The sequence below is a fragment of the Kribbella sp. CA-247076 genome, assembly GCF_050942445.1.
Lineage (GTDB): Bacteria > Actinomycetota > Actinomycetes > Propionibacteriales > Kribbellaceae > Kribbella.
In genome coordinates, this window is sequence record NZ_CP192051.1 from 2,179,443 (window position 1) to 2,236,298 (window position 56,856).

A 56,856-nucleotide genomic window follows, 5' to 3' on the forward strand; every position below is an offset into this window, starting at 1 on the left:
CCAGCTCGATCGCATCCTCGAGTGCCCCGGGTGGTCCGATCTCCCGGATCGTCTGCAGTGCGGCCGCGACGTCTCCGCCGTCGGGGCCGAGGACCGGGGCTCGGGTGCCGATCTGGACGCGGCGGGCGGGGGCGTCGGCGTCGGTGCGGAAGTGGTCGTAGAACCGCCACGAGCGCAGTCGGTCCCGGAGCGTCAGGAGCTCGGGAGCGCGTTCGGGGTCGGCGTACTCGCTGAGCATGCTGTCGAACGTCTGCAATAGATGACCGCCGCGTTGCCATTCGCCGTCGTTGCCGCGGATCCGGACCTCGCGGTTGACCCGCTCGACCAGGAGCGCGGCCGGTCGCAGGAACGGCCCTGACCAGAGCGCCTCCCGCTTGATCTCCGGATCGAGGTCGAACGCCGAGCCGTCGGGCCGCGGCAACCCGAGGTCCATCAGGTAGCCGTAGTCGTCACCCGCGAAGCCCATCCGCAACCCGACCGACTTGGTGCGTACGGTGCCTTGGACCGGTCGGTCCGTGCGGACGTGCTCCGGACCCGCCCACAGCGTCGACTGGAGGCCGCCTTCACGGGCGAGGGCGGCGATGGCGCCGTTCCGGGAGGCGTCGGCGAGCAGACGGAGTGCGCGGTACAGGCTGGACTTGCCGGTGCCGTTGGCGCCGGTCACGACGTTGAGCCCGCGCAGGGGCATGACCAACCGCCGCAGTGACCGGTAGTTCTCCACCGCCAGCGTCGTCAGCATGCGCTCACGCTCCCGATCTACCGAGCATCCTGGGCCTCGATCAGGTCCAGGTCGCGGACACAGAAGCCGTGGTGTTCGAAGGTCTCGTTGAGCACCGTGCGGACGCACTGCCGCACCGAGCGGCCCCGGGCGTACGGCGGCCAGACATCGTCGTCCGGCACCGGCGCCGGCGCAGCGAGCAGCCCAGGGGTGACCGCGTCGAGCCAGGCCTCGAGCTCGGCGGCCTGTGCGTCGCGCACGCTCACGATCTCGTCGAGAGAAGGGTCGAGTGAGAGGTCAAGACCATGCGCGTCACGGTAGGGCTCGACGGTCGGACCGATGCCCATCGGCGTGAACAGCTCCGTCGAGCCCAGACAGCAGCGGCGGAACCACGAGTCGTGGACGAAGACCAGGTGGCGCAGCGTCTGCACCGCCGACCATTCGTCGTTCACGCTGCGGCGCTCGATGCCCGGCGTACGGCGGATTCGCTCGATCGTCGCCGCCCAGCCGGCGTGGAGCTGACGCGACGCCTCGCGAAGATCAGCCGGCTCCTCGGAGCGGATCAGCACGCGCACCGGATGGCGCCGGTCGAGCTCTGCCTCGACGTACTCGGTGACCTCCACACCGTTCACCACGAGGTTGGTGACGAGCCCGTCGATCACGGCATCCTGCATGACGACGCCGATCAGGCGTGCCCCGGTCAAATCGCACTCGCGGAACTCCACACCGTGCAGATCCTCGTCAACGTATCGAGTCATGATCCGCATCGTAGGTCCGAGCACCGACAAGCCGGCCTCGCCGGCTTTCAGGTCGCGCGGGCGCGTGGGAGCCGACCCCACGCGCCCGCGGTCACCGTGAACTCAGGCGAGCGACTCTTCCCACGCCTGGTGCAGCCCGGCGTACCGGCCGCCGGTCGTGATCAGGTCACCCGGCGCGCCGTCCTCCATGATGCGGCCGTGTTCGAGGACGAGGACCCGGTCGGCGGTCTCGACCGTCGACAGCCGGTGGGCGATCACGATCGCCGTCCGGTCGGCCAGGATCGTCCGCAGCGCGCGCTGGATCAGCCGCTCGCTGGGGATGTCGAGGCTGGACGTCGCCTCGTCGAGGATGAGTACGGCGGGGTCCGCGAGGAACGCCCGCGCGAACGCGACCAGCTGCCGCTGACCGGCCGACAGCCGGCTGCCGCGCTTCTCGACCTGCGTCTCGTACCCGTCCGGCAGCGCCATGATGAAGTCGTGCGCGCCGATCACCTTGGCCGCCTCGACCACCTCGTCCAGCGTGGCGCTCGGCTTGCCGAAGCGGATGTTGTCGGCGACCGTGCCGGTGAACAGGAAGTTCTCCTGCGTCACCATCACCACCCGCTCCCGCAGGTCGTCCTCGGTCAGGTCGCGCAGGTCGGTCCCGTCCAGCAGGACGTGACCGCTGGTCGGGTCGTAGAACCGGGCGACCAGCTTGGCGATCGTAGTCTTGCCGGCTCCCGTCGTACCGACGAGCGCGAGCGTCTGCCCGGCCGGTACGTCGAGGTCGAGTCCGGGCAGGACCGGTACGCCGTCGACGTACTCGAACCGCACGTTGCGCAGCTCGAGGTGGCCGCGACTCTTCCCGGGACGCGCCGGCTTGACCGGCTCGGGGACGTCGGGCTTCTCGTTGAGCACCCCGGACAGCTTCTCCAGCGCGGCGCTCGCGGACAGGAAGGTGTTGTAGAACTGCGAGATGTCCTGCAGCGGCTCGAAGAACTGCCGCAGGTAGAGCAGGAACGCGGTGAGTACGCCGACGGTCACGTGCCCGTGGTACGCCTGGTAGCCGCCGTAGAACAGGATCGCGACGATGGTGATGTTGCCGACGCCCTTGATCGACGGCATGAAGATCGCATTCAGCCGGAACGATTCCAGGTTGGCCGCGCGGTAGCGGTCGTTGACGCCATGGAAGATCTCCTCGTTGCGCGGCTCGCGGCGGAACGCCTGGACCGCGCGGATCCCGGTCATCGACTCGACGAAGTGCACGATGACCAGGACGACGGCTTCGCGGGTCTGCCGGTAGACGACCGCCGACCGGCGCCGGAACCAGGCGGTGATCAGGACCAGCGCCGGGAACGACAGCAGGGCCAGCAGGCCGAGCTTGAAGTCGAGTGTCAGCAGCAGGACCGCCGTACCGATCAGCGTCAGCAGGGCGGTGACCAGGCTGTCGAACCCGCTCGCCAGCATCTCGTCGATGACGCCGACGTCCGAGGTGAGCCGGGAGATCACCCGGCCGGACGTGTACTTGTCGTGGAACGACGGGCTGAGCCGCTGGAAGTGGTCGAACACCCGCCGGCGCAGCCCGAGCAGGATGGTCTGGCCGAGCCGCCCGGACCGCATCAGGAACAGCTGCCGCGCGAACGCCTGCAGCAACGCCATCGCGAACACGGTGACCACGACGGTGATCAGGGTCGACGCGCCCTCACCGGCCAGGATCGGCGGGATGCCGTTGTCGATGCCGAGATGGACCAGGTACGGCACCGCGAGCCGGGCGCCGTTCTCGACGATCACGATCACGACGAGGATCCAGATCAGCTTGTGGTACGGGCGTAGCAGCTCGCCGAGCAGCTTGCGGGAGTCCTCCTTCAGGCGGATGGTCGTTGCCCTCGACAACTCCCGGTCGCCCTCGTCCTCGAAGTACCCCCGCCAGGACTGTTCCGCGGACTTCTCCTCCGCCTCCGGCTCCGGAGGTGTCTGCTGAGTGGTCGTCATGCGTGCACCTCCTCTTCCTCGGCCGCGAGCAGCAGCCGGTACGCCGGGACGTCGGTGAGCAGCTCGTGGTGCGTGCCGACGTGGGTGATCGTCCCGTTCTCGAGCAGGGCGACCTTGTCGGCGAGCATCACCGTGGACGCGCGGTGCGCCACGACGATGCCGGTGGTGTCGGCGAGCACGTTCCGCAGGGCCTCCTCGACCAGGGCCTCGGTGTGGACGTCGAGCGCGGACAACGTGTCGTCGAGCACCAGGACGGCCGGCCTGGCGATCACCGCCCGGGCCAGGGCGAGTCGTTGCCGTTGGCCACCGGACAGCGACATGCCCTGCTCGCCGACCCGGGTGTCGAGACCCCACGGCAGGTCGTTGACGAACTGTGCCTGGGCGATGTCGAGTGCCTGCTGGATCTCCGCCTCGGTCGCGTCCGGTCGGCCGAGGGTGAGGTTCTCCCGGACGCTCATCGAGAACAGCGTCGGGTCGTCGAAGGCGGAGGCGACCGCCCCGCGCAGCGACTGCAGGGTCAGGTCGCGGATGTCGTGCCCGTCGAGCGTGATCCGGCCGCCGGTCACGTCGTACAGGCGGGGGACGAGGGCGGTCAGCGTGGTCTTGCCGGACCCGGTCGCGCCGACGAGGGCGAGCGTCGTACCGGGGGTGAGGTCGAGGTTGACGTCGTGCAGGATCTCGGGGGAGTCGGGGGAGAAGCGGAAGCTGACGTTCTCGAACCGCAGGTGGCCGCGCGGGTCCGGCAGTTCCTCGTCGCCCGGCCGGATGGTGGACCAGGTGTCCAGGATCTCGCTGATCCGGTCCGCCGCGGTCATCGACTCCTGGGCCATCGCCAGGATGGCGCCGAGCGACGTGACCGGCCAGATCAGCGACAGCATCAGCGTGATGAACGCGACCAGCGTGCCGAGGGTGATCGCCTCCCGGCCGACCGCGAGCGCGCCGAGCAGGAGGACGACGACCAGGGTCAGGTTCGGGATGACGCCGAGGAAGCTCCAGAACTTCGACGCCAGCCGGACCTTGGCGACCGACGTCCGGTAGAGCGTGACCGCGCCGTCGTCGAACTGCTGCTGGACGTGCTGCCGCCGGCCGAACGCCTTGATCACCCGGAAGCCGAGCGCGGACTCCTCGATCTGGGTGGCCAGGTCACCCTGCTGGTCCTGGACCTCGCGGGAGATCACCAGGTACTTCTTCTCGAACCGCAGCGAGACCAGGATGATCGGCACCGCCGCCAGCAGGACGACGAGGCCGAGCGGCCAGTACAGCTGCAGCAGCAACGCGGTGACGACCGCCAGTTGAAGGATGTTCATCACCAGGAACAGCAGGCCGAAGCCCATGAACCGCCGGATCGTCGACAGGTCGGTGGTGACGCGGGACAGCAGCTGACCGCTCTGCCAGCGGGTGTGGAACTCCATCGGCAGCGACTGCAACCGGACGTAGAGATCGTGGCGGAGGGTGGCCTCCAGGTCGCTGACGGTCCGGGACTGGGCCCAGCGGCGGACCCAGACGAGCAGGACCTCGCTGATGCTGAGGCCGAGGGCGAGGAGGGCGAGGGGGACCAGCAGGTCGAGCTCGCGGCGGGTGACGGGGCCGTCGATGATGGCCCGGGTGACGAGCGGAACGGTGAGGCTGACGCCGACGCCCAGCATCGCGGCGGAGAACATCACCGCCAGTCGCCCTCGGTGGGGTCGGAGATAGGGTCGGAGCCGCCAGAGATTGCGGCTGCGTTCGGGTGCTCTGGTGGTAGGGGCTGCGATCGACGGCGCGGAGGCAGGTCTCTCGGAGGGCATCTGGACGGGCGCACTTCCCATCATGCTCGTGACTTGGAGGGGCAGCCGGAAAACGGCGCACTTTCCAGTATCGCCTACGGGTAAGCGCTTGTCCCCCGAATTCCATTCCTTGGTGATGAATTACCACTGGTCGCAATAGGCGAGCCCCGTCACCACGCGGTGACGGGGCTCACAGCCATTGCGGATCGTGATAGGTCTACGGATTCACCCTGAGGAACGCGATGCCGTCCACGATCGCCGGGGCGGTCGAGGTGGAGACGATCTTGACCGCGCCGGTGCGGAACGGCGTGATCGGCAGGTAGGTCACCTTCCGAGAGGTCGTGGTGGCCGCGAGCGAGACGGTGCCGACCTTGATGTTCGCGTGGTAGATGTCGACCCGGCCCTGACCGGGCCCGTGGATGGCGACCAGCGCGATCCGGGCGCCGGCCTCGCCGGTCTTGGTCAGGTAGGCGCCGTTCGCGTTGAGGACCGACGTGGTCCCCTGGAACGCGAGCGTGCTGGTCGAACGGGTGACCGACCCGGCCGAGGTGAGCGCGCGGTCGTCCTGCGGCGCGACCGCGCAGATCTGCGGCGACCACGCCGACAGGTTGCCGAGGTGATCACGCGAGCGGACCAGGAAGCACTCGTCCCAGCCCAGCCGCGGCGTCCAGGTGATCGACGTGAGCTGCGCGTTCTGCCACGCCGGCGGGTAGATCCACTTGCCCAGGGCAACCCCAGGCGCGGCGACCTTGTAGACCACGTCGTACGACGCGACGCCGGTGTCGTCGGAGTACGCCCAGCGGAACGTGACGGGCGCGGTCACCGCGACCCGGTCCCCGATCCGCAGGGTCACCAGCGACGGCGCCGTACCGTCGACCTCACTGCAGTACGACGTACTCCACGCGCTCTCGTTGCCGGCGTAGTCGCGTGCGCGGACCTGCCAGCAGGTATCCGTGCCGATGGGCGCCGTCGTGCTGGCCGCGGTCGTCTTCAGGCCCTGCCACGCGGGGACCTGGTTCCAGGCGCCGTACGGCGACGTGCGGTTGGGTCGCTGCTGGATGCGCAGGTCGTACGTGGCGACTCCGGTGGCGGGGGAGTTCGGGTCCTGCGGGTCGGTGAACGCCCACTCGAAGGACAGGCTCGTGTTGTCGCGGATGCGCTCGCCGGCGGAGGCGCTGGCGAGGACCGGTGCGACGGTGTCGGGTCGGGGCTGCGGGTCGGCGGTGAGCCAGTCCAGCGTGATCACGCGCGGTTTCGAGTCCGGGTCGGCGTACACGATCTTGGCCAGGCCGGAGCCGTCGGCGCGGAAACTCGCGGCCGCCTCACGGACGGGTCCGTAGAGGCGCTGGCCGAGCTCGGGGTCGTTCAGGTCGGTGACGAGCAGGTCCTGCTCGGCCGTCGTCTGGACGGTGAAGCCGTTGCCGAGTTGCGACGCGGCCGCGACGGAGAGGTTGCGCGGCGCCTGCGGTCCGTTCACGTCGACGACCTGGTTGCAGCCGCTCAGCAGCGCCCAGCGGCCGTTGACGCGGTCCGGTCCCACCGTGCAGCTGCCGGCGACCAGGACTGTCTTGACGGTGCCCGTGGTCAGGTCCTTGCCGGTGAGCTGTCCAGGCTCGGTGACCTTCCAGACAGTGGTGTCGGCCATGGCGAACGGCGGGGCGTAGTCGGCCAGCTTGCTCTTGGTCGCTACGTCGTACACCGCTGCGCTGGCGGCGTTCGGCGTGCGGTGGGAGACGAGCTTGCCGCCCTTCCCGAGGACGACCTCGTCGGCCGCCGGGAAGGTGAGGCCACCGACCGTCGCGGTGGCACCTTCGAAGGTGAGCAGGCTGGAGCCCTCAAGCTGGAACGGCTTGGTCTCGCTGGAGCCGCCGGTCGCGGTCCAGGTGGCGCCGTTGTTGCTGGTCTCCCAGAGCGTGTGGTCGGTCTTGTCCGTGGTCACGAGCCGTGCGCCGGACAGGCCGACCTGATCGATCTGTGCGGTGGCTGTCCGGCCGGGCACCAGAGCGCCCGCACCCAAGTGCTCGGGCGGATCGGCCGCCATCACTTGTCCTGCTACCACCGGTGCGAGTACGAGCGCACAGGCGATCGCAGCGACCTTGACCCGGAACCTGACCACGAGAAACCCCCTCGGCGCCCCTCCCCAGGGCGGCCTCCGACACAGGGCGGCACCTTAGCCAGTAACGAGCGGTAACGGAAGCGCTTGCCCGTTTCCCGGCGGTGCGCTCCCCGAGGGCTCAGCGTGCGGTGTACGCGGTCGGTGAACAGGGTTTGCTGGTGGCGAAGACGAGCAGTTCGAGGTCTTGGCCGCTCCCCGGGGAGCTGTCCTAGTCCACGAAGCCGGAGCGTCGGAGCTCCGCCTGCACGTGCGCGGGCGGCGGGTGCACCTCAGTCCTCGACCGGATGGGGAACTGGGCCGCCTTTGGTCCAGGTGAGGTCGGTGATGATGCGGGTGGTGGTGTCGTGCAGGGTGCTCGAGCTGTCGATCAGGTGCTCGTCTGGTACGCCGAGGAGGTCGCAGGGCTGATACCACTCGCGCAGCTTCTCGGGAGTGACTGTGGTGCGCGGTTTGGTGGCGTGACGGCGGACAGTCTCGTCGAACGGGATCTGGAAGTAGTACACCGCGGTGTGGCCGGCGTGGTCGGCGATCAGTTGCCGGACCATCTCGCCGTACGTCGGGCTGTAGAGACCGCCCTCGAGGATGACGTGATACCCGTGGTCGAGGGCGTAGCGGACCGTCTGGTCGATCAGGCCGATGTTGGGCTGGCCGGGGCGGTCGTGCTCCCGGAGCAGGGTCCGCCGCAGGTAGTCCTGCTCCACCCACGCCACGCCGCGCCCGACGCGCCGCCGTACCTCCTGCGCGGTCGTGCTCTTCCCCGAGGCGGAAGGTCCCCGCAGCACCGCGAGCCGCGTCGTACTGTCACCGATCACCTGCACGACCATAGACGTACGTCGGCCTCAGCAGTCGGACCGTGGAGGCTCCCACCCGATCGACTGCGCCCACTCGTCCGCGAGCTGGATCGTCCGCCAGATGAACGGGCCCTTCGCGTCGACGTACTGGGAGCGCTGGTCCGGTCCCGGGAACTCCTTCGCGAGTCGGCGCTTCAGCTCGCCGTACTCCCGCGCGTGCTGCGGATGCGCCCGCAGGTACTCCCGGAACAAGAGGTTGAACTGCTCCGAGAACGACCCCGCCCGCCGGACGTGGACGTGCGTACGCCGGTCACCCGGCCGCTCGCGGAAGTACCGCTTCGTCCGCTCCGGATTCTCCGCCCGATGGACGAACCCGGCCCGCTCGACGGCTCCGCGATACGCCTCGACCGGCTCCAACGCCGCCACCGAAACCTGAACGTCGATCACCGGCTTCGCATCCAGCCCGTGGACCGCGGTCGACCCGACATGGTCGATCCGCACCGCGAGATCCCCCAGCTCCTGCCGCAACCGCCCACCGATCTCCCGGAACCACCCCACCCACGCCTCGTCGTACCCCACCACCACGATGCCGTCACCCATCCGGCCATCGTGCCACCCGCCCGGCCGCCGACGACGCCCGCACTTATGCGAGGCGGCGTAGCGCTGTCTCGACGGCGACCTCGACGCGGGAGGTCATACCGGGCACATCGACAGGACGGCGCCCGGCGACCTGACCACGGATCCACTTCGCGCCGCTGTCGTCGTAGTGCAGCAGGGCGTATAGGTCCCACCACGGATTGACAGTCACCCCGGCGATCGACTCATAGAACGACCGAAGCTGCTCCGACCACTCGGGTGAGTAGAGCGCCGCCAGGTATCGCCGACACTGCCCGACGTCGATCGCGCGTGCCCCTCGATGGATGGAGTTCCAGTCGGTCAGTCCAGTGATCCGCCCGCGCGACCACAGCATGTTGACCGGCAGGAAATCGCAGTGCAGAAAGACGGCAGGGTCCTTCGGCGGCGGCTCCGCCATGACGCCGAACGCCGCCTTCCACACAGCCGGCTTCTGCGCGTCGGCCGGCACCTGGAACCCGTCTCGAGGAGCGATCCACGAATCCACCCAGGGCCTGAACGTCTTCGCGGGGAGATCGAGGGAATGCAGAAGTACAGCAAGCTCGGCGATCCTCGTCAGCCACGACCGGGGTTCGGTCGGGTTGAGGTGAACATGCCCCGGCAACCGTGTCATCAACAACGCCGGCGCGCCGCCTGTCGACGTACCAGCGACGTCGGCCGCCAGGACGCTCGGAGCCGGGAGCCCGCTTCCGGCCACCACACCGAGGTTGGCGATCTCCTTCTCCAGGGCCTCCTGCAGGCCGAGGCCGCCCGGGTACTGCCGCAGTACGACGTACGTTCGCGTTCCATGTCGCTCGACGGTCAGCCGATGTACGGCGGAGCAGACGCCGCCGGTCAATCGGCGATGGCCGACGACGCGACTGCCCCGACCCATCGACGCCGCGACCCAGGCGAGAGTCTCCGCGGAGGGCCGACGCTGCCTGAACCCGCTATCCCTCCAGTCGCCGTCGGTCATGAGCGCGAGCCTATGCGTCAGGGGCCTGTGGCGACACGGGGTTTTCAGAGGTAGCGAGCACTGTGTTGCGGCGGGCGACGACTCGAGTGAGACCTAGCGTTCGGCCGCGGTCGGCGTGAAGCATCTGGGCTTCCTCCCGTCCCGGCGTACCCCGGTCCTCGTCGCAGACGTCGTTCCACCGCAGCCAGTCGTGCCACCCGTGGGGGAGCCGGTCGGCGACCTCGACGGTGACCAGCCCGGTCTTCTCCCAGTGCCGGCGCCACCACGCGGGGCTGTGCCAGGCACAGAAGTCCCACTTCCAGTACTGCGCGAGGTGTGGTGGCGGAAGCGTCTCGTACTCCTCCGCAGGCCCCGGCAGAACGATGCCGAGCCGGCCACCGCGTTTGACGAAGCGCGCGTAGTACCCGAGGTACAGGTCGTCGGTGCCGAAGTAGTGGTAGGCGCCGATGCTGACGAGCGCGTCGAAGAACTCCTCGGCGTACGGCAAGCCATGGGCCTCCGCGTGTACCGGATGGACCTGGCCTTCCAGCTCTGCCTCGGCAACACGGCGCAGGTTCTCCTCGGGCCTGATCCACAGGTCGGTAGCCCACACCTCGACCCCGAACTCCTTGGCCAGGAAGATCGAGCTCAGCGCGGTGCCACACCCCATGTCCAGCACCCGCATGCCTGGCTCGAGCGGCAGGAACTCGGCCAACGCCTCCGCCTGCCACACCGGATTCGGCCCCATCGCGTTGTCCACCATCCACCGAGCCGAATACCCAGCAGACCGCGGATACCGCTCATTCCCCAGCAACCCCTCAAGCCGTGCATCCTCCACCCAACCGGATCCTGTCCCACGCCCTCCAACCAGACAAACAATTAACCAGCACGCCGTACGCCGCCTGGATCGAACGGCTCAGGTTCGGCGAGTGATGATGGTGCGATGCCTGAACGACATACACGTGCTGTGCCGGGTGGCCGCGCTGTCTACTGGACCGAGCGTCTGTGGAAGTTGGCGGAAGGCCTTCCGGTGGAGTCTGTACCGATTGACGCGATCCGGGAGTTCGACGAGGACTGCTGGTTTGGAGGTAGGCCGGTCACGTGCCGGATGGTCGCCCGCCACGCCGACCTCATCCAGAAGGCCGACCTCAGCTATCCAGTCATCCTCTCGTCCGACGGGCGACTGATGGACGGCGGCCACAGAATCGCCAAGGCCTGGCTCACCGGCGCCACCACCATCAACGCGGTCCGCTTCCCCCACGACCCCGCCCCCGACCACATCGAGTGGGACCCCACCGACCAACCGAACGCCTGACACGGCCCAGACAAACGCAAGGCCCAGCGCGCATGACCTGGGCCTCACATGTGGAGCGGGTGACGAGAATCGAACTCGCGTAGCCAGTTTGGAAGACTGGGGCTCTACCATTGAGCTACACCCGCGGTGCTCGGACATGATTCCACAGGTCGTGGGGTGGACTCAAAACGGAATCCCGGCGGGGGCGTTTCGCGTGCACTGGGTCAGGTCGACTAGACTCGTGCGGTCACTGCGGGGCGTAGCGTAGTGGCTAGCGCGCCTGCTTTGGGAGCAGGAGACCGCAGGTTCGAGTCCTGTCGCCCCGACAAACCCCCTGCAGTACCCCTGCAGCGCGGGCTGTCCCCGTGCTGTGAAGTCATCGATCAAGGAGAACCGCCACCGTGAAGAGCACCGTCGAGTCCATGAGCCCGACGAAGGTCCGGCTCATCGTCGAGGTGCCGTTCGAGGAGCTCAAGCCGAGCCTCGACGCGGCGTACCAGAGCATCGCGAAGCAGATCACCGTTCCGGGGTTCCGCAAGGGCAAAGTCCCGCCGCAGGTGATCGACCAGCGGGTCGGTCGCGGTCCGGTGCTCGAGGAGGCGATCAACGACGCGCTCCCGAAGCTGTACTCGCAGGCGGTCCAGGACAACAAGGTCAAGGCGATCGGCCGGCCCGAGGTCGACGTGACCGAGTTCAACGACAAGGAGAGCCTGCAGTTCTCCGCCGAGGTCGAGGTGCGCCCGGAGATCACCCTGCCGGACCTGTCCGGGCTGGAGGCCGAGGTCGAGGACATCGCGATCTCCGACGACGAGGTGGACGAGCAGATCGAGGCGCTGCGGCAGCGGTTCGGCTCGCTGAACCCGGTCGACCGGGCCGTGCAGGACAAGGACTACATCACCCTCGACCTGTCCGCGAGCAAGGACGGCGAGAAGGTCGAGGAGGCGCAGGCCACCGGCCTGTCGTACCAGGTCGGCAGCGGGCAGCTGCTCGACGGCCTGGACGAGGCGGTCGTCGGGCTGAACGCGGGTGAGACCAAGACCTTCGTCACTCAGCTGGTCGGCGGCGCGCTCAAGGGCGAGGACGTCGACGTCGAGGTGACCGTCACCGCGGTCAAGGAGCAGGAGCTGCCGGCGTTCGACGACGAGTTCGCGCAGACCGCGTCCGAGTTCGACACCGCGGACGAGCTGAAGGCCGACGTCCGCGCCCGGCTGGAGCGCGGTAAGCGGCTCGAGCAGGCCGGCGAGGCGCGCGACGCCGTACTCGAGAAGATCCTGACCCTGGTCGAGGTGCCGGTGCCGGAGGGTCTGCTGACCGACGAGCTGGCCGCCCGCAAGGAGAACCTGGAGCAGCAGCTCGGGTACTCCGGGATGACGTTCGAGCAGTTCCTGGAGGGCGAGGAGCAGACCCAGGACGAGTTCGACGAGGACCTGAAGAAGCGCTCCGAGGACGCGATCAAGGCGCAGTTCGTGCTCGACCTGGTGGCCGAGGAGCAGGAGCTGAGCGTCAACGACCAGGAGCTGACCGAGCACATCGTCCGGCACGCCCAGCGCTCCGGCGTCAGCCCGGACCAGTTCGCCCAGCACGCGGTCGAGAACAACCTGGTCCCGAGCCTGGTGTCCGAGGTCGTCCGCGGCAAGGCGCTCGCGCACCTGGTCGAGAACGCGAAGGTCACCGACGCCTCCGGCAACGAGGTCGAGCTGAAGACCCTGCAGCCGGACGGTACGTACGCCGACCCGGCCGTGGAGACCGCCGACGCCGCGGCGGAGACCCCGGCCGAGGAGCCGGCCAAGGCCTGATCAGCAGTACGCCGCGACGGCCCGGATCCCCTGTGGATCCGGGCCGTCGTCGCGTTGTCAGCCGGCTGAAAGCGATCTGAAAGCGCTCATCCCTAGCGTGACCGGTGCACCGTCAACCGCCCCGGGGGATGCTGGATGAAGCTCAGACTGCCGGCCGCCGCTGCCGCCGTGGCCCTGGTCGCCGGCGGCCTGGCCGCAGCACCGCCGCAAGCCGAGGCGGCCTGTACGTCGGTCCCAGCGGAGCCCGCCGGGGCAAACCCGGCGCCCCAAGCACTCCCGGCAGCCCAAGCAGCTCCGGCGGCCGAGACTGTTGGGCGGATCGATCTGTTCGCTCGCGGCACCGACAACGCGCTCTGGCATCGGTGGTGGGACCTGGGCAAGCCGTGGACCTGCTGGCAGAGCCTCCGCGGCGACCTCGCCTCCGCCCCCGGAGCCGCGTCGCACGACAACCACGTCGTTCACCTCAACGCCCTCGGCCCCGACGGCCGGATCAAGGACCGCTCCTTCTCCAACGTCGGCATGCTCAACGGTGGCTGGAGCCTGTGGGACGACCTCGGCACCCAGACCTTCGCCTCCGCCCCGGCCGTCGCCTCCTGGGGCACCGGGCACCTCGAGGTCTTCGCGCTCGACCACGACCAGAAGGTCCAGCACACCTGGTTCCGCTTCGGCGGCGGTGGTTGGAGCGGCTGGTACGGCTTCACCGGCGAGCAACGCTTCCAGGGCTCCCCGGCCGCGGCGGCGTACGCGCCGGGCAAGCTGCACCTCTACGCGCGTGGACTCGACAACAGGCTCTATCAGCGCTGGCTGACCGGCAGGGTGCCCGGTGAGTGGTCCGACTGGGTCGCCATGGGCGACAAGCAGTTCACCTCCTCGCCAGGCGCGGTGTCCTGGGGACCGAAGCACCTGGAGGTCTTCGCACTCGGCCAGGACAGCAAGGTCTGGCACAACTGGTACCGGTTCGACGCTGGGGCCTGGAGCGGCTGGTACGCACTGGACGGGCCCCAGACCTTCAAAGAGGCACCCGCGGCCGTCTCACACGCGCCAGGCCGCCTCAACCTCTTCGCCCTCGGCACCGACAACCGCATCTGGGCCCGCCACCTGAGCGGTCCGGGTACGTGGACCAGCTGGACTCCGATGGGGGACGAGCAGTTCACCTCGGCCCCGGCAGCGGCCTCCTGGACCAGGCAGGTGAACCAGTGAAGCGCAGAACCCTGCTCAAGGCCGGTGCAGCCGCTGCTGGGGCCTTGGCGCTGCCCAGAGCGACTCCTGCGGCCGGCCTCGGTACGACGCCGGAGCTGCTGGCGAACGACGTCTTCCCGATCGGATTCTTCTGGCCTCCGCCGGCCGAGCAGACGACGGTGGCGCGCTACAAACAGATCGCCGACGCCGGGTTCACCTGGGCCAGCTCGGGCAACGACGTTCACAACTGGGACCGCAGCCTGGCGATGATGCGGGCCTGTGAGGCGAACGGTCTGGTCGCCCTGCCGTCCGACGACCGCATCGGCGGGGCCACGGTCTGCCCGGGCTGGCTGGACTCAGTGAAACGCGTCCGGGACGAGTACGCCGCCGCGTCGCCCGCGTTCACCGGATTCCGGCTGGCCGACGAACCCAGTCCGGTGCACTACCCGCGGTTCCGGATGATCGCGGACGCCGTGGCCGAGGCGGGTCCGACCGACCTCACCCACATCAACCTGGTCCCGCTGTACGACACGGTGCGGATCGCGACGTACCGCGACTTCCTGGCCCGGTACGTCGACCAGTTCGGGCCGTCGTTCATCTCGTACGACCACTACCCGTTGCTGACCGACAACACGCTCCGCGCGAGCTACTTCCTCAACTGGTCGCTGGTCCGCGAGGCCGGTCTGCGGGCGAACGTGCCGACCTGGATGTACATCCAGGCGGTGGACCACTGGAACCTGAAATCACCCACCCGGGAGGAACTGCAGTGGCAGATCTCGATGAGCCTTGCCTATGGCTGCCAGGGCATCCAGTACTTCACGTACTGGACGCCCGTCGGCCGGCCCGACTTCGAGTTCGGTACGGCGCTCATCGCCAAGGACGGAAGGCCGAGCCGGCTCTACCACGACGCGGCCGCGATCAACACGACGTACCTGCAGCCGATCGGCCGACAGCTCAAGCACCTGGTGAGCGAGTCGGTGGTGCATGCGAACGAGGACCCGCTGCCCGTCGGGACGACGAGGTTCACGCCTTCGCCGCAGTTGCGCTCTGTGGCTGGTGACCCGGTCGTCGTCGGCCAGTTCCGGACGGCGGTCGACGACGGCCGGCGCTGGCTGTTCGTCGCGAACCGGTCGTACGCCGCGAACGACACGGCCGGCGTGACGATCTCCGTGCAGCCCGGGATCGGCCTGGTCGAGGAGTTCACACCCGGCGACGGACAGTACAAAGCGGTGACCGTGGCCGCCGGAGCCTTCGGCGCCTCGATCGGCTCCGGCGCGGGTCGCCTCTTCCGCCTGACGCCGGCGGAGTGAAAGTTGCTGACCAGGAAGAAATTCGCTCAGGGCAGACTCGGTGCGCCGTGAGCGAACACCTGTGGCCCAGCCTTAGGTCTGTCGCCGCCGCCCAGTAATGTCGGCTTCGTGAACGAGACATTTGCAGCCAGCCCCACCGCCGCGGGCGGCAACGGATCGGGCGGACTCGACGACCACATCTACCAGCGCCTGCTGCAGAACCGGATCATCTTCCTGGGGTCCGAAGTTCGGGACGAGAACTCGAACGCGATCTGTGCGCAGATGCTGCTCCTCAACGCCGAGGACCCCAACAAGGACATCTGGCTGTACATCAACTCGCCGGGCGGCTCGGTGGACGCCGGCATGGCGATCTACGACACCATGCAGTACATCTCCAACGACGTCGCGACCGTGGGGATGGGCCTGGCGGCCTCGATGGGCCAGTTCCTGCTCTGCGCCGGCGCGAAGAACAAGCGGTTCGCGCTGCCGCACGCGCGGATCATGATGCACCAGCCGTCCGGCGGTATGGGCGGTACGGCGTCCGACATCAAGATCCAGGCCGAGCAGTCGCTGCACATCAAGGCGCAGCTGTTCAAGCTGATCGCCGAGCACACCGGCCAGCCGCTCGAGCAGGTCGAGAACGACGCGGACCGGGACCGCTGGTTCACCGCCGACGCGGCCAGGGAGTACGGCTTCATCGACCACGTGGTCGCCAGCGCCGCCCAGCTCAGCTCCGGCAGCCCGAACTCCTGATCTCCCACTCCGTCAGCCAAAGGACGCACCCATGAACTACTTCATCCCGCAGTGGGAGGAGCGCACGTCGTACGGCATGCGCCGGATCGACCCCTACACCAAGCTGTTCGAGGACCGCATCATCTTCCTCGGTACGCCGATCACCGACGAGATCGCGAACGCGGTGATGGCCCAGCTGCTGTGCCTGCAGTCGATGGACTCCGACCGCGACATCAGCATCTACATCAACTCCCCGGGCGGCTCGTTCACCGCGCTCACCGCGATCTACGACACCGTCCGCTACATCAAGCCAGACGTCCAGACGGTGTGCCTCGGCCAGGCCGCCTCGGCCGCCGCGGTGCTGCTCGCCGCCGGTACGCCGGGCAAGCGGCTGGCGCTGCCGAACAGCCGGATCATCATCCACCAGCCGGCCACCGAGGGCACCTACGGCCAGTCCAGCGACATCGAGATCCAGGCGAACGAGATCCTCCGGCTGCGCGCGCTGCTGGAGAAGATGATCGCCGACGCCAGCGGCAAGTCGATGGAGGAAGTCTCCCGCGACATCGAGCGGGACAAGTTCCTGACCGCCGACCAGGCCATCGAGTACGGCCTGATCGACGACGTCCTGCAGACCCTCAAGACCCCGGTTCCGGCCGGCGTCTGAGCCCGCTCCGTGCCTCCCGGCCGCCGTCCAGCGCGGCCGGGAGCCGGACCGGCACCATCCATCACGTCCGACCCGGCCCGACGGTGCTGACATGAGCCTTTTCCGGCGCGATATGCACTTGTCAAGGGCGGGGCGCGTTCGCCACCGGCGTAGTCACAACGCGGCGGCGGGCGCGGCGTTTCGGCCTCCGGCGCGGTACCGTCGAAGCGGAGTCCGGGTGACCGTTCGGCGCCCGGCCCGAGCGGCCCACGCCCCCTCGGCCCAGGTTCGACTGCTCAGAGAAGGGATCTGTCCCGGTGGCACGCATAGGTGACGGCGGCGACCTGCTGAAATGCTCGTTCTGCGGTAAGAGCCAGAAGCAGGTCAAGAAGCTCATCGCCGGTCCCGGCGTCTACATCTGCGACGAATGCATCGATCTCTGCAACGAGATCATCGAGGAGGAGCTGAACGAGGGCTCCGAGGTCGGCCTCACCGAGCTGCCCAAGCCGCGGGAGATCTACGACTTCCTCAACGCCTACGTCGTCGGACAGGACGTGGCCAAGAAGGCGCTCGCGGTGGCGGTGTACAACCACTACAAGCGGGTCCGTGACGGTCAGGGCAGCTCGAGCGCCGGCCGGCACGCCAAGGACGAGGCCGTCGAGCTGGCCAAGTCGAACATCCTGCTGATCGGCCCGACCGGCTGCGGCAAGACCTACCTGGCGCAGACGCTGGCGCGGATGCTGAACGTCCCGTTCGCGATCGCCGACGCCACCGCGCTGACCGAGGCCGGGTACGTCGGTGAGGACGTCGAGAACATCCTGCTGAAGCTGATCCAGGCGGCCGACTACGACGTGAAGAAGGCCGAGACCGGGATCATCTACATCGACGAGGTCGACAAGATCGCCCGCAAGAGCGAGAACCCGTCGATCACCCGGGACGTCTCCGGCGAAGGCGTCCAGCAGGCGCTGCTGAAGATCCTGGAGGGCACCACCGCGAGCGTGCCGCCGCAGGGTGGCCGCAAGCACCCGCACCAGGAGTTCATCCAGATCGACACCACCAACGTGCTGTTCATCGTCGGCGGCGCGTTCGCCGGCCTGGACCACATGGTCGAGCAGCGGGTCGGCAAGAAGACCCTCGGGTTCAACACCTCCCGCGAGCCGGAGAAGCCGAAGGAGCTCGGCGGGTACGCCGACGTCATGCCGGAGGACCTGCTGAAGTTCGGCCTGATCCCCGAGTTCATCGGCCGGCTCCCGGTGATCACCACGGTGTCCCCGCTGGACCGCGAGGCGCTGATCAAGATCCTGTCCGAGCCGAAGAACGCGCTGGTCAAGCAGTACCGGCGGCTCTTCGAGATCGACAACGTCGAGCTCGAGTTCAGCGACGACGCGGTCGAGGCGATCGCCGACCAGGCGCTGCTGCGCGGCACCGGCGCCCGCGGTCTGCGGGCGATCATGGAAGAGGTCCTGCTCAACGTGATGTACGAGGTGCCGAGCCGCGAGGACGTCGCCAAGGTCGTCGTCACCGGCAAGGTCGTGCTGGAGAACGTGAACCCCACGCTGATCCCGCGCGACCAGATCGAACGCAAGCGCGACCGTCGCGAGAAGACCGCCTGAGCCCTGCCGTCGAGGAGGCCGGACCCGCCGTACGGCGGACTCCCGGCCTCCTTCTGTCGGCGGACGCGCCGGGGTGGCCGGCTGCCTACCGTGGGTGGCATGAGGCCACTTCTTCGAAGACTGACCGTTGCCGTTGCCGCCGGTGCCCTCGTCGCGCCGGCCGCGCCCGCAGTCGCTGCCCCGAAGAGCGTCGTACCGGAGATCGCTTGGGGGAGTTGCGGTGCCGAGCTGCCCGCGTTCCAGTGCGCGACCGTCGAGGTGCCGACCGACTATGACCGGCCACACGGTCCGACGACCACGATCGCGCTGACCCGCTTGCCGGCCACCGATCCGGCCCGCAAGCTCGGCACGCTGTTCACCAACCCGGGCGGCCCCGGTGGGTCCGGTGTGGACTTCGTGCAGCAGTCCGGGCAGGCGGCCTACCAGCCCGAGGTGCGGGCGCGGTTCGACATCCTCGGGTTCGACCCTCGCGGTGTCGGCAGGTCGGACCCGGTGACCTGCTTCCCGACGGCTGCCGAGGAGGCGGCCGCGTTCGCGGACGAGCCGCCGTACCCGGTGACCGCGGCCGAGGAGCGCGCGTACACGGCCCTCAGCCTCAAGCTGGCGATCGGCTGCCGGACGACCTCGCCGGACCGGCTGGCGCACTACTCGACCGCGAACGTCGCCCGGGACATGGATCTGCTGCGGCAGGCGGTCGGCGACGACAAGCTCAGCTACGTCGGGTACTCCTACGGGACGTACCTCGGTGCGACGTACGCGCGGCTGTTCCCGGACAAGATCCGCGCCTTCGTGCTGGACGGAACCCTGAGCCCCGAGTGGTACTCCGGCTCGGACGGCGACCGGCGCCCGATCGGCGACCGGCTCCGACAGGGTGACGGCGCCGTGGAGACGTTCGAGCAGTTCCTCGCCGAGTGCGCGAAGGCAGGACCGGACAGGTGCTCGCTGGCCGGGCTCGGGGATCCCAAGACTGTTGCCGAGAGCACCTTCGAACGGCTGAAGACGAATCCGGTCGTGCTCACGTTGCCGGACGGCTCGACCCTCACGGTGACCTACCAGCTGGCGGTCCAGGTGAGCTTCTTCTCGCTCTACGAGCCGGCCGGCTGGCCGGCGCTGGCCGACCTGCTGGCCGAGCTCGCTACCGCCTCGGCGACCAAGGCCCGGGCGAAGTCGGCCGTGCGGGCGCCCGAGGTGCTGGTGCAGTGGAACCGGCGCAAGGAGGAGTACCCGTCGATCGGCACTGCGCTGCAGCCGTGCGTCGAGGCCAAACACTCCGGCCGGCCGCTGGCCTACCCGCGGTACGCCGACGCCGCCGACAAGCGGGCCCCGCACTTCGGCCGGATGCGACTGTGGCTCGGCCAGCCGTGCGAGTTCATGGGTGTGCGCGACCACGACGCCTTCCTCGGTCCGTGGAAGCTGTCGACCAGGACCCCGGTGATGGTCATCGGCACCCGGTACGACCCGGCGACGCCGTACCAGGCCACGCGCCCGTACGCCGACCTCTACCGGAATGCCCACCTGGTCACGGTCGAAGGCTACGGTCACACCGTGCTCGGCAAGAGCACCTGCGCCGACACCCTGATCACCACCTACCTGACCACCCTGAAGGCGCCGGCCGACGGCTCGACCTGCACCCAGGACCGCAAACCGTTCGACCCACCCCCGGCGAAGGTCAAGCTCTTCCAGGGCCCCGGCCTGTAGACGAGGCGACCGGGCCCGGACAATGTCCGGGCCCGGCGGCTATTACCTCAGGGCAGCCGCGATCGAGTCGGTGATCGGGGTGGTCGGGCGGCCGATCAGGCGGCTGAGGTCGCTGCCCCGGCCGGCCAGGAGGCCGCGCTCGATGGCGGCGTCGACGTCGACCAGGATCGGGGCGAAGGCCCCGGGGACGCCGGCTCCGGTCAGGATCTCCAGCAGCTGCTCGGCCGGGACGTTGTTGTAGGCAACATTCTTGCCGGACAACCGGGTCACCTCGGCGGCGTACTCGGTCAGCGTCCAGGCGGTGTCGCCGTTCAGCTCGTACGCCTTCTTTTCGTGCCCCTCGCCGGTCAGGACGACGGCGGCCGCGGCCGCGTAGTCGCGGCGCGCGGCGGAGGCGATCCGGCCGTCGCCGGCGCTGCCGACCACGCCGTGCTCGAGCTGTACGGCGAGCTGGTCGGTGTAGACCTCGTTGTACCAGCCGTTGCGGAGCATCGTGTAGCTCAGGCCCGAGTCGAGGATCGCCTGCTCGGTCGCCCGGTGGTCGGCGGCGAGGTCGAAGTCGGCCTCCGGACCGCCGAGCACGCTGGTGTACGCGAGCCGGGCGACCCCGGCCTCCTTCGCTGCGTCGATCACGGTCTGGTGCTGCGTGACCCGGTGGGGATCCAGCCCGGAGATCAGCAGCACGGTGTCACCGGCGGCCAAGGCCTTCGCGACGGCGGCCGGGTCGTCGTAGTCGGCGATCCGGACCTCGACGCCCCGTACGGCGAGGTCGGCGGCCTTCTCGGCGTTCCGGGCGACCGCGACCACCTGGTGCGCGGGCACCCGCTGCAGCAACTCGTCGATGACGAGGCGGCCGAGGTGACCGGTGGCAGCGGTGACGACAATGCGCATGGAGTGCTCCCTTGTAGTTGAGGATTGCATGTCAACCGTAGAGACCGATCTAGAGAGCGTTCCTATGCTCGTGAAGCGCAAATTCATATCCGATCGTCTTCAGCAGTGCGAGTATCATGCAGGGCATGGATGTGCTTGCCGATGTCGTTTCCGCGATGCGGACCGGTCCGGCCACCTCGGGCCGGACAGATGTCCGCGGACCGTGGGGTCTGCGGTTCACCCAGTCGGCGGGCGCGACGTTCCACCTCGTGTTGCAGGGCAGCTCCTGGCTCCTGCCTCCCGACGGTCCTCCGGTCGCGATGGGGCCGGGAGACGCGGTGCTGTTGCCGCGCGGGCTCGAGCACGGCCTGGCCGACCACCCCGACTCGCCATTGGTCGACTTCGATCCGGCGATCGTGGACCAGGCGCCGGGCAGCACCGGCGCTCGCTCGCTGTTGCTGTGCGGGACCTACCTGCTCGACCGGCAGCGATCGCATCCCGTGCTGAGCAACCTGCCGGACGTCGTACATGTGCCCGCGGATCCCGGGCGGCACCGGACGCTGCACACCACCATCGGCGTGCTCGGCGAGGAGCTCGACGCCGACCGGCCGGGCGCGGCGGCCGTCGTACCGCCGCTGGTGGACGCGTTGCTCGTGCTGATCCTGCGGGCCTGGCTGGAGGACCGGCGCTGCCCGACCGACAGCGGTTGGTCGCGGACGCTGACCGACTCCGCGGTCGCGCGCTCCCTCGAGCTGATCCATGCCGAGCCGGGCGCGACCTGGACAGTCGCGGACCTCGCGGCGGACGTCGGCCTGTCGCGGGCGGCGTTCGCCCGGCGGTTCACCGAGGCGGTCGGCGAGCCGCCGCTGACGTACCTGTCCCGCTGGCGGATGACGACGGCCGCGCGGCTGCTGCGCGACCACGACCGGCCGTTGGCGACCGTGGCCAAGGAGATCGGGTACAGGTCGGAGTTCGCGTTCGCCAAGGCGTTCAAGCGCGACTTCGGGATCGCGCCCGGTGCCTACCGCAAGCAGTTGGCGGTCAGTGGTACGTGAGGTCTTCCGGGCGGAGGGTGGCGACCAGTTCGCCGCGGCTGCGGACGCCGACCTTGGTGAACGCGGACTTCAGGTGGTCCTGGATGGTGTGCGGTGAGATCGACAGCCGGTCGGCGATCTCCGCGGTGGTGTGACCGGAGATCACCTCGAGGCAGACCTCCCGCTCCCGCGCGGTCAGTCCGTACGCCGCCAGCAGCATGCCGACCAGGTGACGACCGGACGCGGGCTCGATCGTCACCACCACCTCCGACTGGTCGTCGTCGCTGATCAGCCGGCTGCCCTGCATGACCACCCAGCCACCGGTCGTGGTCTGGACCCGCGCCTGGAAGGTCCCGTTGGCGGCCACCCGTGTGCCGGTCACGACGGCCAGCAGCAGGGTGTTGAAGCGGCCGGGCGCGATCTCGTTCAGCGCGTCCTGCCAGTTGCGCGCGGCCGGGGTGACGGCCCGCGGCTCACCGCTCGGCCCGGTGACGACGATCGACGGTCCGACCCCTCCTCGATACCCGTGGGCATCGGTACGCACCGCCACCCGCGTCGCCGCGCCGATCGCCGGCGCCACCGAGCCGAGGAACTCCACCTCGCGATCGGTGAACTCCGGCCCGCTCCGGACGAAGCCGGCCGCACCCCAGCAGTCCCCGTCGACGCTGAACACCGCCCGCAGTTCGTGCTCGATCCCCAGCGGCCGCCACACCTCGTTGAGCCGGCGGTGCCCGACGACCTCGCGGTACGGCAGGTCCGACAACCTGGCCACCGGGTAGGGCCGCCTGGCCAGCTCGACGAACGAGTTCGGATTGTTCGCGGCGTACTCCGTCTCGGCCAGCCGCGGCTCGTACTCCGCCGGGATACGCGTCCGGCCGCTGGTCATCGAACTGATCACCAACGTGCCGGGATCGATCGCCGCCCAGCAGGTCAGGTCGTCGCCGATCACCTGCTCGACCACCTCGATCGCGGCCGCGTGCAGGTCCGCGACGCTCAGTCCTGACGTCGCCAGTGCCGCGATGTCCCTCCGCGCGGTCCGCGCCCGGCCCTCCCACATGCGCTCAGTATGCGCCGCCTCCCACCGCGCGCCCATCCCCGAAATGTGGGGATCCGGCGTCCCGGCAGAGCCCAGCCCGCCGGGATGGTTCCGGCGTCGTCCGCTTCCTACGGTCGGCGCAACGACTCTCGGAGGAGGACATCATGACGGAATCGGTGCACCTGAGCTCAGCCGGCACGGGCGCGGAGTACGTCGCTCCGGACGCGATCGTCACGGTCAAGGTCGGCGGCGAGCACACCGGCGGGCAGTACGAGCTCTTCGAGGTGGACGCGCCGCGCGGTCCGGCCGCGCCGCCGCACAGCGAGACCTGGGGCAAGGCGTTCTACGTCCTGCAGGGCCGGATCCTGGTCCAGGCCGGCGACCAGGGCTACGACCTCGGTCCCGGCGCGTCGATCAGCATCCCGGCCGGCACGCTGAACACCTTCTCGGTGCTGACGCCGTCGGCGAAGTTCCTCACCGTCAGCCTGACCGGGAAGATGGGCGAGTTCTTCGCCGACCTCGCGACGGCCGACCCGACCGACTACGCCGCGCTGGGCGAGATCTCGAGCCGGCATGGGGTCACGCTCGCGGGAGCGCCGTCATGAGTACGGTGGCGCAGGTGCTCGCGGTGGCGATCGCCGTCATGCTTGCGGTCGTCTTCGTGATGGAGTCGTTCCTGTACCGGCACCCGCGGCTGTACCCGATGTTCCTCACCAAGCCCGGCGACTTCGACGCGGTCCGGCTCTGGACGGTCAATATGGGCTGGTACAACCTGACGACCGCGATCGCGCTGGTGGCCGGCGTCGTCCTCGTCCGCACCGATCATCTGCCGCAGGGCGAGGCGTTGATCATCTTCACCGCGGCGCAGCACACCTTCATGGCCGTCGTCCTCGTCGTCTCGCAGCCGAAGCTGTGGGTCAACGCGATCCTCGAGGGCGTCCCTGCCGCGATTCTGCTCGCACTTGCCCTCAACTAGTCACCTGCGAGCAGTAGGAAAGTTACACAAATTGTCCCATCATGGGCAGCAAGCACCCCTGCACTCTCAAGGTTCTCCGGACGGCTCCGCAGGCTTCATCCGTCCGGGGAGCCCCCGCCCTGAGTAGTCGTGAAGGTGAGGCCCATGAGCCCTATCAGCCGTAGAACCCTTGTCCTCGGCGGCCTGGCCGCCGCCGGTGCCAGTGCTCTGCCCATCCGCTCGACCGTGATCGCGGCCACCGCCGCCGTCCCGTACCCGTTCCAGTTGGGCATCGCCTCCGGCGAACCGGACGCGAACAGCGTCGTACTGTGGACCCGGCTGGCGCCCTCGCCCCTGAACGCCGACGGTCAGGGCGGGATGGCGAACGCCAACGTGACCGTCGACTGGCAGGTCTCCACCACCGACACGTTCAGCACCCTGGTCGCGTCCGGCTCGGTCACCGCGACGTACGCGAACGCGCACTCGGTGCATGTCGTTGCCGGAGGCCTCAACCCCGACTCGGACTACTTCTACCGCTTCCGTGCCCAAGGGCACCTCTCACCGGTCGGCCGCACCCGGACGGCACCCGCCGTCGGCACCAACGGCCGCGACCTGGTGATGGCATTCACCTCCTGCGCGCACTACGAGGAGGGCTACTACACCGTCTACCGCCGGATGGCCGAGGACAACCCCGGGCTCGTGCTGCACCTGGGCGACTACATCTACGAGTACGGCGCGGTGGCCGGCCGCACCCGGACGCACGCGGGGACGACCGAGATCGTCACGCTGGCCGACTACCGTCGCCGGTACGCGCAGTACAAGTCGGACCCGGATCTCCAGGCCGCCCACGCGGCCGCGCCCTGGCTCGTCGTACCGGACGACCACGAGGTGGAGAACAACTACGCCAACATGGTGCGGGCGGACAGTACGCCGTCGTTGACGTCGGCGCAGTGGACCGCCCGGCGGACCGCAGCGTACCGGGCCTACTACGAGAACATGCCACTGCGGCCGGCGCAGGCGAACAGTGGCAACAGCATCCCGCTGTACCGGCGGCTGCGGTGGGGGAATCTGGCCACCTTCCATATGCTCGACACCCGGCAGTACCGGCACGACCAGGCGTGCGGTGACGGCTGGAAGGTGTGCTCGGACGCGGATCTGGCGTCCCGCAGCCTGCCGGGCAACGCCCAGGAGACGTGGCTGCTGGACGGGCTCGCGCAGCACTACGGCACCTGGGACATCCTCGGTCAGCAGGTGTTCTTCGCCCGACGGTTCAACTCGGCCGGCGCCGGGAGCATGGACTCGTGGGACGGCTACCGCGCGTCCCGGGCCCGGATCCAGCAAGGCTGGCTCGATCGCGGGACGCGCAATCCCGTCGTACTCACCGGGGATGTGCACCGCGCCTGGGCGAACGACCTGAAGGCGGACTACGGCAACTCAGGCTCGGCGACGATCGGCAGCGAGCTGGTCACCAGCTCGGCCACGTCCAGCGGCGACGGCGACGGCTCGACCACGATCCCGGACGTCGCGAACAACCCGTGGCTGAAGTTCTACAGCAACCGGCGCGGGTATGTCCGGACGACGATCAGCCCGACCCAGCTGCGCGCCGACTTCCGGGCGGTCGCGAAGGTGTCGGAGCACGACGCCGCGGCGTCGACCGTCAAGTCGTTCGTCATCCAAGAGGGCCGTCCCGGCCTGCAGGCGGTGTGAGGGAGTCATGAAGAAGACACTGGCGTTCGCCGCCGTGGCGGCAACCACGTTCGTGCTCACCGCGCCGGCCGCGGAGGCCCACCTCGCCACCCCGACCTGGTCGACGGCCAACAGCGTGTCGACGGGCGACCAGGACGCACCGGCGATCGCGACCAACCGGAACGGGGACGTCGCCGTCGTCTGGGAGGACGACCGCGACACCGACGACGCGACCACCGACGTCCACAGTGAGATCTACATCCGGACGTACCGCAACGGTACGGCGCTCTACGAGAAGAAGCTGTCCGCCGCGGGCAGCAGCGGAGTGACGAACTGGCGGCACCTGCACCCGGACGTAGGCCTGGACGACAAGGGCAACGCGGTCGTCGTCTGGCAGGACGACCCGGACGGCAACGGCTACTACAACATCCCGTACCGCGTGCTGAACACGGCCGGCACGGTGACTGCCTCGGGCAACGCCAACAGCAGCGCGACCGGCCAGCAGATCAACCCGCGCGTCGGCGTGGACCCCGACGGCGCGCCGGCCGGCGGGGCAGTCGCGTTCACGGTCACGTGGGAGGACATCCAGACCGGTACGCCGGCCACCGTGAAGGCGGCCGGGTACACCGGCCCGACGACCCGGGCCTGGGAGGTCACCGCGTCGGCGACGACCGGCCAGCACCACAACCCGGACGTGGCCGTCTCCGCGTCAGGCGATGCGGTCGTGGTGTGGGACGACGACGGAGACGCCAACTCGTCGTACGAGATCGGGCTGATCCGGCTGGGCCGGACGAACGGTGCGGCTACGTTGTCCCGCCGAGTGGCGAACGCCAACACCGGTGGTCAGCAGATTCGCCCCTCCGTCGCGGCCAACTTCAACGGCGACTTCGCGGTCGCGTGGGAATCCGACCACACCGGTACGGCGGGATCGTGGACGCGGACCTTCACCGCGACCGGCGCAGCCCGGTTCGCCGACGTCCAGGTCGCCGCCGGCGGCAGAGCGCCGTCGATCGGCCTGGACGACGCCTCACAGTCGGTCGTCGGCTGGACGGTCGGTGGTGTGGACGTGTGGGTCCGCGGTTTCGGTACCAACGGCACCGACACCGGGCGGTTGTCCGCCCAGCAACTCAATTCGCTCCCCGACGGTCGCCAGGAACAGATGACGGTCGCGGTCTCGCCGTACGCGCAGGTGGCGGTCGCCTACACCGACGACCACGACGGCAACACCTACGACCAGATCTACCTGGGCCAGGACTTCTCCAACAACAGTTGGTGATCCTGCCTCGCGGCGGGCAGAGCCGGCTCTGCCCGCCGCGAGAGTGGGTGTGGATCAGCGACGCGGCACGAACACGAGTGCGTCGCCGACGGCCCGCTCGGCGCCGTTGGTCCCGCTCGGGCGGTTGACCAGCGTGCCGTCCTGCAGCGCCATCGCGGTCGACCCGCCGCCGTCCAGGTTGATCGCGTCGTGCAGGCCGAGGGCGTCCGCGACCGCGGCCGTCTCGTCCATCGTCGTCCCGACGCTGGTGGTCTGCCGGCCGTCGATCGTCGCCAGCAGGATCTTGCCGTCGCGCGTCGTCCCGGCGATCGTCCGCGGGTTGCGGTCGAAGAAGCTGCCGGTGCCGTCCGGTACGACGATCTCGCCGCCGGAGGTCAGCTGGTAGCGACCGGTCACGCCGTACAGGTTGTTGCGCAGCGACACCTTCTTGCCGTTCTGGTCGGCGAGCTTGATGTCCTTGGTGAGGCAGCCGTGCGCGGTCGCCGCCAGCAGGGCGGCGGTGTCCTTGCCGGTGGCCTGCAGCGAGGTCTGGTCCTTCGCGAGGGCCGTGCCGCGCGTGGTCGCGGTACGGACGACGCAGCCGCGCCGGTCCAGCACGACCTCGATGCCGTGGCCGGCCGGGGTCGCGGCGGCGAACTCCGGGGTGAACAGGACGACGTCGCCGGGCTCGGTGCAGGTGGTCTGGTCGGGCAGGGTGGCGCAGGCGGCCGGGATCACCGGCGGGTGGTTCACGAACTCCAGCGGGAGCTCGGCACCGGACCGGCGGTTGCGGACCTCTCCCGTCCAGCGCAGGTGGCCGGTGAGGACCTTGTTGCTGTCGGCATCGATCAGCAGGTTCGCCTCGGCCGGGTCGGTCAGCGGCTCGCTCAGCAGCTTGCCGTCGAAGATGCCCAGGCCGACCGGGTCGCCGGGGTAGAGCTGGCTGGCGGTGAAGGTGAAGAACGAAGCGTTCACACCGGCCAGCGCGCCGGAGGTGCGGACCAGCTCCGACGTCTTCTCGACCTTCGCCAGATCCGGCCCGTACGTCGCCTTCAGCCGGCCCTTCGCCTTACGCGGGTCGATGGTGAGCACGTTGACGATCCAGGGACCGCGCGTCGTGGTGTTGATCTGGTCGGGTGCGGCGGGCTCGGTGCCGCGGACGATCTTGGTCAGGGTCACGCCGCGGGCCAGCTCCCGGCTGGTGCGGGTCTCGGCGAGGTCCTGGTCGCCCAGCGGCAGCCCGGCCGTCGGCCGTGCGGTCTCGGCTGCGGTGCTGTCGGCGTACGCCGTCGGTACAACGCTCAGCGTGGCCACGGTCGCGAGCACGGAAGCTGCGATCATCGCGGCGCGGGGGAGTCGCGCGGAAGTAGTCATGCCGGCCATCCTGTTCGTCGTGGGTGGAATCTTTCGGATCCAGCCGCTGACTCGTCAGCATCTGACAGGTTACGGTTTCGTGCCGACGTCGGGTGTGGTTCGCGGGGTGTCCAGTGGCTGACTGGTCAGCGAGGGGCCGGCGTGCGGTCGGATAGCATCGCGGCGTGTCGACGTCTCCGAGTGCCTGAGTGTCAGCCGTCGTCGGTGCCTTCGTCGCGCTCGTCTCGGTCGCCGTCCTCGGGTACGTCGTCGGTCTGACCGGCGTACTGCGGGCGCAGGACGAGGTCGTCCTCTCGCGACTGGCGTTCTTCGTGGCGACGCCGGCGTTGCTGTTCGCCACCGTGGCCCGAGCGGACCTGCACTCGATCTTCTCGGCGGTGCTCGTCACGAGCGTCGCCAGTGTGGTCGTGGTGCAGGTGATCTTCCTGCTCGTGGCGGGCCTGATCTGGCGCCGGTCCCGGTCCGAGGCGACCATCGGCGTACTCGCCTCGTCGTACGTGAACGCGGGCAACCTGGGCGTGCCGGTAGCGGCGTACGTGCTCGGCGACGGTGCGCTGGTGGCGCCGATCCTGCTCTTCCAGTTGCTGGTGATGGCGCCGGTCGCATTCGCCGTACTCGACGGAGATCGGCAGGGGTCGGGCCGTCGGGTGTCGTGGCGGGCGGTGCTGACGCGGCCGCTACGGAACCCGCTGACGGTCGCCTCGTTGCTCGGTCTGCTGGTCGCGTCGCTCGATGTGGAGCTGCCGGCGTTGCTGATGCGGCCGATCGATCTGCTCGCCGCGGCCGCCGTACCGGTCGGGCTGATCGCCTACGGGCTGAGCCTGAGCGCCGGGACGAAGGGGTCGATCACGCTGCGGCGTGACGTCGTGCTGGCCGTCGTACTCAAGACCATGCTGCAGCCCATCATCGCGTACGCCGTCGCCCGCTGGCTGCTCGACCTCCGCGGCCCCGCCCTGATCGCGCCGACCCTGCTCGCCGCCCTGCCCACGGCCCAGAACATCTACGTCTACGCAGTCCACTACCGCGCAAGCCGCACCCTGGCCCGCAGCGCAGTCCTCCTCAGCACGCTCCTCAGCATCCCCCTCATGACCACCATCACCGGCCTCCTGAGCTGAATGATCACTTCATGGCGTTGAAGGCTTCTTCGGCTACGGGGGCTACCTCGTCGACGGTGATGCCGTCGTTGCCGGACTGGGCGATGATCGTGAGCGTGTTCGAGCCGCGGTAGCACTGGGTCGGGAGGTCGCCGGTCTCGACACAGGTCGACCGGCCGACCTTCTTGATCTGTTCAGGGGTCGCGCCGGAGTCCGCCACGGTCTTGTCGATGTCGACCTTTCCGCGCAGGGCGATCAGCACGTACAGGCGGTCGCCGTCGAGGCTGCCGTACGCCTCGACGGTGACCTGCTTGCCGTCGTTGATCTCGCTGAGGCGTTCGCGGGTCTGGTTCAGCTGCAGCTCGTCACGGATGTCCTGGTCGGTGATCCGGTCCAGTCCGCCGAGCTTGGCCGGCGGCGTGATCCCGCGCTGGGCGTTCAGCCGGTTCATCGGCCCGAGACCCCACACGTACCCAAGCACCGCCAACACCCCCAGCACCACCACAACCCCACCAACAGTCAGCCAAGGCCCCCGCCGAATCCCGAACCTCCGCCTCTTCTTCCCCCCAACCCCATCCCCACCAACAGCCTTCTCACCAGTCGGCCCTCCGGCAGCAGCCCCGCCAGCGGCCTTGTCCCCAGCAGGCTTGTCACCGGCACCTTTCTCGCCAACCGGCTTGCCGGCAGCCTCGCCAGCGGCCTTGTCACCGGCAGGCCTGTCACCGGCGGCGTTCTCGCTCGCAGGCTTCACCCCTGCCAGCTTCTCGTCCGTGACCTTCCCGATCTCCACGGTGTCGTCAGCCGCACCCGCCTCGCCACCAGCAGTCACCTTCCCACCCGGAGCCGCCTCCGCGCCGGCCTGGGCACCCGGAGCCGCCGGGGCGTCCGGAGTCGCCTTGGCCTGGGCGGCAGGCTCGGTGGTCGCGGCCGGGGTTTCACGCGCAGGCAGATCAGCCCGCGTGGGCGGCTTGGCACCCGCGGGCGGCTTGGTGTCAGCCGGCTGGTCCGGGGTGGTGGGGTCGCTCATGCGGGGCTCCTCGGGACTGGCGGTCGCGCGGTTCGACCCGATGGTTCCACATCGGGACAAGCCGGTTCCGCAGCGTAGTCGTTCCAGCGGAAACGGTAGCGCCCGCCTCCCCGGAAGGAGACGGGCGCCGGGCGAACGAACCCTCAGAGGGTCGCGACGACCTTGACCGCGTCGGACTCGTCCGGGCTCCAGACGATCTCGCCGGTGATCCGGCCGGCCGCGCGCAGGTCGGGCTCGGCCCGCTCCGCCAGCGCGAGCCGGGCGGCCGGTCCGCTGACCTCGACCTTGCTGACCTCGGTCTTCATCGAGACCTGTGCCTCCGACTTCGCACCGCGAATGCCGCCGAGCACCTCGGCGACCGCGTCCAGCACCTCCGGCTCCTGCGCCGCGACCGTGAGGTCGACGTCCGGCTCCGGCCACCGGCTCGTGTGGATCGAGCCCTCCTGCCACCACGACCACACCTCTTCGGTCGCATACGGCAGGTACGGCGCGAGCAGCCGCAACTGCACCGACAACGCCACCGCCAGCGCAGCCTTGGCCGACGACGCGGCCGCCTCACCCTGGCCGCCGTACGCGCGCTCCTTGACCAGCTCGACGTAGTCGTCGCAGAACGTCCAGAAGAACCGCTCGCTGACCTCGAGCGCCCCGGTGTAGTCGTACCGGTCGAAGGCCGCGGTCGCGTCGGCGACCACGGACCGCAGCCGCTGCAGCATCGCCAGGTCGACCGGCTCGGTGAGCGCGGCCGGGTCGATCGCCGACGCACCGAACCCGAGGACGAACTTCGACGCGTTCAGGACCTTGATCGCCAGCCGCCGGCCGACCTTCATCTGCGACTCGTCGAACGGCGAGTCCAGCCCCGGCCGCGCCATCGCGGCGCGCCACCGCACCGCGTCCGAGCCGAACTTGTTCAGGATGTCGTCCGGGATGATCGCGTTGCCCTTGGACTTGCTGAGCTTCTTGCGGTCCGGGTCGACGACGAACCCGGAGATCATCGACCGCGCCCAGGGGAGCGTGCCGTTCTCGAAGTGGGCCCGAACGACGCGGGAGAACAGCCAGGTCCGGATGATCTCGTGGGCGTGGGTGTTCAGGTCCATCGGGAAGGTACGCCGGAACAGGTCGTCGTCCCGCTCCCAGCCGCAGACGATGTGGGGCGTCAGCGACGAGGTCGCCCAGGTGTCCATCACGTCGGGATCGGCCTCGAACCCACCGGGCTTGCCGCGCTGGGACTCGTCGTACCCGCGCGGGGCCTGCGAGGTCGGGTCGATCGGGAGCTCGGCTTCGGACGGCATCAGCGGGTGGTCGTAGTCGACCTCGCCGTCGGCGTCGATCGGGTACCAGACCGGGAACGGGACGCCGAAGAAGCGCTGGCGGGAGATCAGCCAGTCACCGTTCAGCCCTTCGACCCAGTTCAGGTACCGGTGCCGCATGTGCTCGGGGATCCAGCCGAGCTCGTTGCCCCGCTCGACGAATTCCTGCTTGAGGTCGGCGTCACGGCCGCCGTTCCTGATGTACCACTGCCGGGTCGAGACGATCTCCAGCGGCTTGTCGCCCTTCTCGAAGAAGTTCGTCATCCGCTTCGTCGGGGTGGGTTCGCCGTCCAGGTCGCCGCTCTCGCGCAGCTTCGCGACGATCAGCTCACGCGCGCTGAACACGGTCTTGCCGGCGAGCTCGGCGTACAGCTCCGAACCCTCCAGCCAGGCCGGGGTGTCGCGCAGCAGCCGGCCGTCGCGGCCGATGACGGTCCGGACCGGCAGTTGCAGCTCGCGCCACCACTGGATGTCGGTCTGGTCGCCGAACGTGCAGCACATCGCGATGCCGGCGCCTTTGTCCATCTCGGCGGCCTCGTGCGCCAGGACCGGGACCTCGACGTCGAACAGCGGCGTACGGACGGTCGATCCGAACAGCTCCTGGTAACGCTCGTCCGACGGGTGCGCGATCAGCGCGACACAGGCCGGGATCAGCTCGGGCCTCGTGGTCTCGATGTGGATCGGCCCGTTCGCGCCGTGGAAGGCGATCCGGTGGTAGGCGCCGGCGTACTCCCGGGCCTCGAGCTCCGCCTGCGCGACCGCGGTCTGGAACGTGACGTCCCACATCGTCGGCGCCTCGGCCAGATACGCCTCGCCGCGGGCGAAGTTGCGCAGGAAGGCGCGCTGCGACGTCCGCCGCGACTCCTCCGAGATGGTGGTGTAGAGGTACGACCAGTCGACGCTGAGGCCGACCCGGCGCCACATCGCCTCGAACGCCTGCTCGTCGATGTGGGTCAGCTCACCGCACAGCTCGACGAAGTTCTGCCGGGAGATCGGGACCTGCTTCTTCGGGTCCGGCTTGGCCGGTGGCTCGAAGGATGGGTCGTACGGCAGCGAGGGGTCGCACTTGACGCCGTAGTAGTTCTGCACGCGGCGCTCGGTCGGCAGGCCGTTGTCGTCCCAGCCGATCGGGTAGAAGACCTTCTTGCCGCGCATCCGCTGGTAGCGGGCGACCAGGTCGGTGTGGGTGTAGCTGAAGATGTGCCCGACGTGCAGGGATCCGGAGACGGTCGGCGGCGGGGTGTCGATGGAGTAGACCTCGGCCCGCTCGGCCGTGCGGTCGAACGCGTAGGTCTGCTGCTCCCTCCATACCGCAGCCCACTTCTCCTCGAGGCCTTCGAGGGTGGGCTTGTCTGGAACACGGGACGTCTGGCTCATGCGCACAATCGTAGTGGTTGTCAAGGGGTGCTTCCGACCGGTTATCCACACCCCAACCTAGACTGGCAGTCTGATGAGTGACCTCTCCTACGCCGAGGTATCGGCACGGCTCCAGCAACGATGGCCGGAGCACAAGATCGAACCGACCCTGGATCGGGTCCGGCGGCTCGTCGAGCTGCTCGGTGATCCGCAGAAGGCGTACCCGGTGGTGCACCTGACCGGGACCAACGGCAAGACGTCCACCGCCCGGATGATCGACACCCTGGTCCGCGAGGCCGGGCTGCGGACCGGCCGGTTCACCAGTCCGCACCTGGAGTCGGTCCGGGAACGGATCACCCTGGACGGTGAGCCGATCAGCGAGGAGCGCTTCGTCGACGCGTACGCCGAGCTCGCGCCGTACCTGGACGTGGTCGACGCCGAGCAGGAGCACCCGCTGTCGTTCTTCGAGGTGATGACCGCGATGGCGTTCGCCGTCTTCGCGGACGCGCCCGTCGACGTCGCGATCGTCGAGGTCGGCCTGGGCGGCACCTGGGACTCCACGAACGTCGCGGACGGGACGGTCAGTGTGATCACCCCGGTCGCGGTCGACCACGCGCACATCCTCGGCGCGGATCCGGTCACCATCGCCCGGGACAAGTCCGGCATCATCAAGCCCGGCGGTACGACGGTGATGGCGCAGCAGAGCCTGGACGTCTTCGAAGTACTGCTCCGCAAGGCCGCCGAGGTCGGGTCGCAGGTCGCTCGCGAAGGGATCGAGTTCGGCGTCACCAGCCGCTCGCTCGCGGTCGGCGGCCAGCTGATCTCGCTCAAGGGCCTCGGCGGCGAGTACGACGACGTCTTCCTGCCGCTCCACGGTGAGTACCAGGCGCACAACGCGGCCACCGCGGTCGCCGCTGTGGAAGCGCTGTTCGGCGCCAGCCCGCAGACCGAGGGCCGGGTCACCGCGGAGCTGGTCCAGGCGGCCCTCGCCGACGTCACCAGCCCGGGCCGGATGGAGGTCGTCCGGAACAGCCCGACGATCGTCGTCGACGCCGCGCACAACCCGCACGGCGCGGAGGCGACCGCGGCCACGGTCTCCGAGGCGTTCGCCTTCCAGCCGCTGATCGGCGTCCTCGGCTGCATGAAGGACAAGGACGTGTACGGCCTGCTGGAGGCGTACGAACCGATCATGGAGACGGTCGTCTGTACCCGGAACAGCTTCGTCGAGCGGTCGATGCCGGCGGAGGAGCTCGGGGAGCTCGCGGCCGAGGTGTTCGGCGAGGACCGGGTGCTGGTCCGGCCGCACCTGGTGGACGCGATCGACGACGCGATCCGGCTGGCCGAGGAGAACGCGGTCGCGCTCGGCACCGGCGGCGTACTGATCACCGGCTCCGTCATCACCGCCGGTGAGGCCCGTGCCCTGCTGGTCCGCAAGCCGAAGAAGGACGAGTCATGAGGTCACTCGCGTCGATAGTGCTCGGGTTCGAGTCGCTGGTGCTCGCGCTGGTGACGCCGGTGATGATCTCGGTGGCCGACGTCCGGCCGGCGATCGCGGTGACGGTGTGTGTCGGGTTGGCCGTGCTGGCGCTGGTGGCGACCGGTCTGCTGCGCAACCGGGTCGGGTACGTCCTCGGCTGGGTGGTCCAGGTCGGTGCGGTCGGCCTCGGCTTCGTCGTACCGGTGATGTTCGTGCTCGGTCTGGCGTTCGCGTCCTTCTGGGTGGCAGCCATCGTGCTCGGCCGCCGCATCGAGGAAGCGAAGCGCGCGCACACCGGTTAGGCTCAGCGCGCCCGACCTACTTCGAGAGAGAGTCTGACGATGTCGCAGCGCACCCTGGTCCTGCTCAAGCCCGACACGGTACGCCGTGGCCTGGTCGGGGAGGTGCTCGGCCGGTTCGAGGCCAAGGGGCTCCGGATCGTGGCGATGGACCTGCGCTCGATCGACGGCGACCTGGCCGACCAGCACTACGCCGAGCACGTCGAGCGGGACTTCTACCCGCCGCTGCGCGAGTTCGTCACCAGCGGCCCGCTGGTCGCGCTGGTGCTCGAGGGTGACGAGGCGATCGAGGTGGTCCGCGCGCTGAACGGCGCCACCGACGGCCGCAAGGCCGCTCCCGGCACGATCCGCGGCGACCTGTCGCTGTCGAACCGGGAGAACCTCGTGCACGGCTCGGACTCGCCGGAGTCGGCCGAGCGCGAGATCAAGATCTGGTTCCCCGACCTGCCGTGACGTCGATTCACGGCGGCGGCCAACCGGTTGCGGCAGCCGTCGTGATCGAGCACGGGCGCGTGTTGCTGTTGCGACGGCGGGTCGCGGAGGGTTCCCTGCTCTGGCAGTTCCCGGCGGGGAAGGTCGAGCAGGGGGAGTCTCCGGCTGCCGCCGCCGTTCGTGAAACTCTCGAAGAGGTAGGTCTGCACGTCCGGTACGTATCCACACTCGGGGAGCGGGAGCACCCTGCGACAGGACGGCTCATGCACTACGTGGAATGCGCAGTAGTCAGTGGCAACGCGACCATCGCGAGCCCTGAGGAGCTAGATGCCATCGCCTGGTGTAGTCGCGGCGAGCTCGCTGTCCGCGTTCCTGAAGGTGTGTTCGATCCGGTGCAACGTCGACTTGATTCCGCCCTCCGCCCCTGAGTTGGAGCACGGTGAAGATTTCAACCCGGCGGCGAACGGCTGGTTACCGGTCGGATACGATGCGTACGCGGTCGACCTGGTGATCCGGACCCGGGCCCGTGTCGATGCGTCGGCGACCACGGTCGCGCGCTTAGCCTGAGAACCGGATCGAGCGGAGAGGCGCCTCGATGGCGAACAGCATGCTCGGCCGCGACATGGCGGTCGACCTCGGTACGGCGAACACCCTCGTCTACGTGCGCGGGCGCGGGGTGGTGCTGAACGAGCCGTCCGTGGTCGCGACCCGGACCGACGAGCCGCGCGAGGCGGTCGCGTTCGGCCACGAGGCGAAGAAGATGATCGGCCGGACGCCGGGGAACATCACCGCGATCCGGCCGCTCAAGGACGGCGTGATCGCGGACTTCGACGCCGCCGAGCAGATGCTGCGCTACTTCATCCAGCGGGTGCACCGGCGGCGGTACTTCGCCAAGCCGCGGATCGTGGTCTGCGTGCCGTCCGGGATCACCGCGGTCGAGCAGCGCGCGGTCCGCGACGCCGGCTACATGGCCGGGGCCCGCAAGGTCTACATCATCGAGGAGCCGATGGCCGCCGCGCTCGGCTCCAACCTCGAGGTCCGCGACGCCACCGGCAACATGGTGGTCGACATCGGCGGCGGTACGACGGAGGTCGCGGTCATCTCGTTCGGCGGCATCGTCACCAGCCAGTCGATCCGGGTGGCCGGCGACGCCATCGACAAGGCGGTGGTGAACTACTGCAAGAAGGAGTACTCGCTGCTCCTCGGCGAGGCCACCTCCGAGCAGATCAAGATGACCATCGGGTCGGCGTTCCCGACCACCGACGGCCCGGAGAGCGAGATCCGCGGCCGGGACATGATCTCCGGCCTGCCGCGGACCGTGAAGGTGTCCTCGGCAAGCATCCGGCAGGCGATCGAGGAGCCGATCACCGCGATCGTCGACGCGGTCAAGGCCACCCTGGACAAGACCCCGCCGGAGCTGGCCGGTGACATCGTCGACCGCGGCATCGTGCTGACCGGCGGCGGTGCGCTGCTGAAGGGCATGGACGAGCGGCTGCGGCACGAGACCGGCATCCCGATCCACGTCGCCGAGAACCCGCTGGACGCCGTCGTCCTCGGCGCCGGCAAGTGCGTGGACAACATCGAGACTCTGAACCGCATCCTGGTCACCGACAACCGGCGCTGAGGTTCCACCGATGCTCAAAGACCTCGGCTCCCCGACGGCCAGGAGCGCGTTCCGCTCGGCCGGTGAGGCGCCGCTCCGTTCGGCGGGCACGCCAGGCACGGTACGTCGCCGGCGGACCGTGCTCGTGTTGGTGGTGCTCGCCTGCTTCACCTTGATCGTCCTGGACGCCCGCCGGTCGGCCGGTTCGCCGATCGATCCGGTGCGGGAGGCCGCGGCGCGGGTGTTCGGTCCGCTCGAGTCGACCGCGAGCTCGGCCCGGCAGCCTGTGGACAACCTCCGCGACCGGTTCGCGGAAATGGATAGGTTGAAAGCAGAGAACGAAAAACTGAAGAGTGAGAACGAGAAGCTCCACCAGGAGCTGAACACCACCGACTACGCCCGCAACCGGGCGGCCGAGCTGGATCGGCTGCTCGAGCTCGCGCCGGCGTACGCGATGACGCCTGCCCGGGTGATCGGGATCGGTGGTGCGCAGACGTTCAGTCACACGGTCACGATCGACGCCGGGACGGCGGACGGCGTGCGCGTCGACATGACCGTGCTGAACGGCAACGGTCTCGTCGGCCGGGTGGTGCGGACCACCCAGGCGACCGCGACCGTGCTGCTGATCGGCGACCGCAACTCGACCGTGGGCGGCCGGCTGAACGCCTCGATGGCGCTCGGCTTCGTCAGTGGCCGAGGCGAGGTGGGCGGCACCCTCGACTACAAGCTGGTCGACCTCAAGGCCAGGCCGAAGGTCGGGGACAGGATCGTCACCTGGGGCTCGAGCGGCAACGCGCCGTACGTGCCCGGGGTGCCGATCGGCGTCGTCACCTCGGTGACGCCGAACCAGGGAGCTCTCGGGTCCACGGCGACCGTCAAGCCGTACGTCGATCCCACCCGGATCGACACCGTGGGCGTGGTGACCGGACCGCCGGCCCGGACGCCGCGCACGCAGCTCAAACCATCGACCACCGAAGGGAAGGGAAGTTGACGTGATCGCCTTGCGCATCGGGTTGGCCGCCCTGTTCCTGATGGTGGCCGTCACCGTGCAGACGTCCCTGCTGTCGAACGTCGCGGTCGCCGGGGTCACCTGTGACCTGGTGCTGATCGTGGTCATCGCGCTGGCGTTGTCCCGGGGGCCGGAGTGGGGTGCGATCACCGGTTTCGCGGGCGGCCTGCTGCTGGACGTCGTACCGCCGGCCGATCACACAGCCGGCCGGTGGGCGCTTGCGCTCGCGATCGCGGGGTACGTGGCCGGGTTGATCCGGCGGGAGGCCTCGGCGGGGCCGGTCGGTCCGTTGATCGTGGCCGCCACCGTGGTTCTCGGGACGACGCTGTCCTTGTTCATCTACTCCGCGACCGGATCCCTGTTGCACGATCCGTCGGTCGACTGGGGTGAGTTCGGCGTGCGGCTGGGGATCGCCGCCGGGTACGACGTGGTCGGCGCGATCGTGGTGATCCCGCTGGTCATGTGGGTGATGGGCCGCGTGGTGGCCGCGAGAGAACGCCGCCGGGTGCTGCCATGAGTTTCGACAACCCTCATGACTCCTTCGTCTTTCCTTCCCTCCGAACGAGCGGGGGCGCGTTGTGAGCTTCGACGGCTTCGAGGCACCGCTCAAGGCGCGCCTGCGGTTGTTCGTGATCGGGGTGCTGGTCTTCTCCTTGTTCTGCACGCTGTTCGCGCGGCTCTGGTACATGCAGGTGATGTCCAACGAGGACTACACCCAGGCCGCCACCCAGCAGCACACGCGGCAGGTCCTCGTCCCGGCGCCCCGGGGCACGATCGTCGACGCGAAGGGCCGCACGCTGGTCGGCAACCGGGTGTCGCTGGTGATCACCGTCGACCGATCGATCCTGGCGAAGCTCCCCGACAGCCAGCAGAACGTGGTGATCGCCCGCCTGGCGAAGGTGCTCGGCCAGAAACCGAAGGACCTCAAGGCGCGCACGATGCTGTGTGGTGAGCCGGGCGCCTCGAAGCCGCCGGCCTGCTGGAACGGTACGCCGTACCAGCCGATCCCGGTGGCGAAGGACGTCAGCGAGCAGGTCGCGATCGAGGTGATGGAACGGCGCGAGGACTTCCCGGGGGTCGCCGCCGAATCACAGGCGCTCCGGGCGTATCCGTCGCCGTACAAGGTGAACGCGGCCCACATCCTCGGCTACCTGTCACCGATCACCACCGAGGAGCTCGACGACATCGAGAAGGCCGGCGGCGACTCGGTGCCACACCGGTCCGACCTGGTCGGCCGCGCCGGCGTGGAGCGCACGTACGACAAGCTCCTGCGCGGCGCGCCGGGCGTCAAGGACGTCATCGTCGACGCGGTCGGGTACACGACCGGCATCCAGAAGCAGACCGCGCCGGTGCCCGGGGCGACGCTGGTGACCACGATCGACGCCCGCATCCAGGCCTCCGTCGAGGCCCAGCTGCGGAACGCGATCCTCACCGCGCGCAAGCAGTACGACAAGATCACCAGGCGCAAGTACGTCGCCGACTCCGGTGCCGCCGTGGTGATGGACACCAAGACCGGCCGGATCGTCGCTATGGCGAGCTACCCGACGTACGACCCCGGCGTCTGGGTCGGCGGCATCACCCAGCGCGAGCTGGACGCGTTGTACTCCTCGAAGTCCGGGACGCCGCTCGTCTCGAGAGCCCTGCAAGGACAGCTGGCTCCCGGGTCGACGTTCAAGCCGATCACCACCGCGGCCGCGATGAGCGCCGGCTACAGCACGAAGACCCGGCTGGACTGCTCGTCGTTCTTCGAGGTCGGCAACCGCCGGTTCAAGAACTACGAGTCCGCGTCCTACGGGATGATCGGCTTCGACCAGGCACTGTCCTTGTCCTGCGACACCTTCTTCTACCGGATCGCGTACGCGCTCTGGCTGAAGGAAGGCGGGAACTCCAGCGACGTGACCACCCGGGATCCGCTGGTCGAGATGGCGCAGAAGTTCGGCCTCGGCAAGCCGACCGGCGTCGACCTGCCCGGTGAGGTCAGCGGCCGGATCGCGGACCGCAAGTGGAAGAAGGAGTACTACGACTCCCAGAAGGACTACTATTGCAAGCTCGCGGCCGACCCGCCGGAGGGGACCTCAGCGTTCCTGAAGCAGTTCTCCCGGGAGTTCTGCGCTGACGGCTACCGATACCGGGCCGGTGACGCGGTCAACTTCGCCATCGGCCAGGGCGACACCACCGTCACGCCGTTGCAGCTGGCGATGGTCTACTCGGCGCTCTCCAACGGCGGCACGCTGTACGAGCCGCGCGCGGTCCAGGCCTGGGTCGGCGCCAACGGCAAGCCGCACGAGATCAAGCCGAAGCCGAAGGCGAAGCTGCCGGTCTCGGCCGCGAACCTCCGTTACATCGACCGGGCCCTCAAGGAGACGGTCAAGACCGGTACGGCGGCGTGGAAGTTCGCCGGGTTCCCGGTCGACCAGGTGCAGATCCGGGCCAAGACCGGTACGGCGGAGGTCTACGGCAAGCAGACCACCTCGTGGCTCGCGTCGTACACGGACCGCTATGCCGTGGTGATGATGATCAGCCAGGCCGGGACCGGCTCGGGCGCCGGTGGTGACGCGGTCCGCAAGATCTACGAGACGCTCTACAACATCAAGCCGGTCCCGCCGGCGCAGCAACCGAAGCAGCCGACGCCATGACGGGCCGAGCACCCAGCGGGATGGAGCACGCGGCCGGAGTCGGGTCATGGCGCTGCTGACCCCGATCCGGACCAGACCGCGGATGGACCGGCGGTCGACCGTGTGGCACGTGGACTGGGTCCTCGTGCTCGGCGTGGTCGCGCTGTCCACCATCGGCGCGATGCTCATCTGGTCCGCGACCCACAACCGGAACTCCCTGACCGACGGCAACCAGTACGCCTTCCTCGTCCGGCACGCGCTCAACTTCGCCATCGGCTCGGTGCTCGCGATCGGCGCGGCGGTCACCGACCACCGGCGCGTCCGCATCCTCGCCCCGGTCCTGTACGCCGCCTCGATCGTCGGGCTGATCCTCGTCCTGGTGCCCGGGGTCGGTGCCGTGATCAACGGTTCGCGGTCGTGGATCCAGCTGCCGTGGATGTCGATCCAACCGAGCGAGTTCGCCAAGCTCGCGGTGATCGTCGGGATGGCGCTACTGATCGCCGAGAAGGGCGAGACCGATCACCGGGAGACCGCGCGGACCGTCGATGTCGCGCAGGCGATCGCGGTCGCCGCCGTACCGGTCGTGCTGGTGATGTTGCAGCCCGACCTGGGCACGGTGATGGTGCTCGGGTCGATCGTGTTCGGGATCATCGCGGTCTCCGGCGTGCCCAAGCGCTGGATGCTCGGGCTGGTCACGGCCGGCGTGGTGGTGGCCGCGCTGGCGATCCAGCTCCAGGTGCTGAAGGACTACCAGCTGGCCCGGTTCGTGGCGTTCGCGGACCCGTCGCAGGACCCGCAAGGCATCGGCTACAACGTGAACCAGGCGCGGATCGCGATCGGCAACGGCGGCGTCTTCGGCCAGGGGCTGTTCCACGGCGGGCAGACGCAGAACGCGTTCGTGCCCGAGCAGCACACCGACTTCGTGTTCACGGTCGCGGGGGAGGAGCTCGGGCTGATCGGGGCCGGCGCGATCATCGTGCTGTTCGCGCTGGTGCTGCTGCGCGGCCTGCGGATCGCGATCACCGCGCGGGACGCGTTCGGCCGGCTGGTCGCGACCGGCATTGTCTGCTGGTTCGCGTTCCAGGCGTTCGAGAACATCGGCATGACCCTGGGCATCATGCCGGTGACCGGGTTGCCGCTGCCGTTCGTCTCGTACGGCGGTTCGTCGATGTTCGCCGGCCTGCTCGCGATCGGCCTGCTGCAGAACATCCACCTCCGCTCGCACCGTTTCTGACCACCCTCCGCATCGCTCGCCTCCGCCGACGGCCCCACGCTCGTGGACCTGACGTGTCAGGTACGCTGCTGCCTGCTCGGCCACCGGTGGGCCCGCCCGGCCCTCGAAGGTTCTGGAAGGTCCCCATGACCGTAGTGACGGCCCACCGCCGCCGCAGGCTCGTCCCGCTCGCCCTCGCCACCGCCCTCAGTCTGTCGCTCGCCGCTTGTGGTGGCGACAAGGACGACACCGCGGGAGCACCGTCCGCGAGTACGCCGGCATCATCCACCCCGCCGGCCGACGCCGACTCGAGCAAGACGCCCGGGGCCGCGGTGAAGCGGACGTCGGCCGAGCTCACCCGGGCGCTCCTCGAGCTTTCCGAGCTGCCCGACGGCTACCAGCTGGAAGAGGACGATCCGGCCGGTGACGCCGAGAAGCCGTTCTCGTCGGCGAGCAGCAAGTGCAAGACGCTGGTCAGGTTCCTGAACGCGACCGAGGCGCCCGGCGCGAAGGCGACCACGCACCGCTCGTTCTCGGCAGGTTCCGAGGGTTCGTTCCTCGACTTCGGGATCGATGCGATGGGCAACAACGACGAGGTCGCCTACCTGCAGCACGCGTACCGGAAGGCGGTCACCTCCTGCCCGAAGGTGACGATGAGGATCGGCGAGGGCAGCTACTCGATGGAGGTCGAGGAGATCGCCGCGCCGCAGATCGGCACCGACCCGTTCGCCTTCCAGCTGACCGTGACTTCCGGTTCACGCCGCGGCCTGGAGTTCACGGCCGCGACGACGGGTGTCGAGGACGTCGTCGTGTCGGTCACGCTGCTGGCCGGTCAGGACGGCGAGCTCGAAGGTGCCACCGAGGCCGCGGTCGCAAAGGCTCAGCAGGTGCTCAAGAAGGGCGCGTGACCGGGGGTCACCGCGCTCAAGATCAATGTGTCCCGCGTCACGTCGGCGGCTGTCACGCCGGTCCGGCCGCGGACCGTCGTGTCGGTATGGAACAGCGATTCGATCTCAGCATTGCGACTCCGGCCGGCTTCCGGGCCGTGTTCGGACTGGAGAAGTACGTTCAGGGAGCTCTGGACCACACCGTGCTCTACCTGATCAAGGTGCGCGCCTCGATGGTGAACGGGTGCGCGTTCTGCGTGGACATGCACACCACAGACGCACTCAAGGACGGTGAGAGCTCGCAGCGCCTGTTCGGACTGGCCGCTTGGAACGAGTCGGCCCTGTACGACGAGCGGGAGCGGGCGGCTCTGGCGCTCACCGATGCGGTCACTCACATCAGCCAGCGCGGCGTACCCGACGAGGTGTGGGCCGGCGTGGTCGAGCACTTCGGCGAGGAGGGGGCGGTCAGCGTGCTCCTCGCGGTTGGCACCATCAACCTGTGGAACCGTCTGATCATGACGAGCCGGAAGCAGCCGGTGCTCGCCGCTTGACCAGCACCCTGCCCGAGTTCCAGTCGGCGCGCGGGATGCTCGTGAGCCTCGCGTACCGGCTGCTCGGGAGCTGGCACGACGCCGAGGACGTGCTGCAGGAGACGTACGTCCGCTGGTCCGGCGTCGACCGCGCGACGGTGGTCGAGCCGCGTCGCTACCTGACCAGGGTGGTGACGCGGCTGGCGATCGACGTACTGCGGACCCGGCAGGCCCGGCGGGAGAGCTACCAGGGCGAATGGCTTCCCGAGCCGGCGCCCTCGGATCCGTTCGCCGAGGTCGACACCTCCGACCTGTCCCTCGCCGTACTGCACCTGATGGAGCGGCTCACCCCGCCGCAACGCGCGGTCTACGTACTGCGGACGGCGTTCGAGCTCCCGTACGATGAGATCGCGGACATCCTCGGCCGGTCCGCGGAAGATTGCCGGCAACTGCACAAGCGGGCGAGTACGGCGCTCGACCGCGACCGGCCGCGGTTCGAGCCGACGCCGGCGGAGCAGCGGCGGCTGCTGCTCGACTTCGTGGCGGCGGCGCGGGACGGCGATCTCGCCCGGCTCGAGGCGATGCTCCAGGAGTCGGTGCACGAGTGGAGCGACGGCGGCGGCAAGCGCGGGATCGCCCGCAAGCCGCTGGTCGGCCGGGAGCAGGTCGCGACGTTCTTCCGCCGGATCTACGACGACCGCGAGCTGAGCGTCGTACCGCTCGAGCTGGTGACCGGGCCGGCGCTGGACGTGCGGGTGCCGGGGTACCGGCACGTGCTCCACCTCGTGATCGACGGCGACCGGATCGCCGAGATCCGGATCCAGGCGAACCCCGCGAAGCTGTCAGCGCTGGGATGGTGAGGTCAGCGGCATGATCGTCGTCCGCCGGTGGTGCTCGAAGACGACCGAGCTGCGGATGTCCGCGATCTCCTGCCGTTTGGCCAGCGCGAGCACCAGGTCGCGCAGCGCCTCGGTGTCCTTGACCGCGACGTGGGCGAGGAAGTCGGACGCGCCCGACACCATGAACATCGCGAGGGTCTCCGGCAGTTGGTTGACGTAGTCCTGGAACGCGGTCGCCACCGCCATCGCCTGCGGGCGGAGCTTGATCGAGATGATCGCCTGCGTGGACCGGTCGATCGCGCGCAGGTCGACCTCCGCGTGGTACCCGCTGATCACGCCACGGTCGCGCAGGCCGCGGATCCGCTCCAGACACGTGGACGGCGCGACGCCGAGCTCGGCCGCCATGTCCCGGTTGGTCCGGCGTGCATCGTTCTGGAGCATCCCGAGCAGCGCCGTATCAAGTTCGTCCATAGCGGGAAGTTTCGCAGATCCGCCGAACGATGTTCGGACCGATCGGCATGATCCCGTGCAGCAGGCTAGCTTCGTCGCTGTGCTGACGAACAAGATGGTCGTGGTCATCGCGGCCGAGGCGCCGCTCGGCGTCGCCCTGAACACGGCCGCCCTGCTCGGTGTCGGCCTCGGCCACCATCACGACAACGTGGTCGGCCCGGACACCCGGGACGCCTCCGGCAACCCGCACACGGGCATGTGCGCGCACCCGATCCCGGTACTGCGGGCTTCGGCCGGACAACTGCACGACCTCCGGGCCCAGGCCGCCGCCCGCGACACCGTGACCGTGCACGACATGAACCAGATCGCCCAACGCGCCCGGACCTACGAGCAGATGTCCGCCACGCTGAGCGGGACGAAGGCCGAAGACGTCGAGTACCTCGGTCTCGCGCTCTACGGTCCGCGCGCCGTCATCGACTCACTGACAGGCGCGTTGGCCCTCTACCGCTGACGGCGTCCGTAGGGTGGGCGTATGCGACTCAACTACGTGGAGACCGGTCCCGCCGACGCGCCCGTGGTTCTGCTCGGGTCCTCGCTCGGGACGACGCACGCGATGTGGGCGCCGCAGACCGGCGTACTGTCCGAGCGGTTCCGGGTGGTCGCGTTCGACCACCGCGGCCATGGTGAGTCCGAGGTGCCGGCCGGTCCGTACACGATCGACGACCTCGGCGGCGACATCCTCGAGCTGCTCGACACCCTCGGCGCCGACCAGGCGTCGTACGTCGGCATCTCGCTCGGCGGCGCGGTCGGCCTCTGGCTGGCCGAGAACGCGCCCGACCGGTTCCACCGGTTCGCGCTGCTCTGCCCGCCGTGCAACCCTGCCGAGAACGCCCAGATGTGGACCGAACGCGCCGCGAAGGTCCGCGCCGAAGGCACCCAGGCCATCACCGAGCTGACTCTCGGCCGCTGGTTCCTGCCCGGCTTCGACGACCTCGACCCGGTGCGCGAGCAACTCCTCGACACCCCCGACGAGGGGTACGCCGCCTGCTGCGAGGCCCTCGGTACGACGGACCTCACACCGGGCCTGAAGGACATCACCGCACCCGTCCTCCTGGTCACCACCGAGCAGGACGAGTCCGTCCCACCCGAGACCGTCATCCCGCTCGCCTCCGCCATCCCCGGCGCCCATCTCGAGATCATCGAGAACGCCGCCCACCTGGTCTCCTACTCCCACCCCGACACCATCAACCCCCTCCTCCTCGCCCACCTCACCTGACCCCCGGCAGACGACGCAGCTGCCCTTGAGACTTCAAGCAATTCTTCAACGGGGCAAGGAAGTTGGGGGGAATTTCACTGCCTGGTGGCGAAGGGTTGTGCGCGTGCGGTGATGGGTGGAAGGTGAACGCAGAGCAGTGACTTGGGGGCAGGCTGTTCGGCGGGGGAAGGCGGGGAGGACCGTCTTCGATCGAGGGGTGGGCTGGGGAGCCGTGTCGATCCGGGATCCCGGGTGGTCCCGACCTGTCTGATCGCCCCCGCCTGGAAGGGGGAGAGATGCCGAGGAAGGCGAACGGGCGAGCGGGGAAGCACCGCGACGACGACTACCGGATGCCGGGTGAGCAGCCGGGGAGGTCGTCCACGAACGGGATGCCGGCGGCGAACGGGATGCCGGCCGGCCGGATGTCCGCGACCGGGACGGGCGGCGGCGCGGCACCGGCCGGGACCATGCCGGGCGGCATGAGCGGCGGCGGCGCCGGCGGTGCCACCGGCATGACCGGCGGCCAAGGCGGTGGCGCGGGTATGACCGGCGGCCAAGGCGGTGGCGCAGGCATGAGTGGCGGCCAAGGTAGTGGCGCGGGGATGAGCGGCGGCCAAGGTAGTGGCGCGGGGATGAGCGGTGGCGGACAGGCGGGCGGTGCCGGTATGAGCGGCGGCGGCCAGGCCGGCGGTGCCGGGATGGGTGGAACGGGATCGGACGGACGGACCGAGACGCCGAGCCGGCGGCAGTGCGGCGTGATGGACGTCCACCGCCGGCTGCTGTCGACGTCACCGGAGTACGCCGCCGCCCGGTCGGCCCTCGAGAACGCGACCTCGGACTACGTGGCCCGCCAGCAACGTTTCGCCGGGATCGCCCGCATCCCCTGCGTCGTGCACGTGGTCTGGAAGACCCCGGCGCAGAACATCTCGCAGGCCCAGATCGACAGCCAGCTCGCCGTGCTGAACCACGACTTCCGGGCGACGAACGCCGACCTCGGGATCGTGCCTGCCGCGTTCACCGACCTGATCGCGGACGCGCGGATCGAGTTCTACCTGGCGACCGAGGACCCGGACGGCAACCCGACGACGGGCGTCACCCGGACGCAGACGACGGTCAACGGATTCGGTTCCGACGACCAGGTGAAGTCGTCGGCGACCGGCGGCCACGACCCGTGGCCGGCCGACCGGTACCTGAACATCTGGGTGTGCCAGCTGAGCGGCGGCCTGCTCGGGTACGCGCAGTTCCCGGGCGGCCCGGCCGAGACCGACGGCGTGGTCGTCCTGCACAGCGGCTTCGGCACGAACGGTACGGCGGCCGCGCCGTTCGACCTCGGCCGGACGACGACCCACGAGATCGGGCACTACCTGAACCTGTTCCACATCTGGGGCGACGACGGCTCCGGGTGCAGTGGCAGCGACGAGGTCGCGGACACCCCGAACCAGGCCGGCCCGAACTTCGGCGTACCGACGTTCCCGCACGTGACCTGCAACAACGGGCCGAACGGCGACCTGTTCTACGACTACATGGACTACACCGACGACCGCGGCATGGTGATGTTCACCGACGACCAGGTGGCCCGGATGGAGGCCTGTCTGGACACCGTGCGGTCGAGTCTGATCGCCGGATCGGCCGGCGGCGGGGGTACGCCGGAACCGGCCGGCTCGGTGGTGGCCTGGGGCGCGGACCGGCTGGACGCGTTCGTCCTCGGCACCGACCTGGCGATGTATCACAAGTGGTGGGACGGCTCGGCCTGGGGACCGTCCGTCGGCGGCTACGAATACATGGGTGGTATCTGCATGAGTGCTCCTGAAGTCGCGTCCTGGGGGCCGGACCGGCTGGACGCGTTCGTCCTCGGCACCGATCACGCGCTGTACCACAAGTGGTGGGACGGTTCGAGCTGGGGACCGTCGCTGACCGGGTACGAGTACATGGGCGGTGTCTGTATGAGCCCGCCGCGGCTGGCCAGCTGGGGGCCGGACCGGCTGGACGCGTTCGTCCTCGGCACGGACCGCGCGCTGTACCACAAGTGGTTCGACGGCTCGAACTGGGGACCGTCGCTGACCGGGTACGAGTACCTCGGCGGCATCTGCATGAGCCCGCCCGAGGTCGTTGCCTGGGGCAATAACCGGCTGGACGTGTTCGTCCTCGGGACCGACAACGCGGTGTACCACAAGTGGTGGGACGGCTCGAACTGGGGACCGTCGGCCGACGGCTACGAGTACCTCGGTGGAGTCTGCGCCTCGCCGCCGCGCGTGGTCGCCTGGGGTGAGAACCGGCTGGACCTGTTCGTCCTCGGCACCGACTCCGCGCTCTACCACAAGTGGTGGGACGGCTCGGCGTGGTCGGGCTGGGAGTACATGGGCGGCATCTGTACGACGGCGCCGACCGTCGTCTCGTGGGACACCGACCGGCTCGATGTGTTCGTGCTCGGCACGGATTCCGCGCTGTACCACAAGTGGTGGGACGGGTCCGCGTGGGGACCGGGCGTCACCGACTGGGAGTACCTGGGCGGCGTCTGCACCGACGAGCCGCGGGTCGTCTCGTGGGGTCCGGGCCGGCTCGACGTGTTCGTCACCGGCACCGACAAGCAGCTGTACCACAAGTGGTTCGACGGGTCCGCGTGGGGACCGTCGCTCACCGGGTACGAGCCGCTCGGCGGCATCATCAGCGACTTCAAGGTCACCGTCCCGGAGACGCCGGCCTCGATCGAACAGGTGGTGCTGAGCTGACCGGACACACGCCGGGGCGGTGGACGCACTCCTTCGAGGAGGACCACGACGGGGTCAGCGTCTACCGCCGTGACGACTTCGCCTTCCCGCCGGCCCGCGGCCGGCGGGGGGTCGAGTTCCGCCCGGACGGCACCTGGGTGGACTGGGCGATCGGCCGCGGTGACGCGCCCGAGGCCCGCCCGGCCGGCCGGTGGGACGCCACCGGCCGGATCACCCGGGACTCCGACGACAACCAGCCGGGCGCCGGCCGCATCGTCACCGCCGAGCCCGACCGTCTCGAGATCATCTGGACCTGACCTATGAACGCACCTGTGCGCTACCTCGTCGTCCCGACCGCCGATGCCGCCGGTGGCGCGCGGTCGGCCCGGTTCGGGGACAAGACCCTGCTCTGGGTCCCGGCCGATCAACGCCTCGGCCGGGCCTCCCGGACCGCACCCGGCCTGCTGCTCGTCACGCAGGTCGGCCGGAGCTTCCAGGACGACTACCCCGACGTCACGCCGCTGCTCGACCACGGCCGGCACCTGGTGATCTCGTCCGCCGACAAGCCACGCCGCCGGTCGAACAACCACTGGCGGGTCGAGCCGCTGCGCGCCGGTACGACGGTCGTCGACGTACCCGCGCCGACCGCGGCCAGGGTGGACCCGGCGGTCGCGGACCTCGTCGGTGAGCTGTCGCCGGCGTCGTACCAGGCCGACCTGACGGAGCTCGCGAGCCTGCCGACCCGGCACTCGCTCAGCCCGACCTTCACCACCGCGATGGATTTCGCAGCCGACCGGATGGTTGCCCTCGGCTACGGAATCGCCCGGACGACGGTGACCGTCGGCGGAGGTCAGTCGCACAACCTGATCGGCGACCGGCCGGGCAGCGGAGGTGGTGGCGTCGTGCTGATCACCGCGCACCTGGACTCGATCAACCATCCCGGCGGTCCGGCCGCGACCGCCCCCGGCGCGGACGACAACGGCAGCGGCTCGGCCGGCGTACTCGAGCTGGGCCGGTTGCTGTCGACGCGGTCGTGGAAGCACGACGTCCGGCTGATCCTGTTCGGCGGCGAGGAGCAGGGGCTGTTCGGCAGCAAGCAGTACGTCGCCTCGCTGCCACCGGCCGAGCGGTCGCGGATCCGCGCCGTCCTCAACATGGACATGATCGCGAGCAAGAACACCGCCGTCCCGACCGTGCTGCTGGAAGGCGCTCAGGTGTCGTCGGGGCTGATGGCCGACCTGGCGACCGCGGCCGCGACGTACACCGGGCTGAAGGTGGAGACCTCACTGAACCCGTTCGCGAGCGACCATGTGCCGTTCATCAACGCCGGGATCCCCGCCCTGCTGACGATCGAGGGCGCGGACAGCGCGAACGGGCACATCCACACCGCGACCGACACGCTGAATTTCCTCGACTGGGCCCTCGCGGCCGAGATCCTGCGGATGAACGTGGCCGCCCTGGCCGGCTGGCTCGAGCCGGTCGGCGCCGTCACGACCCGGCCGCGTCCGGCCGGCTCGGTGGTGTCGTGGGGGCCCGGCCGCATCGACGTGTTCGCGGTCGGGACGGACTCCGCCCTGCACCACAAGGCGTTCGACGGCACGTGGAAGGACTTCGAGTCGCTCGGAGGTGTTGTTCTAAGCTGACCGCGTGTGGAGCGGATGCCTGAACGCGCGTGACATCGGCGGACTTCCGACCCGGTACGGCGTACCGACGCGCAGCGGGACCGTGCTGCGGACCGACTCGCCGGACAACCTGGACGACGACGGGCGGACCGCGTTCGTTGCCGCCGGCGCCGGGTTGGTGCTCGACCTGCGGTCCGACTGGGAGCTGAAGCGACCGCATCTGCTCGACGGCTCGGCGTCGTACCAGCGGATCCCCTGGATCGACCCGGCCGCCGAGGTGCTGCGCGACGCCGAGACCGAGCGTCTGCTCGTCGACATCTACCGCGGCAGCCTGGACCGCAACAAGGCGCAGATCGCGAAGGCGTTCCGCGCGGTCGTCGCGGCGCCGGTGGACCAGCCGGTCGTCGTCCACTGCCGCGCGGGCAAGGACCGGACGGGTCTGCTGATCGCGCTGCTGCTGGAGCTGGTCGGTGTGCCGCGGAACGTGATCGCGGCGGACTACGCGATCAGTGAGGTGCGGCTCGGCCTGCAGGACGGCGCGGAGCTCGCCCGCTCGAAACCCGAGACCATCCTCAGCTCGCTGGAGCACGTGCAGCGCGAGTACGGCGGCGCGCGCGCCTACCTGACGGCGTGTGGGCTGACCGACGCCGAGATTCACCGGCTCGCTGTCCGGCTGGTGCCGACGCCGATGCGGGCGGTGGTGTTCGACTTCGACGGGCTGCTGATGGACACCGAGACCACGATGGTGGAGAGCTGGCGGTCGGAGTGGGCGCACCACGGACTCGAGCTCGACCTCGAGACCTTCTGGCCCGGGCACGGCGGCGACGTCACCGAGACGCGGTACGAGTTGCTGGCCGCGGCCGTCGGCGCCGAGTTCGACCGAGCCGCCAGTCACGCGCGCCGGACCGCGCACCGCGACAGCCTGCACGCGGAGCTGGACTTCCGGCCCGGGATCCGCGAGTGGGCCGAGTCCGCGCGCGAGCTGGGGCTGATGGTCGCGATCGCGAGCAGCTCGCCGCGGCCGTGGGTGAGCGGTCACCTTGAGCGGGTCGGCGCGCTCGACCTGTTCGACGAGCTCGTCACCGGCGACGAGGTGGCCACCCACAAGCCTGATCCGGCGATCTACGAGTTGGCTCTGCGACGTCTCGGCGTACCAGGTGCGGAGGCGATCGCGGTCGAGGACACCGCGCACGGGGTCGCGGCGGCGCAGGCGGCCGGGATGTACGCCGTCGCGATCCCGAACTCGTTCGTGACCGAGGCCGCGGTGGCTCGGGCCGACCTGGTTCTGGGCAGCGCTGACCAGCTCTTGCTCAGCGAGCTGCTTCTGTCGGTAGGGTCGAAAGGGTCGACGCCGGTAACTGACTGACCTATCGTGCTGACCCTCTGTAAGTTTCCAACCGGAGGGAACGCCTATGAGGAAGCTTGTTGGCGCAGTGGCCGCGACCGCGGCGGCCGCTGCCGGACTGATGGTAGGAACGCCGGCGCAGGCGTCGACGACCGGCGCGCAGGCCTGTGACCTGGTGACGGGGCAGTCCGTCGGCTACAGCGCACTGATGCTGTACGTCGCGGTCGGCCTCGAAGGCTGCTCGAACAGCGTGACCGAGGTCCGGGTCGAGCTCCAGAAGGGCCCGAGCGCGTCCGGCCCGTTCACCACCGTCGCCGAGACGTACGCCTACTCCGGTGGCGGAGCCTGGTTCGACGAGGGGACCGGCTGCGGCTACTACATCGGAGTCGCCCACTGGCAGGACCAGACCGAGACCACCCCCACCCCGACGTACCACTGCAACTGACGTTTGACCGGATAACCCGTGGTCTTGCCGGTTCTCCCGCCTTATCAAGAGGGGAGAACCGGCAAGCCGGGGGGATATCCGTTCAAGCGCACGCCGTCACCGCGCCGACGACGGCCAGGGCTCGGGCGACGGCCGGGGTCAGACGACGGAGAGGGGGAGGAGTTTCTTGCCGGTGGGGCCGATCTGGATCTCGGTGCCCATCTGCGGGCAGACGCCGCAGTCGAAGCACGGGGTCCAGCGGCAGTCGTCGACCTCGATCGCGCCGTCCTCCTCGAGCGCGTCCTGCCAGTCCTCCCACAGCCAGTCGCGATCCAGGCCGGAGTCGAGGTGGTCCCACGGCAGGACCTCGGCGTACTCGCGCTCGCGGGTGGTGTACCAGGCCAGGTCGACCGGCTCGCCGGCCAGTGCCTTCTCGGTCGCCTCGACCCAGCGCTCGTAGGAGAAGTGCTCGCTCCAGCCGTCGAACCGGCCGCCGTCGCGCCACACCTGCTCGATCACCCGGCCGACCCGGCGGTCGCCGCGCGACAGCAGGCCTTCGATGATGCCCGGCTTGCCGTCGTGGTAGCGGAAGCCGATCGCCTTGGCGTAGTTCTTGTCCGAGCGGATCGCGGCCGCGAGCTTCGACAACCGGGCGTCGGTCGCCTCGGCGCCGAGCTGCGCGGCCCACTGGAACGGCGTGTGCGGCTTCGGCACGAACCCGCCGATCGAGACCGTGCAGCGGATGTCCCGCCGGCCGGCCGCCTCGCGACCGGTCGCGATCACCTTCTTGGCCAGGTCCGCGATCGCCAGCACGTCCTCGTCGGTCTCGGTCGGCAGGCCGCACATGAAGTACAGCTTCACCTGCCGCCAGCCGTGGCTGTACGCCGCCGCGACAGTGCGGATCAGGTCCTCCTCGGTGACCATCTTGTTGATCACCTTGCGCATCCGGTCCGACCCGCCCTCGGGGGCGAAGGTCAGGCCGCTGCGCCGGCCGTTGCGGGAGAACTCGTTGGCCAGCGTGATGTTGAACGCGTCGACCCTTGTCGAGGGCAACGACAACGAGACGTTGCTGCCCTCGTACCGGTCGCCCAGGCCCTTGGCCACGTCGGCGATCTCGCTGTGGTCGGCGGACGACAGGCTGAGCAGCCCGACCTCCTCGAACCCGGACTGCTTGAGCCCGTTGTCGACCATGTCGCCGATCGTGGTGATGCTGCGTTCGCGCACCGGCCGGGTGATCATGCCCGCCTGGCAGAACCGGCAGCCGCGGGTGCAGCCGCGGAAGATCTCCACCGAGTAGCGCTCGTGCACTGTCTCGGCCAGCGGGACCAGCGGCTTCTTCGGGTACGGCCAGGCGTCCAGGTCCATCACCGTGTGCTTCGCCGTCCGCCACGGGACACCGGAACGGTTCGGCGCAACCCGCTTGATCCGGCCGTCGGGCAGGTACTCGACCGTGAAGAACTTCGGGATGTAGACGCCGCCGGACGCCGCCAGCCGCAGCAGCACCTCGTCGCGCCCGCCCGGGCGGCCCTCGTCCTTCCACTCCCGGATCACGTCCGAGATGGCCAGCACGATCTCCTCGCCGTCACCGAGGACGGCGGCGTCGATGAAGTCGGCGATCGGCTCCGGGTTGAACGCGGCGTGCCCGCCGGCCAGCACGATCGGGTCCTCGTCGGTCCGGTCGGCGGCGTACAGCGGGATGCCGGCCAGGTCGAGCGCGGTCAGCATGTTCGTGTAGCCGAGCTCGGTCGAGAACGACAGCCCGAGTACGTCGAACGCGCGCACCGGCCGGTGGCTGTCCAGGGTGAACTGCGGGATGCCGTGGTCCCGCATGACCTGCTCCATGTCCGGCCAGACGGAGTACGTCCGCTCGGCGAGGATGTGGTCGCGCTCGTTCAGCACCTCGTACAGGATCTGGACGCCCTGGTTGGGCAGGCCGACCTCGTACGCGTCCGGGTACATCAGGGCCCAGCGGACGCTCACCGAGTCCCAGTCCTTGCTGACCGAGTTCAGCTCACCGCCGACGTACTGGATCGGCTTCTGCACTCCCGGCAGCAACGTCTCCAGGCGCGGGAACAGCGATTCGACAGTCATGGGTACTTCCGGTCGGGATCAGAGCGCCTACCAGACTAACGCTCCCCGCGCGATATCCCCGCATCGCTGCGCTCGGTCAGATTCCACCCGCGGTACTGCGTCAGGCAGCTGCTGACCGCGCTCTCCAGGTCCTCGTCCGTGGTGGCGCCGCGCTGGCGAAGGGCGATCTCCGCGTCCAGGAACGTGAGCAGGTGGTCGGGGGCGGCGTAGGCGGCGAGATGCTCACGCAAGGCCTTCGCCCGCGCGAGGGTGGAGACCTGTCCACGCCGTCCGAGCCGGAGCTCGACCAGCTTCTTGACTCCGAGCGCGACGGAGGCCGCCGCGATGGCGACGTACCCGGCGGGCAGGAAGCCGACGACGTCCAGGCCGGCGTCGAGCACGTACGCCAGCGGGCCGGCCAGCAGGATGACGGCCAGGTCCGCGGGGGACGAGACCCGGTCGAGCAGCTTGCCCAGATCGTCGATCACCGCAGGACCTTCCGGGCCTTGAGTACGACGGCCAGATAGCGCAACTGCGGTTTGGTGAGCTGCTCCGCGAGCCGCACGAACTGCTGGATCGCGGGGAGCCGCCGCCGTTCGATCAGCTCGACGAGATCGCCGAGGTCCGCGGTGGTCGCGAACCTGAGCAGGCTCTCCTCGAGCTCACGGCCCTCGTACTCCGGCATGACGTCGAGCGCGGCCAGGAGCTCGTCGACCACCTGCAGGAAGTACTGCCTCGACCCTGGCAGCGCCGCTGAGATCTCGTACTCGACCTCTGCTGCTGCCGCCGTGGCCGGGCCGATCGGTGCCACGCGCTGACCCGGGACCGGGGCGAACGACGTCAGCCCGGTCGCCCGGACCCGCCTCACGAGCACGGCGACGGCGACCGCGAGCAGGAAGAGGACCAGGACGGCGGCGGTGGCGACGAAGAACGTGACGACCGCGTTCGGGCCGCCCGGGACGGCGTCGGCGATGAAGAACGCGAACAGGCCGACGACGAACGCCAGGGCGAGGAGGTTGCCGCGGGGCCGGGCGGCCTGTCCGGGCGACGGGAGACCGGGCCACACGTCGTACGCGGTCGTGCGCAGGCTCGGACTCGGCTGGTAGCCCGGTGGCTGGTAGCCGGGCGGCTCACGCCTCGGCGGCTGGGGCCACCCGTTGTTCTCGTTCACCGGCGCCTCCGTCGTGTCGTCCGCTGGCTACGTATTGTTCCCGATCCGGAGCTCCCACAGGGTCCGTTGCGCAACCGGACGGAAGCCGAGCCTGTGGTTGACCGCGATCATCGGGCCGTTCTCCGGGGCGTTCCAGGTGTGCAGGGCGGCCGGCTGCGGGCGGTCCGCCTGGATCGCGCGGAGGTTGGGCGCCTTGACCGCGAGACCGAGACGGTTGCCGCGGTGGGAACGGCGTACGTAGGTGTCGTACTGGTTCAGCCGGCCCGGGCTCTCCGGGGTGCCGCCCATCTGTGTGTACGCCGCCAGCTCGCCGGACGCAGTGTGGACCGCGGCGGTCGTGTACGTGAACCGGCCCTGCGCGATTCGCCGGGCCTCGGCCTCACGGACGAGGCCCGGCGTCCAGCGCGTCGCCTCCACCGTGCGATCGCCGTGCGGCACGTCCTCGGACATCCAGCTGAGCAGGTCGGCGAACTGCTCGAGCCACTCCTCGGGCGCGTGCTCACGCCACTGGACGAGCTCGTAGCCGGTGACGGGCTGGAACCCGAGTTGCTCGTCCGGCACGGGCAGCTCGAGCACCTGGTGCAGCTCCGCGTGCTTGCGGTCGAAGCCGCGCGCGGCCGCGAACGCCGTACCCGCGCTGTCACCGGTGACCGGATCGCCGGTCAGGTCGAAGCCGGACAGCACCTCACGCCCCTCGGCCTGCGCTCGCTCGATCACGGCCTCCAGCAACCGCGTCGCCACCCCACGCCGCCGATACTCCCGGTCCACCGCGATCTCGACGTCCACGGTCCGCGTGTTGTCCCGCAACCACCAGTCCAGCCAGGCGATCCCCACCCACCGATCCCCGTCGACCAGCCCCAACCCGTCCGCCCGTACGTCGGAATGCGTCCCCGCCATCAACACCCGGGCTTCCTCGAGCCCCATCCCCACCGGATACGCCAGCTCCGCCCGCCGCACCGCCTCCCGCACCTGGAAGAACCGCGCGAACACGTCACGATCCCGCCCATCCACCACCACAATCCGCACCCGCCGAACCCTAGACCTCAGAGCTCGGCCGCGCCCCCGAATTCCGCAGGGGTCAGTGGTGGGGGCGGAGGGCCCGGTTGGCGGCGGGTTCGGCTATTTGGGCGCGGAAGGGGTGGGCGGGGTAGACGCCGAGGAGGCGGACCTCGACCGAGAAGAAGGCGAGTTCCTCGAGGGCGAGGGCGACGTTCGGCTCGTCGGGGTGGCCTTCGATGTCGGCGTAGAACTGGGTGGCGAAGAACATGCCGCCGAGCTGGTACGACTCCAGCTTGGTCATGTTCACGCCGTTGGTCGCGAACCCGCCGAGCGCCTTGTACAGCGCGGCGGACACGTTCCGGACGCGGTACACGAAGCTGGTGATCACCGGGCCGGAGCCGACCGGCGGTACGTCGGGCTCGCGGGACAGCACGAGGAAGCGGGTGGTGTTGTGGTGCTCGTCCTCGACGTCGCTCGCCAGCGTCTTCAGGCCGTACAGCTCGGCGGCGGCCCGTGGCGACAGCGAGGCGACGGTCGGGTCGGCCAGCTCGGCCACCTCGCGGGCGGACCCCGCGGTGTCGTCGGCGACGACGGTGGCCCAGCCGTGCTCGCGGATGATCTTGCGGCACTGGCCGAGGGCGTGCACGTGGCTGCGGACGGTCCGGATCCGGTCGATCGACGTACCGGGGACGCCCAGCAGCTGGAAGTGGATCGGCAGGAAGTACTCGCCGACGATGTGCAGCCCGGACTCCGGCAGCAGGTGGTGGATGTCCGCCACCCGGCCGGCGATCGAGTTGTCCACCGGGATCATCGCCAGCCCGGCGCGGCCGGTGCTGACCGCCTCCAGCGCGTCCTCGAACGTCGTACAGGGCAGCTGCTCGCGGTCCGGGTACATGTCGGTGCACGCCATCGCCGAGTTGGCGCCTGGCTCACCCTGGTAAGCGATCGGTCCGTCCACGATCTCCCAGCGTAGACCCACCCTG

General features: G+C 69.5%; 54 protein-coding genes and 2 tRNA genes (1 of these 56 cut by a window edge). 35 read left to right on the forward strand and 21 right to left on the reverse strand.

Features of this window, described 5'->3' with window-relative positions; translation table 11 throughout:
* The 9 genes from ACQPYZ_RS10555 to ACQPYZ_RS10595 all read right to left on the reverse strand — a co-directional run.
* On the reverse strand, window positions 1-739 hold the 5' portion of the coding sequence (locus ACQPYZ_RS10555) for an AAA family ATPase (protein WP_433167274.1). The gene continues 413 nt to the left of window position 1, outside the view; only the first 739 of its 1,152 coding nucleotides appear in the window; the start codon lies at window positions 737-739; its stop codon lies off the left edge, out of view.
* Window positions 740-756: 17 nt separating this feature from the next.
* Window positions 757-1,476 carry a DinB family protein gene (locus ACQPYZ_RS10560; RefSeq protein WP_433167275.1) on the reverse strand — a complete coding sequence of 240 codons (720 nt, stop codon included), beginning with the start codon at window positions 1,474-1,476 and terminating at the stop codon, window positions 757-759.
* A 102-nt stretch (window positions 1,477-1,578) separates the two neighbouring features.
* Window positions 1,579-3,447: an ABC transporter ATP-binding protein gene (locus ACQPYZ_RS10565; protein WP_433167276.1), complete on the reverse strand. Its 1,869-nt coding sequence runs from the start codon at window positions 3,445-3,447 to the stop codon at window positions 1,579-1,581.
* Window positions 3,444-5,108 (reverse strand): ABC transporter ATP-binding protein, encoded by a 1,665-nt coding sequence (locus ACQPYZ_RS10570; RefSeq protein ID WP_433167277.1) that lies wholly within the window; start codon window positions 5,106-5,108, stop codon window positions 3,444-3,446. The genes ACQPYZ_RS10565 and ACQPYZ_RS10570 overlap by 4 nt, the downstream gene beginning before the upstream one ends.
* Window positions 5,109-5,430: 322 nt before the next feature.
* Window positions 5,431-7,329, reverse strand: a complete 1,899-nt coding sequence (locus tag ACQPYZ_RS10575) for a hypothetical protein (protein ID WP_433167278.1) — start codon at window positions 7,327-7,329, stop codon at window positions 5,431-5,433.
* A 269-nt stretch (window positions 7,330-7,598) separates the two neighbouring features.
* Window positions 7,599-8,141, reverse strand: coding sequence for an AAA family ATPase (locus tag ACQPYZ_RS10580; RefSeq protein WP_433167279.1), 543 nt, complete (start codon window positions 8,139-8,141; stop codon window positions 7,599-7,601).
* A 27-nt stretch (window positions 8,142-8,168) separates the two neighbouring features.
* Window positions 8,169-8,720: a GrpB family protein gene (locus tag ACQPYZ_RS10585; RefSeq protein WP_433167280.1), complete on the reverse strand. Its 552-nt coding sequence runs from the start codon at window positions 8,718-8,720 to the stop codon at window positions 8,169-8,171.
* 43 nt (window positions 8,721-8,763) lie between these two features.
* Window positions 8,764-9,708, reverse strand: coding sequence for a phosphotransferase family protein (locus tag ACQPYZ_RS10590; RefSeq protein WP_433167281.1), 945 nt, complete (start codon window positions 9,706-9,708; stop codon window positions 8,764-8,766).
* Between the two features lie 10 nt (window positions 9,709-9,718).
* Complete coding sequence (locus tag ACQPYZ_RS10595; RefSeq protein WP_433167282.1) at window positions 9,719-10,450, reverse strand: SAM-dependent methyltransferase; 732 nt, start codon at window positions 10,448-10,450, stop codon at window positions 9,719-9,721.
* A 267-nt stretch (window positions 10,451-10,717) separates the two neighbouring features.
* Here ACQPYZ_RS10595 and ACQPYZ_RS10600 point away from each other — a divergent pair, with 267 nt between their 5' ends.
* Entirely contained in the window at window positions 10,718-11,002 is a 285-nt protein-coding gene (locus tag ACQPYZ_RS10600) for a hypothetical protein (RefSeq protein ID WP_433167283.1), read from the forward strand.
* A 51-nt stretch (window positions 11,003-11,053) separates the two neighbouring features.
* Here the strand turns inward: ACQPYZ_RS10600 and ACQPYZ_RS10605 are convergent.
* Window positions 11,054-11,127 (reverse strand) — tRNA-Gly (locus tag ACQPYZ_RS10605).
* 107 nt (window positions 11,128-11,234) lie between these two features.
* Here ACQPYZ_RS10605 and ACQPYZ_RS10610 point away from each other — a divergent pair.
* From ACQPYZ_RS10610 to ACQPYZ_RS10645, 8 genes are all read left to right on the forward strand, one after another.
* Window positions 11,235-11,307 (forward strand) — tRNA-Pro (locus ACQPYZ_RS10610).
* A gap of 75 nt (window positions 11,308-11,382) precedes the next feature.
* Complete coding sequence (gene tig / locus ACQPYZ_RS10615; RefSeq protein ID WP_433167284.1) at window positions 11,383-12,777, forward strand: trigger factor; 1,395 nt, start codon at window positions 11,383-11,385, stop codon at window positions 12,775-12,777.
* Between the two features lie 135 nt (window positions 12,778-12,912).
* The gene (locus ACQPYZ_RS10620) at window positions 12,913-13,977 is read left to right on the forward strand and encodes a hypothetical protein (RefSeq protein ID WP_433167285.1); all 1,065 of its coding nucleotides are present in this window, start codon (window positions 12,913-12,915) and stop codon (window positions 13,975-13,977) included.
* Complete coding sequence (locus tag ACQPYZ_RS10625; RefSeq protein ID WP_433167286.1) at window positions 13,974-15,266, forward strand: hypothetical protein; 1,293 nt, start codon at window positions 13,974-13,976, stop codon at window positions 15,264-15,266. The genes ACQPYZ_RS10620 and ACQPYZ_RS10625 overlap by 4 nt, the downstream gene beginning before the upstream one ends.
* Before the next feature lie 108 nt (window positions 15,267-15,374).
* Complete coding sequence (locus ACQPYZ_RS10630; RefSeq protein WP_433167287.1) at window positions 15,375-15,998, forward strand: ClpP family protease; 624 nt, start codon at window positions 15,375-15,377, stop codon at window positions 15,996-15,998.
* Window positions 15,999-16,029: 31 nt separating this feature from the next.
* Complete coding sequence (locus tag ACQPYZ_RS10635) at window positions 16,030-16,641, forward strand: ATP-dependent Clp protease proteolytic subunit (RefSeq protein WP_433167288.1); 612 nt, start codon at window positions 16,030-16,032, stop codon at window positions 16,639-16,641.
* Window positions 16,642-16,937: 296 nt separating this feature from the next.
* Window positions 16,938-18,233, forward strand: coding sequence for an ATP-dependent Clp protease ATP-binding subunit ClpX (clpX, locus tag ACQPYZ_RS10640; RefSeq protein WP_433167289.1), 1,296 nt, complete (start codon window positions 16,938-16,940; stop codon window positions 18,231-18,233).
* Window positions 18,234-18,332: 99 nt separating this feature from the next.
* On the forward strand, window positions 18,333-19,931 hold the full coding sequence (locus ACQPYZ_RS10645; protein ID WP_433167290.1) for an alpha/beta fold hydrolase: 1,599 nt from the start codon (window positions 18,333-18,335) through the stop codon (window positions 19,929-19,931).
* A gap of 42 nt (window positions 19,932-19,973) precedes the next feature.
* Here ACQPYZ_RS10645 and ACQPYZ_RS10650 read toward each other — a convergent pair whose 3' ends face one another.
* A complete protein-coding gene (locus tag ACQPYZ_RS10650) occupies window positions 19,974-20,822 on the reverse strand; it encodes an NAD(P)H-binding protein (RefSeq protein ID WP_433167291.1) in 849 nt (282 codons plus the stop codon).
* Between the two features lie 125 nt (window positions 20,823-20,947).
* Here ACQPYZ_RS10650 and ACQPYZ_RS10655 point away from each other — a divergent pair, with 125 nt between their 5' ends.
* The gene (locus ACQPYZ_RS10655) at window positions 20,948-21,856 is read left to right on the forward strand and encodes an AraC family transcriptional regulator (protein WP_433167292.1); all 909 of its coding nucleotides are present in this window, start codon (window positions 20,948-20,950) and stop codon (window positions 21,854-21,856) included.
* Here the strand turns inward: ACQPYZ_RS10655 and ACQPYZ_RS10660 are convergent.
* On the reverse strand, window positions 21,843-22,892 hold the full coding sequence (locus ACQPYZ_RS10660; RefSeq protein WP_433167293.1) for a helix-turn-helix transcriptional regulator: 1,050 nt from the start codon (window positions 22,890-22,892) through the stop codon (window positions 21,843-21,845). The two genes, ACQPYZ_RS10655 and ACQPYZ_RS10660, sit on opposite strands and share 14 nt — an antisense overlap.
* A 143-nt stretch (window positions 22,893-23,035) precedes the next feature.
* On the opposite strand from ACQPYZ_RS10660, the gene ACQPYZ_RS10665 reads away from it, so the two are divergent.
* From ACQPYZ_RS10665 to ACQPYZ_RS10680, 4 genes are all read left to right on the forward strand, one after another.
* Complete coding sequence (locus ACQPYZ_RS10665; RefSeq protein ID WP_433167294.1) at window positions 23,036-23,476, forward strand: cupin domain-containing protein; 441 nt, start codon at window positions 23,036-23,038, stop codon at window positions 23,474-23,476.
* A complete protein-coding gene (locus tag ACQPYZ_RS10670; protein WP_433167295.1) occupies window positions 23,473-23,847 on the forward strand; it encodes a DUF1304 family protein in 375 nt (124 codons plus the stop codon). Before ACQPYZ_RS10665 ends, ACQPYZ_RS10670 begins: the two co-directional genes overlap by 4 nt.
* A gap of 144 nt (window positions 23,848-23,991) precedes the next feature.
* Complete coding sequence (locus ACQPYZ_RS10675) at window positions 23,992-25,533, forward strand: alkaline phosphatase D family protein (protein ID WP_433167296.1); 1,542 nt, start codon at window positions 23,992-23,994, stop codon at window positions 25,531-25,533.
* 7 nt (window positions 25,534-25,540) lie between these two features.
* On the forward strand, window positions 25,541-26,788 hold the full coding sequence (locus tag ACQPYZ_RS10680; RefSeq protein WP_433167297.1) for a hypothetical protein: 1,248 nt from the start codon (window positions 25,541-25,543) through the stop codon (window positions 26,786-26,788).
* Window positions 26,789-26,842: 54 nt separating this feature from the next.
* On the opposite strand, the gene ACQPYZ_RS10685 is transcribed toward ACQPYZ_RS10680, so the two are convergent.
* The gene (locus ACQPYZ_RS10685) at window positions 26,843-28,141 is read right to left on the reverse strand and encodes a phosphodiester glycosidase family protein (protein ID WP_433167298.1); all 1,299 of its coding nucleotides are present in this window, start codon (window positions 28,139-28,141) and stop codon (window positions 26,843-26,845) included.
* Between the two features lie 188 nt (window positions 28,142-28,329).
* Between ACQPYZ_RS10685 and ACQPYZ_RS10690 the strand changes: the two genes are divergently transcribed.
* The gene (locus tag ACQPYZ_RS10690) at window positions 28,330-29,256 is read left to right on the forward strand and encodes an AEC family transporter (RefSeq protein ID WP_433167299.1); all 927 of its coding nucleotides are present in this window, start codon (window positions 28,330-28,332) and stop codon (window positions 29,254-29,256) included.
* Window positions 29,257-29,260: 4 nt separating this feature from the next.
* On the opposite strand, the gene ACQPYZ_RS10695 is transcribed toward ACQPYZ_RS10690, so the two are convergent.
* The gene (locus ACQPYZ_RS10695) at window positions 29,261-30,262 is read right to left on the reverse strand and encodes a hypothetical protein (protein ID WP_433167300.1); all 1,002 of its coding nucleotides are present in this window, start codon (window positions 30,260-30,262) and stop codon (window positions 29,261-29,263) included.
* A 143-nt stretch (window positions 30,263-30,405) separates the two neighbouring features.
* Entirely contained in the window at window positions 30,406-32,946 is a 2,541-nt protein-coding gene (gene valS, locus ACQPYZ_RS10700; RefSeq protein WP_433167301.1) for a valine--tRNA ligase, read from the reverse strand.
* A gap of 73 nt (window positions 32,947-33,019) precedes the next feature.
* On the opposite strand from valS, the gene ACQPYZ_RS10705 reads away from it, so the two are divergent.
* From ACQPYZ_RS10705 to ACQPYZ_RS10765, 13 genes are all read left to right on the forward strand, one after another.
* On the forward strand, window positions 33,020-34,381 hold the full coding sequence (locus tag ACQPYZ_RS10705; RefSeq protein ID WP_433167302.1) for a bifunctional folylpolyglutamate synthase/dihydrofolate synthase: 1,362 nt from the start codon (window positions 33,020-33,022) through the stop codon (window positions 34,379-34,381).
* Window positions 34,378-34,704 carry a DUF4233 domain-containing protein gene (locus ACQPYZ_RS10710; protein ID WP_433167303.1) on the forward strand — a complete coding sequence of 109 codons (327 nt, stop codon included), beginning with the start codon at window positions 34,378-34,380 and terminating at the stop codon, window positions 34,702-34,704. The genes ACQPYZ_RS10705 and ACQPYZ_RS10710 overlap by 4 nt, the downstream gene beginning before the upstream one ends.
* Before the next feature lie 39 nt (window positions 34,705-34,743).
* Window positions 34,744-35,154 (forward strand): nucleoside-diphosphate kinase, encoded by a 411-nt coding sequence (gene ndk / locus ACQPYZ_RS10715; RefSeq protein WP_433167304.1) that lies wholly within the window; start codon window positions 34,744-34,746, stop codon window positions 35,152-35,154.
* Between the two features lie 59 nt (window positions 35,155-35,213).
* The gene (locus ACQPYZ_RS10720; RefSeq protein ID WP_433169654.1) at window positions 35,214-35,561 is read left to right on the forward strand and encodes an NUDIX hydrolase; all 348 of its coding nucleotides are present in this window, start codon (window positions 35,214-35,216) and stop codon (window positions 35,559-35,561) included.
* The gene (locus ACQPYZ_RS10725) at window positions 35,461-35,700 is read left to right on the forward strand and encodes a hypothetical protein (protein WP_433169843.1); all 240 of its coding nucleotides are present in this window, start codon (window positions 35,461-35,463) and stop codon (window positions 35,698-35,700) included. Before ACQPYZ_RS10720 ends, ACQPYZ_RS10725 begins: the two co-directional genes overlap by 101 nt.
* Window positions 35,701-35,728: 28 nt before the next feature.
* Window positions 35,729-36,757: a rod shape-determining protein gene (locus tag ACQPYZ_RS10730; protein WP_433167305.1), complete on the forward strand. Its 1,029-nt coding sequence runs from the start codon at window positions 35,729-35,731 to the stop codon at window positions 36,755-36,757.
* Window positions 36,758-36,767: 10 nt separating this feature from the next.
* Entirely contained in the window at window positions 36,768-37,727 is a 960-nt protein-coding gene (gene mreC, locus ACQPYZ_RS10735) for a rod shape-determining protein MreC (protein ID WP_433167306.1), read from the forward strand.
* Between the two features lies 1 nt (window position 37,728).
* Window positions 37,729-38,262 (forward strand): rod shape-determining protein MreD, encoded by a 534-nt coding sequence (gene mreD / locus ACQPYZ_RS10740; RefSeq protein ID WP_433167307.1) that lies wholly within the window; start codon window positions 37,729-37,731, stop codon window positions 38,260-38,262.
* 61 nt (window positions 38,263-38,323) lie between these two features.
* Window positions 38,324-40,381 carry a penicillin-binding protein 2 gene (mrdA, locus tag ACQPYZ_RS10745; protein ID WP_433167308.1) on the forward strand — a complete coding sequence of 686 codons (2,058 nt, stop codon included), beginning with the start codon at window positions 38,324-38,326 and terminating at the stop codon, window positions 40,379-40,381.
* Between the two features lie 46 nt (window positions 40,382-40,427).
* Complete coding sequence (gene rodA, locus ACQPYZ_RS10750; protein ID WP_433167309.1) at window positions 40,428-41,594, forward strand: rod shape-determining protein RodA; 1,167 nt, start codon at window positions 40,428-40,430, stop codon at window positions 41,592-41,594.
* 125 nt (window positions 41,595-41,719) lie between these two features.
* A complete protein-coding gene (locus tag ACQPYZ_RS10755) occupies window positions 41,720-42,481 on the forward strand; it encodes a hypothetical protein (protein ID WP_433167310.1) in 762 nt (253 codons plus the stop codon).
* A gap of 86 nt (window positions 42,482-42,567) precedes the next feature.
* The gene (locus ACQPYZ_RS10760) at window positions 42,568-43,011 is read left to right on the forward strand and encodes a carboxymuconolactone decarboxylase family protein (protein WP_433167311.1); all 444 of its coding nucleotides are present in this window, start codon (window positions 42,568-42,570) and stop codon (window positions 43,009-43,011) included.
* On the forward strand, window positions 42,960-43,850 hold the full coding sequence (locus ACQPYZ_RS10765) for a sigma-70 family RNA polymerase sigma factor (RefSeq protein ID WP_433167312.1): 891 nt from the start codon (window positions 42,960-42,962) through the stop codon (window positions 43,848-43,850). Before ACQPYZ_RS10760 ends, ACQPYZ_RS10765 begins: the two co-directional genes overlap by 52 nt.
* On the opposite strand, the gene ACQPYZ_RS10770 is transcribed toward ACQPYZ_RS10765, so the two are convergent.
* A complete protein-coding gene (locus ACQPYZ_RS10770) occupies window positions 43,833-44,300 on the reverse strand; it encodes an Lrp/AsnC family transcriptional regulator (RefSeq protein ID WP_433167313.1) in 468 nt (155 codons plus the stop codon). The two genes, ACQPYZ_RS10765 and ACQPYZ_RS10770, sit on opposite strands and share 18 nt — an antisense overlap.
* 79 nt (window positions 44,301-44,379) lie before the next feature.
* On the opposite strand from ACQPYZ_RS10770, the gene ACQPYZ_RS10775 reads away from it, so the two are divergent.
* From ACQPYZ_RS10775 to ACQPYZ_RS10805, 7 genes are all read left to right on the forward strand, one after another.
* Window positions 44,380-44,790 (forward strand): DUF2000 domain-containing protein, encoded by a 411-nt coding sequence (locus ACQPYZ_RS10775; RefSeq protein ID WP_433167314.1) that lies wholly within the window; start codon window positions 44,380-44,382, stop codon window positions 44,788-44,790.
* 21 nt (window positions 44,791-44,811) lie between these two features.
* A complete protein-coding gene (locus ACQPYZ_RS10780) occupies window positions 44,812-45,555 on the forward strand; it encodes an alpha/beta fold hydrolase (protein ID WP_433167315.1) in 744 nt (247 codons plus the stop codon).
* A 275-nt stretch (window positions 45,556-45,830) separates the two neighbouring features.
* Complete coding sequence (locus ACQPYZ_RS10785) at window positions 45,831-48,263, forward strand: M43 family zinc metalloprotease (protein ID WP_433167316.1); 2,433 nt, start codon at window positions 45,831-45,833, stop codon at window positions 48,261-48,263.
* A 137-nt stretch (window positions 48,264-48,400) separates the two neighbouring features.
* Window positions 48,401-48,559 carry a hypothetical protein gene (locus ACQPYZ_RS10790; RefSeq protein WP_433167317.1) on the forward strand — a complete coding sequence of 53 codons (159 nt, stop codon included), beginning with the start codon at window positions 48,401-48,403 and terminating at the stop codon, window positions 48,557-48,559.
* A 3-nt stretch (window positions 48,560-48,562) separates the two neighbouring features.
* A complete protein-coding gene (locus ACQPYZ_RS10795; RefSeq protein ID WP_433167318.1) occupies window positions 48,563-49,885 on the forward strand; it encodes a M20/M25/M40 family metallo-hydrolase in 1,323 nt (440 codons plus the stop codon).
* Between the two features lie 4 nt (window positions 49,886-49,889).
* A complete protein-coding gene (locus ACQPYZ_RS10800; RefSeq protein WP_433167319.1) occupies window positions 49,890-51,230 on the forward strand; it encodes an HAD-IA family hydrolase in 1,341 nt (446 codons plus the stop codon).
* Window positions 51,231-51,276: 46 nt separating this feature from the next.
* Window positions 51,277-51,654 (forward strand): hypothetical protein, encoded by a 378-nt coding sequence (locus tag ACQPYZ_RS10805; protein WP_433167320.1) that lies wholly within the window; start codon window positions 51,277-51,279, stop codon window positions 51,652-51,654.
* A gap of 138 nt (window positions 51,655-51,792) precedes the next feature.
* Here the strand turns inward: ACQPYZ_RS10805 and ACQPYZ_RS10810 are convergent, their stop codons facing one another.
* From ACQPYZ_RS10810 to ACQPYZ_RS10830, 5 genes are read right to left on the reverse strand one after another with little or no spacing between them, the layout of a single operon-like run.
* Window positions 51,793-53,724 (reverse strand): TIGR03960 family B12-binding radical SAM protein, encoded by a 1,932-nt coding sequence (locus ACQPYZ_RS10810; protein WP_433167321.1) that lies wholly within the window; start codon window positions 53,722-53,724, stop codon window positions 51,793-51,795.
* Between the two features lie 35 nt (window positions 53,725-53,759).
* Window positions 53,760-54,191 carry a hypothetical protein gene (locus ACQPYZ_RS10815; RefSeq protein ID WP_433167322.1) on the reverse strand — a complete coding sequence of 144 codons (432 nt, stop codon included), beginning with the start codon at window positions 54,189-54,191 and terminating at the stop codon, window positions 53,760-53,762.
* On the reverse strand, window positions 54,188-54,874 hold the full coding sequence (locus ACQPYZ_RS10820) for a hypothetical protein (RefSeq protein WP_433167323.1): 687 nt from the start codon (window positions 54,872-54,874) through the stop codon (window positions 54,188-54,190). The genes ACQPYZ_RS10815 and ACQPYZ_RS10820 overlap by 4 nt, the downstream gene beginning before the upstream one ends.
* A 27-nt stretch (window positions 54,875-54,901) precedes the next feature.
* On the reverse strand, window positions 54,902-55,900 hold the full coding sequence (locus ACQPYZ_RS10825; protein WP_433167324.1) for a GNAT family N-acetyltransferase: 999 nt from the start codon (window positions 55,898-55,900) through the stop codon (window positions 54,902-54,904).
* A gap of 52 nt (window positions 55,901-55,952) precedes the next feature.
* Complete coding sequence (locus ACQPYZ_RS10830; protein WP_433167325.1) at window positions 55,953-56,831, reverse strand: prephenate dehydratase; 879 nt, start codon at window positions 56,829-56,831, stop codon at window positions 55,953-55,955.
* Between the last annotated feature and the right edge of the window lie 25 nt (window positions 56,832-56,856).

Coding starts and splice junctions, on each gene's coding strand:
- ACQPYZ_RS10560 (WP_433167275.1), bottom strand. CDS start 1,476: ATGACTCGATACGTTGACGAGGATCTGCACGGTGTGGAGTTCCGCGAG.
- ACQPYZ_RS10565 (WP_433167276.1), bottom strand. CDS start 3,447: ATGACGACCACTCAGCAGACACCTCCGGAGCCGGAGGCGGAGGAGAAG.
- ACQPYZ_RS10570 (WP_433167277.1), bottom strand. CDS start 5,108: ATGTTCTCCGCCGCGATGCTGGGCGTCGGCGTCAGCCTCACCGTTCCG.
- ACQPYZ_RS10585 (WP_433167280.1), bottom strand. CDS start 8,720: ATGGGTGACGGCATCGTGGTGGTGGGGTACGACGAGGCGTGGGTGGGG.
- ACQPYZ_RS10590 (WP_433167281.1), bottom strand. CDS start 9,708: ATGACCGACGGCGACTGGAGGGATAGCGGGTTCAGGCAGCGTCGGCCC.
- ACQPYZ_RS10595 (WP_433167282.1), bottom strand. CDS start 10,450: ATGGTGGACAACGCGATGGGGCCGAATCCGGTGTGGCAGGCGGAGGCG.
- ACQPYZ_RS10620 (WP_433167285.1), top strand. CDS start 12,913: ATGAAGCTCAGACTGCCGGCCGCCGCTGCCGCCGTGGCCCTGGTCGCC.
- ACQPYZ_RS10635 (WP_433167288.1), top strand. CDS start 16,030: ATGAACTACTTCATCCCGCAGTGGGAGGAGCGCACGTCGTACGGCATG.
- ACQPYZ_RS10645 (WP_433167290.1), top strand. CDS start 18,333: ATGAGGCCACTTCTTCGAAGACTGACCGTTGCCGTTGCCGCCGGTGCC.
- ACQPYZ_RS10650 (WP_433167291.1), bottom strand. CDS start 20,822: ATGCGCATTGTCGTCACCGCTGCCACCGGTCACCTCGGCCGCCTCGTC.
- ACQPYZ_RS10655 (WP_433167292.1), top strand. CDS start 20,948: ATGGATGTGCTTGCCGATGTCGTTTCCGCGATGCGGACCGGTCCGGCC.
- ACQPYZ_RS10660 (WP_433167293.1), bottom strand. CDS start 22,892: ATGTGGGAGGGCCGGGCGCGGACCGCGCGGAGGGACATCGCGGCACTG.
- ACQPYZ_RS10665 (WP_433167294.1), top strand. CDS start 23,036: ATGACGGAATCGGTGCACCTGAGCTCAGCCGGCACGGGCGCGGAGTAC.
- ACQPYZ_RS10670 (WP_433167295.1), top strand. CDS start 23,473: ATGAGTACGGTGGCGCAGGTGCTCGCGGTGGCGATCGCCGTCATGCTT.
- ACQPYZ_RS10675 (WP_433167296.1), top strand. CDS start 23,992: ATGAGCCCTATCAGCCGTAGAACCCTTGTCCTCGGCGGCCTGGCCGCC.
- ACQPYZ_RS10680 (WP_433167297.1), top strand. CDS start 25,541: ATGAAGAAGACACTGGCGTTCGCCGCCGTGGCGGCAACCACGTTCGTG.
- ACQPYZ_RS10685 (WP_433167298.1), bottom strand. CDS start 28,141: ATGACTACTTCCGCGCGACTCCCCCGCGCCGCGATGATCGCAGCTTCC.
- ACQPYZ_RS10695 (WP_433167300.1), bottom strand. CDS start 30,262: ATGAGCGACCCCACCACCCCGGACCAGCCGGCTGACACCAAGCCGCCC.
- valS (WP_433167301.1), bottom strand. CDS start 32,946: ATGAGCCAGACGTCCCGTGTTCCAGACAAGCCCACCCTCGAAGGCCTC.
- ACQPYZ_RS10705 (WP_433167302.1), top strand. CDS start 33,020: ATGAGTGACCTCTCCTACGCCGAGGTATCGGCACGGCTCCAGCAACGA.
- ACQPYZ_RS10710 (WP_433167303.1), top strand. CDS start 34,378: ATGAGGTCACTCGCGTCGATAGTGCTCGGGTTCGAGTCGCTGGTGCTC.
- ndk (WP_433167304.1), top strand. CDS start 34,744: ATGTCGCAGCGCACCCTGGTCCTGCTCAAGCCCGACACGGTACGCCGT.
- ACQPYZ_RS10725 (WP_433169843.1), top strand. CDS start 35,461: ATGCCATCGCCTGGTGTAGTCGCGGCGAGCTCGCTGTCCGCGTTCCTG.
- ACQPYZ_RS10730 (WP_433167305.1), top strand. CDS start 35,729: ATGGCGAACAGCATGCTCGGCCGCGACATGGCGGTCGACCTCGGTACG.
- mreC (WP_433167306.1), top strand. CDS start 36,768: ATGCTCAAAGACCTCGGCTCCCCGACGGCCAGGAGCGCGTTCCGCTCG.
- rodA (WP_433167309.1), top strand. CDS start 40,428: ATGGCGCTGCTGACCCCGATCCGGACCAGACCGCGGATGGACCGGCGG.
- ACQPYZ_RS10755 (WP_433167310.1), top strand. CDS start 41,720: ATGACCGTAGTGACGGCCCACCGCCGCCGCAGGCTCGTCCCGCTCGCC.
- ACQPYZ_RS10760 (WP_433167311.1), top strand. CDS start 42,568: ATGGAACAGCGATTCGATCTCAGCATTGCGACTCCGGCCGGCTTCCGG.
- ACQPYZ_RS10770 (WP_433167313.1), bottom strand. CDS start 44,300: ATGGACGAACTTGATACGGCGCTGCTCGGGATGCTCCAGAACGATGCA.
- ACQPYZ_RS10780 (WP_433167315.1), top strand. CDS start 44,812: ATGCGACTCAACTACGTGGAGACCGGTCCCGCCGACGCGCCCGTGGTT.
- ACQPYZ_RS10785 (WP_433167316.1), top strand. CDS start 45,831: ATGCCGAGGAAGGCGAACGGGCGAGCGGGGAAGCACCGCGACGACGAC.
- ACQPYZ_RS10795 (WP_433167318.1), top strand. CDS start 48,563: ATGAACGCACCTGTGCGCTACCTCGTCGTCCCGACCGCCGATGCCGCC.
- ACQPYZ_RS10805 (WP_433167320.1), top strand. CDS start 51,277: ATGAGGAAGCTTGTTGGCGCAGTGGCCGCGACCGCGGCGGCCGCTGCC.
- ACQPYZ_RS10810 (WP_433167321.1), bottom strand. CDS start 53,724: ATGACTGTCGAATCGCTGTTCCCGCGCCTGGAGACGTTGCTGCCGGGA.